This window comes from Amycolatopsis sp. NPDC004625, assembly GCF_040609695.1.
In the GTDB taxonomy this organism is placed as follows: Bacteria; Actinomycetota; Actinomycetes; order Mycobacteriales; family Pseudonocardiaceae; genus Amycolatopsis.
Genome location: NZ_JBEXKX010000058.1, coordinates 1 through 47681 on the forward strand (window position 1 = coordinate 1; position 47681 = coordinate 47681).

Genomic DNA, 47681 nt, shown 5'->3' on the forward strand with positions numbered 1-47681 from the left:
GGGTTGACCCGCGGCGGGGTGTTGCGCGCGCGTCCGGGGGCCCCCCCCCCCCCCCCCCCCCCCACGACCGCGAAGCCCTGGACCTCGACCAAAGCCTCCTCGTCCCACAAGCGGGCCACGCCGATGCCCGCCATCGCCGGGTACTCCGTGCCCGCGAGGCGCTTCCAGACCCGGCCGATCTCGCGCGCGTGGGCGCGGTAGTCGGCCATGTCCACGATGTAGATCGTCACGCTGCACAGATCCGACGGCGCCCCGCCGGCCGCGCGCAGCGACGCCAGGAGATTGCCGAGGGCGCGCTCGAACTGCTCGACGACGCCTTCGCCGACGATCCGGTTCGACGCGTCCAGCGCGGTCTGGCCGGCGAGGAAGACCACCCGGCCCTCGGCCACCACCGCGTGCGAGAACCCGGACGGCTTGCCCAGCTCCGGCGGGTTGATGCGTTCCATGCGCCCACCGTACGCCATCTTTCGCGTTATTGACGGTCGTACGGTTCACGACATACCCTGGACCTCGTGCGAATCGCGGTCATCGGTGGCGGCCCGGCGGGTCTGTACTTCGCCGCGCTCGCGAAACAGCTCGGTCCCGGCCACGAAATCACCGTCTGGGAGCGCAACGCGCCGGACGACACCTTCGGCTTCGGCGTGGTGTTCTCCGACGAGACGCTCGGCGGCATCGAGCACGCCGACGCGGCGGTGCACGAGGCGATGACGGCCGAATTCGCCCGGTGGGACGACATCGACGTGCACTACCGCGGCACGGTCACCACCTCGGGCGGCCACGGCTTCGCCGCGATGAGCCGCAAGCGCCTGCTCGGCATCCTGCAGGGCCGCTGCGGCGAGCTCGGCGTCGGACTGCACTTCTGCGAGGAGGCGCCGGCCGACCTCTCCGGGTACGACCTGGTCGTCGCCGCCGACGGCGTCAACTCGGCGGTGCGCGCGCGGTACGCCGAGACGTTCCGGCCGAGCGTCGAGACCCGCCGCTGCCGGTACATCTGGCTGGGCACGGACCTGGTGTTCGACGCCTTCAAGTTCTACGTCCTCGAGACGCCGGCCGGGATCATGCAGATCCACGGCTACCCGTACGGCCGCGACGGCTCCACGTTCATCCTCGAAGTCCAGGAGGACGTCTGGCAGCGGACGTTCGGCCCGATCGCGGCGACGTCGCTGAAGCCCGGCGAGAGCGACGAGAAGTCGATCGCGCTGATCCGCGAACTGTGCGCCGACGTCCTCGACGGCCACCAGGTCATGGCGAACAACTCGAAGTGGGTCTCGTTCGGCACGGTCCGCTGCGAGACGTGGGTGCACGAGAACGTCGTCCTCCTCGGCGACGCCGCGCACACCGCGCACTTCTCGATCGGCTCGGGCACGAAGCTGGCCATGGAGGACGCGCTCGCGCTGGTCGCGTGCCTGCACGAGAACGACGGCGTCGCATCGGCTTTGAAGGCCTACGAGCAGGAACGGCGGCCGGTCGTCACGTCGACGCAGCGCGCCGCGCAGGCCAGCCTGGAATGGTTCGAGAACATCGCGCAGTACGCCCACCAGGAGCCGCCGCAGTTCGCGTTCAACATCCTGACGCGCAGCCGCCGCGTCACCTACGACAACCTCCGCCTGCGCGACCCCGAGTTCGCGGCCGAGCTCGACCACTGGTTCGCCCGCTCGCTGGGGACGACGTCGCGGCCGCCGATGTTCCAGCCGTTCTCGCTGGGTGGGCTGGAGCTGCCCAACCGGATCGTCGTGTCCCCGATGGACATGTACTCCGCGGTCGACGGCGTGCCGGGCGACTTCCACCTGGTGCACCTGGGCAGCAAGGCCCTCGGCGGCGCCGGCCTGGTGATGACCGAGATGGTCTGCGTCTCCCCCGAAGGCCGGATCACGCCGGGCTGCGGCGGACTGTACACACCGGAACAGGAAGCCGCGTGGCAGCGGGTCGTCGACTTCGTGCACGCGCAGACACCCGCGCGGATCGGCGTCCAATTGGGACACTCCGGCCGCAAGGGCTCGACGAAGCTCATGTGGGACGGCATCGACGAGCCGCTCCCGGCGGGCAACTGGGAGATCTGCGCTCCCTCGGCACTGCCCTATTCGGACCGCAACCAGGTCCCCCGTGAACTGTCCACATCGGATCTCGCGGACATTCGCGAGCAGTTCGTCGCGAGCGCCGAGGCCGCCGCCCGCGCCGGTTTCGACGTCCTCGAGCTGCACTGCGCGCACGGCTACCTGCTCTCGTCGTTCCTCTCGCCGCTGACCAACCAGCGGACCGATTCCTACGGCGGCTCGCTGGAGAACCGGCTGCGGTTCCCTCTGGAGGTCTTCGACGCCGTGCGGGCGGCGTGGCCGGCGGAGCGGCCCATGACGGTCCGGATTTCGGCGACCGACTGGTGCGAAGGCGGCATCGACGCCGACGACGCCGTCGAGATCGCCCGGGCGTTCGCGGCCCACGGCGCCGCGGGCATCGACGTCTCGACCGGCCAGGTCGTCAGCGAGGAACGGCCGCAGTACGGCCGCAGCTACCAGACGCCGTACGCCGACCGGATCCGCAACGAGATCGGCGAGGAGTACGGGATCGCGGTGATCGCGGTCGGCGCGATCTCCTCCTACGACGACGTCAATTCGCTGATCCTGGCCGGCCGCGCGGACCTCTGCGCCCTCGGCCGCACCCACCTTTACGATCCACAGTGGACATTGCACGCGGCGGCCGAGCAGGGGTACCCGATGGCGTGGCCGAAGCCGTTCGCCGCGGGCAGCCGCAAACCGCAGACGGGCCGCAGCGACGGTCCGGAACCGCGGCTCGACCTCGTCCGGTCCGGGCCGGCCGGGACCGCCCACGCCCGCTGGCGACCGGGAGCCTCGTCATGACCTTCGCCTTGACCCCCGGCCAGCAGGCGTTCGCCGCCGAAGTGCGGCAGCTGGCGGCCGAGCAGCTGTTCCCGCTCGCCGAGTCCGGTGTGGAGGGTGCGGTCAACCGGCCGCTGCTCAAGGCGATGGGTGCGCTCGGCCTGCTCGCGCGGCTCTTCCCCGGCGTCGCTTCCGGCACGCCGTCGAGGCAGGCGGCAGCCACGGACCTGTGCATCCTGCGCGAGAACCTCGCGACCGTGAGCACGGAGGCCGAGACAGCGTTGGCGTTGCAGGGCCTGGGAAGCTACCCGGTGCTCCAGTCCGGACAGGACGAACAGGTCGCTCGCTGGCTGCCGGCGGTGGCCGCGGGCGACGCGGTGGCGGCGTTCGCGCTGACGGAACCGGACGCGGGCTCGGACGCGGCCGCGCTGTCCCTGGCGGCGGAGCCCGACGGCGACGGCTGGCGGCTCACCGGGACGAAGATGTGGATCTCCAACGCCCCGGAAGCGGACTTCTACACGGTGTTCGCCCGCACCACCCCAGACGCGGGCTCGCGCGGGGTGAGCGCGTTCGTCGTCCCCGCCGACCGGCCGGGCCTGGGCGGCGAACACCTCGACCTGGTGAGCCCGCACCCGATCGGCACGGTGACCTTCGACGGTGTCCCCGTGCGGCGTGAGGAACTGCTCGGCGAGGAGAACCGTGGCTTCTCCGTGGCCATGCGGACGCTGGACCTGTTCCGCCCGAGCGTCGGCGCGTTCGCGGTCGGCATGGCCCAGGCCGCCCTGGACGCGACGGTGGACTACACCGGGTCTCGTGAAGCGTTCGGCGGACCGCTGATCAAGCAGCAGGCGGTGGCGCACGCGCTGGCCGAGATGGCCACGCGCACGGAAGCAGCACGGCTGCTGGTCTACGCGGCGGCGAGCGCGTACGACGCTGGCGAGGAGAACCTCGGCGGCCGGGCGGCGATGGCAAAGCTGTTCGCGACCGAGGCGGCCCAGTTCGTCGTGGATTCGGCGGTCCAGCTCCACGGCGCCCGCGCGTTGCGGCGCGGGCACCTGCTGGAGCACCTGTACCGGGAGGTCCGGGCGCCGCGGATCTACGAAGGGGCGTCGGAGATCCAGCGGACGATCATCGCCCGCTGGCTGACCGCTCGCCCGTGAAGGCCACCGCGAGGCGGCCTTCACGGACTTCGGCTCAGCTGCCGCGGACCCGCCGGACGGTGTCGCGGTAGAAGTACCCGCTCTGCTTGATCGTCCGCTCCTGCGTCTCGTAATCCACCCGGATCAAGCCGAACCGTTTCGCGTACCCGTAAGCCCACTCGAAGTTGTCCAAAAGGGACCACGCGAAGTACCCGCGGACGTCCGCGCCCGCCTGGCGGGCCGCCGCCACCGCGGCGATGTGCGAGGCCAGGTACGCCGTCCGTGAGTCGTCGCGCACGAACCCCGAGGAATCCGGGTCGTCGTCGAACGCCGAGCCGTTCTCCGTGATGTACATCGGCAGGCCCGGGTAGTCGCGGCCCAGCCGCGTCAGCAGCTCCGTGAACTTGCCGGGGAGGATCTCCCAGCCCATGGCCGTCGTCGGTTCGCCGAACGGGATCACGCGGGACGCCGGGACGCCGTCCGCGTCCACCGCCGCTCCGGTGTCGTCCACGCCCGAGAACTGCTGGCCGAAGTAGTAGTTCACGCCCAGGAAGTCCAGCGGCGTCGAGATCACCGAGAGGTCGCCGTCCTGGACCGGGAGCCGGACACTGCGCGACGCCAGGTCCTCCACCACGTCGTCCGGGTACCGCCCGTGCACCAGCGGGTCCAGGTAGATCCGGACACCGAGGCCGTCGGCCTGGCGGGCCGCGCGGACGTCCTCCGGGGAGTCGGTCGCCGGGTCGGCCGTGCACATGTTGAGCGTGATGCCGAACTGCGTGTCCGCCGGCGCCGCCTCGCGCATCCGCTGCACCGCCAGCCCGTGGCCCAGCAGCAGGTGGTGCACCGCGTGCAACCCCGCCGCGTAGTCACGGCGGCCCGGCGCCATCACGCCGTGGACGTACCCGTGCATCGCCGAGCACCACGGCTCGTTCAACGTCGTCCAATGCCGCACGCGGTCGGACAGCCGGTCGAACACCAGCATCGCGTAGTCCGCGAACCGGTACGCCGTGTCGCGTGCCGGCCAGCCGCCCGCGTCCTCCAGCTCCTGCGGGAGGTCCCAGTGGTACAGCGTCAACCACGGCGTGATCCCGCGGCTCAGGGTCTCGTCGACGAGCCGGTCGTAGAACCCGAGGCCCGCCTCGTTGACGCCGCCGCGGCCGCGCGGCTGGACCCGGGGCCACGCCACGGAAAACCGGTAGGTGTCCGCGCCGAGGTCACGCACCAGCTCGATGTCCGACGGCATCCGGTGGTAGTGGTCGCAGGCGATGTCACCGTTGTCATTGTTGTCGATCGCCCACGGGACCTGGCAGAAGGTGTCCCAGATGGACGGAGTGCGCCCGTCTTCCGCGACCGCGCCTTCGATCTGGTACGCGGCGGTGGCGACGCCCCAGCGGAAGTCCGGCGGCAGCGTGTCGATCAGCGCCTGCTGTTCGGCGGTCGCGGCGGTGGTCTCGGTCAAGGCGGGTCTCCTCCAGGTGGACCGGATAGGACAGACGGCGTTCAGGGGGTCGCGACCGGGTGCAGGAAGCAGGCCACTTCCCGCGACGGTTCGCCGCCGGGCAACCCCAGCACGGGCACCTCCGAGTCGCACGGCTCGAAGGCCTTGGGGCACCGCGGGTGGAACGCGCAGCCGGCCGGCATCCCGCGCGTGTCCGGCGGCGATCCGGGGATCCCGGTCAGCTCCCGCCGCGGCCCCCGCAGCGCGGGGAACGAGTTCAGCAGGCCGTGGCTGTACGGGTGCAGCGCGTCGCGATAGAGGTCGGCCGCCGGCGCCTGCTCGACGATCCGGCCGCCGTACATGATCGCGATCCGGTCCGAGAACTCCACCAGCAGCGAAAGGTCGTGCGTGATGAACAGGACCGAGAACCCCAGCCGTTCCCGTAGTTCCACGAGCTGGCCGAGGATCTGCCGCTGCATCACGACGTCCAGCGCGGTGGTCGGCTCGTCCATGATGACGACCCGGGGTTCGAGGGCCAGGGCCATCGCGATCATCACCCGCTGCCGCATGCCGCCGGAGAGCTGGTGCGGGTACGCCTCCAGCCGGTCGGCCGAAATCCCCACCAGCTTCAGCAGATCGCGAGCCCGCGCGAGCCGGCCCGCGCGGGTCGTGCCCGGCTCGTGCGCCTTGATGACGTCGACCAGCTGCGTGACCACCTTGTGCACCGGGTTCAGCGAGTTCATCGCGCCCTGGAACACAATGGACGTCTCCGCCCAGCGGAAGTCCCGCAGCTGCTTGTCCGTCAGGCGAAGGACGTCGTACGGCTCGCCGTCGGCGGGGTGGTAGATCACCTCGCCGCCGCGGATGACGCCCGGCGGCGCGAGCAGCCGGGTCAGCCCGTAGGCCAAAGTGGACTTCCCGCTGCCGCTCTCCCCGGCCAGGCCGAGGACTTCACCGCGGTGCAGCGTCAGGTGCACGTCCCGGACCGCGCGCACGGCCTCGTCGCCGACGCCGTAGTCGACGTCCAGGCCCTTGATCTCCAGCACCGGGTCCATCATGGCTGTTCCTCCCGCCCGAGCACGGGCGTGAAGCCCACCCGCATGCGATGCGTCTTCCCGTCGGCGCCGCGCACGCGGGCTTTCCCGCTGCCGCGCAGCCGCGGGCTGACGAACTCGTCGATGCCGAAGTTGAGCAGGGACAACGCGGTGCCGAGAATGGCGATGGCCAGCCCGGCCGGCACGAACCACCACCACGCGCCCTGTGCGAGGGCCTGCTGGCTCTGCGCCCAGAACAGGATCGTGCCCCAGTTCCAGTTGGACAGTCCGGAGACACCGACGAACGCCAGCGTGATCTCCGACATCACGGCGAAGATCACCGTGCCGACGAAGCTGGACGCGATCACCGCGGTCAGGTTCGGCAGGATTTCGAAGAAGATGATCCGCCACGTCGATTCGCCGGTCGCCCGGGCCGCTTCGACGTATTCGCGGCCCCTCAGCGACAGCGTCTGTGCTCTGAGGACACGCGCGCCCCACGCCCACGACGTGAAGCCGATGATCACCGCCACCAGGATGTCGCCCCCGGTGGGCACCGCGCTGCCGATGATGATGATCAGCGGCAGGGCCGGGATCACCAGGAACACGTTGGACAGGGCCGACAGGCCCTCGCCCGGCGTGCCGCCGAGGTACCCGGACGTCACGCCGACGATCACCGCGAGGATCGTCGCCACGATCCCGGCGGCCAGCCCGACCAGCATGACGCTGCGCGTGCCGACCACGACCTGGCTGAAGATGTCCTGGCCGAGGTGGGTGGTGCCGAACCAGTGCCGCCCCGACGGCGCCTCCAGCAGGTCACTGCTGCGCGCCGACGGGTCGTACGGCGCGACCCAGTCCCCGATGACGGCGATGACCAGGAAGAAACCGATGACGGCGACACCGGTGACGGTCTTGCCGCCGGTGAGGAACCGGAAGCGGCGCCGGCGCGCGACCGCTTCGAGCGGAAGGGCCTGGGCGGCTTTGACGTCCGCCGCGGGTACGGCCATGTCAGCCCTCCTTCCGGGTGCGCGGGTCGAGCGCGAGGTAGGCGACGTCCGCGAGGAGGTTCGCCACCAGCACCGACAGCGTGATGATCAGGAAGATGCCCTGCATCAGCGGGTAGTCCTGCGAGCCGACGGCCTGGAACAGCTGGTAGCCGACGCCGGGGTAGGAGAAGACGATCTCCACCAGCAGCGTGCCGCCGACGATGAACCCGAGGGCCAGCGCGAAGCCGGACACGCTGGGCAGCAACGCGTTGCGCGCCGCGTACCCGACCATCACCCGGCGTTCCGGCAGGCCCTTGGCGTGCGCGACGGTCACGTAGTCCTCCGACGCGACCGTGACCATCATGTTGCGCATGCCGAGGATCCAGCTGCCCATCGAGCTGATCAGGATGGTCAGCGCGGGCAGCAGGCTGTGCTGGATCGCGCTGCCGATGAAGGACCCGTCCCAGCCCGGCACGGTACCCGGGTCGTACCCGCCGGACGACGGGAAGAAACTGCCCGGGCCGGCCAGGATCGTCAGCGCGATCAGGCCGAGCCAGAAGTACGGGATGGACGACAGGAACGTCGTCACCGGCAGCAGGCCGTCGACCCACGAGCCGCGCTTCCAGCCGGCGACCACGCCGAGCCCGGTGCCGATCGCGAAACCGACGACCGTGGTGATGCCGACCAGGATGATCGTCCACGGCAGACTGTCGGTGAGCAGGTCGGACACCGGCGTCGGGAAGAACGTGAACGAGATCCCGAGGTCGCCGCGGAACAGCTGGCCCCAGTAGTCGAAGTACTGGGAGATCAGGCTTTCGTTCTTGTCCAGTCCGAACAGGACGTACAGCGACTGGATCGCGTCCGCGCTGATCATGCCCTGGTTCTTCGCGATCAGCGACTGCACCGGGTCGCCCGGGATCATCCGCGGGATGAAGAAGTTGATGGTGACGGCGGCCCACGCGGTGAAGACGTAGAAGCCCAGCCGTTGCAGCAGGTACCTCATCCGGCAGCCCCGTCGTAGAGCCAGCAGGCGGCCCAGTGCCCCGGCGCATCGCCGACGTCGAGCCGCGGCGGCAGCTCGGTCTTGCACCGCTCCATCGCCACGGGGCAGCGCGGGTGGAACCGGCAGCCGGGCGGCGGGTCGATCAGGCTCGGCGGCTCACCCGACCCGCGTTCGGCCGGCGTCTCCCCGGGGTCGGCCCCGCCCGCGATCCGGTCCGGGTCGGGGGCGGATTCGATGAGCAGCCGGGTGTACGGGTGCGCCGGCCGCTGTGTGATGGTCTCGCTGTCGCCGCCTTCGACCATCCGGCCCGCGTACATCACCATGGTCTCGTCGGCGAAGTAGCGCGCGGACGCGATGTCGTGCGTGATGTACAGGATCGCCAGGTGCAGGCGTTCCTTCAGGTCCCGCAACAGGTTCAGCACGCCGAGCCGGATGGAGACGTCCAACATGGACACCGGCTCGTCGGCCAGCAGCGCCTCGGGGTCGGCGCCGAGCGCCCGCGCGATCGCGACGCGCTGGCGCTGGCCGCCGGAGAGCTCGTGCGGGAACTTGTCGACGTACCGCTCGGGCGGGGTCAGCTGGACGCGCGCGAGCAGCTCGTGCAGCGACTTCTCCAGGTCGTCACCGGCCCGGCCGTGGATCTTCAGCGCCCGTGTCAGGTGGTAGCGCACGGTGTGCACCGGGTTCAGCGAGGCGAACGGGTCCTGGAAGATCATCTGGACCCGGCGGGCGTAGGCGCGGAACGCCTTGCCGTGCTTGACGTTCACCGTCTCGCCGTGCAGCCGGATGTCGCCACCGGTGCGCGGGTAGAGGCCCGCGAGCAGCCGGGCGACCGTCGACTTGCCCGAACCGGACTCGCCGACGAGCGCGGTGACCCGGCCGCGGCGGAGCGTCAGGGTGACGTCGTCGACGGCCTGGACGCTGCGCCGGGGCCCGGTGAGCGCGGCCCGGCCACGCCGCCGGACCGGGAAGTGTTTCGTAAGCCCCGCGGCTTCGAGGACCACGGGGAGGTCCCCCTCCGACCCGACGGCGACGGGGTCGGAGGGGGACTGCTCGGTCGTCACGGCTGAATCCGCCATCGTCAGGCCGCGGGCTTGAGGTGCAGGACGATGTCGAGCGCGTTGCGCAGCGTCGGCTGGGCCGGCGCGTACGGGTTGGCGTCGTCGGGCCAGCCGACCCAGTTCTTCGTGCTGTACTCGCCGCCGGAGTTGGCCGCCGACGTGGGGATCATCGGCTGCTGCTCGATCATGATCTTCTGCAGCGTCGCCATGGCCGCGGTGCGGGCGGCGTCGTCCTCGGCGTTCGCGTAGGTTTCGAGCGCCTTGGTCGCCTCGTCGTTCTTGAAGCGGCCGTAGTTGCCGTTGATGCCGCCCTGGCCGGTCGGCTTGTAGCGGTTGCCGTCCATGACGTCGCGGTACATGTCGTACGGCGTCGAGCCGTCGTTGGTCCAGTGCATCAGGCCCTCGAAGTCACCGGTGTCGACCGACTTCATCCAGGCGTCCTGGTTCATCTTGTCGACCGTGGCGGTGATGCCGATCTGCGCCAGGTTGTCCTTGATGATCTCGAGGTCGGTGATGTAGTCCGACCAGCCCGACGGGACGGTGAGCTTGATCGTGACCGGCTTGCCGCTCGGGTCGGCCAGCTTGTCGCTGTTGAACTTGTAGCCGGCCCCGGTCAGCAGCGCCTTGGCGCCCGGGACGTCGACCTTGACCGTCTGGCCCTTGTACTGCGGCGCGATGAACGGGTCGCCCGCCGGCGTGGGAATGCCGGTGACCTGGTCGTTCTTCGGGTAGAAGTAGCCGGCCTCGCCCTGGTTGAAGACGTCGTCGCGGTTGATCACCTTGTTCACGGCCTGGCGCAGCTTCGCGTCGTTCCACGGCGCCTTTTCGGTGTTGAACCACAGGCCGTGCACGGCCAGCTGCGCCGGGAACCACAGCTTGTAGTGCTGCGGGTCCTTGTTGGTGTAGACGGCCTTGTAGTTCGGGATGAACACGAAGCTCCACTCGGCCGCCCCGTTGACCAGGGCGCTGACCTGCGCGTTGTTGTCGGTGTAGGAGGTGTAGCGGATCTCCTTGACCTTCGGCGCTTCCTGCCAGTAGCCGCTGTCGCGCCGCGTGACGATCATCGTCTGCGGGGTGGCCGACTTGAGCGTGTACGGGCCGGTGCCGATCGGGTTCTTCACCAGGTCGAGCGCCGGGTCCTTGACGTCCTTCCAGACGTGCTTCGGCACCACGAGCGTCTGCAGGATCTTGACCTGGTTGACGAACTGCGAGCCGTCGAAGGCCAGGGTGACCTGGTTGCCGGCCGCGGTGATGTCCTTGTACGGGACGGCGTCGACGTTCAGCGCCTTGTTGTCGCGCAGCAGCTGGAAGGTGTAGGCGACGTCCTCGGCGGTCATCGGCTGGCCGTCGGAGAACTTGACGCCGTCACGGACGGTCAGGACCACCTTCTTGTAGTTGTCCGACCAGTCCCACTTGGTGGCCAGCCACGGCTTGCCCGGCTCCTGCGGCTTGACGCGGTTGAGCATGACCAGGGGCTCGTAGATCATCCACCGGTAGCCCATGTTCGACAGGGCGGAGGTCTCCAGGAACGGGTTGTTGTTCTCCGCCTGCGGGCCGTCCGGCTTGCCGACGTTCAGCACGGCGTCCGGGTTGCTCTGGGCGGCGTTGGTGCTGCTGCCCCCACACGCGGTCAGGCCCCCCAGGGCCATCACCACCGCCAGCGCTGCGACCACTGCGCGCTTGACTCGCATCGGTTCCTCCTGGTCATCGACGACTACTTGCTGTCGACTGGTAGCGAGCCCCGACCGCCGGCGACCGAACGACGTCCCGAAGTCAACCCGGGTGACTCGGGTCACGTCAATAACACGGCGGTAACTTTTTGTGCCTAAGTTTAAGTTCTGAAAGAACTGCCGGTCTGGACCTGTTGATCGAACTACTCCTTGCGACGCAAGGGTTTCAGCCGACGCGGCCACCGTTCGCCAGCAGCTGGGCGATCGGCAGGGTCGCGGCGCCGAGCGCGACCGCCTCGGGCCCGAGCCGGCCGAGGACGACCTCGGTGCGTTCGGCCAGGTAGTCCAGGGCGTGCCGCTCGACGGCGTCGCGGACCGCGGGGAGGATCGCCTGTCCCATGATCGCTCCGGCCGAACCGGAAAGCACCACCCGATCGGGGCTGAGCAGGTTGATCAGGTTCGCGATGCCGATGCCCAGGTATTCGCCGGTCTCGGCGAGCACGTCGGCGGCCGGACCACCGCCTTCGGCTTCGGCGACGATCCGGGCCAGCTCGCCGTCGCTTTCATCCCCGATGACCGGTTCCCGGCCGACGCGGACGGCGTAGTGGCGGACGATCGCCTCGGTGCCGACGTAGGCCTCCAGGCAGCCGTGCGAACCGCACCGGCAGGGCGCCCCGGCCGCCTTGACGACGGTGTGGCCCCACTCGCTGGTCGTGATGCCCGGGTGCGACCGCCCGGCCGTCGCGACCGCGGCGCCCACGCCGACGCCGAGCAGGGCGACGATGGCGCGTTCGGCGCCCCGGCCGGCGCCGCGCCAGGTCTCGGCCTGGCCCAGGGTGCGGGCCCGGTTGTCCAGGTGCAGCGGCGCCCGGATGTGCGGGTGGATGAGCTCGGCGAAATTGACGCCCTGCCAGCCGAGCGTGGGGGCGTGCACGATGCCGCCGTCGCGGACCGCGCCCGGCACGCCGATGCCGACGCCGAACACCGCGTCCGGATCGCCGCCTTCGAGCACTTCGGCGATGCCGGTGCGCACCAGTCCGGCCACTTCGTCCGGGTCGAGCCGGGTGCCGACGAGCGGGTGCCGGATCGTGCCGAGGGTGCCGAGCGCGCAGTCGAAGAGGCCGACCTCGACGTGCGTCTCGCTGACGTCGACGCCCACGACGTGCCCGAACTCCGGCCGCACGGCCAGCAGCGTCCGGGGGCGGCCGCCGTCCGATTCGACCGATCCGGCCTCGGCGACGACACCGTCGGCGATGAGTTCGGAGACGACGTTGGTAACGGTGGCGGCCGAAAGTCCCGATTCAGCTACCAGTTCCAGTCTGCTGACGGGGCCGCGGAGGTAGAGCGAGGAGAGCAGTGCCGCGCGGTTGTGCCGCCTGAGGTCACGGGTCGTCTGGCGCACCACCTGGGTCACCGGGAGGATTCTGCCAGACGGCGGCCCCGCCACCATCGGTTCGGGACTTAGTTCACCACTTAATACATAGCCACAACTTACGGCGATCAGGCATCCTGTCAGTGAGCCGGTAAGAAGTTAGATGGGTTGCCCATGGCGAGCAAGCGCACCACCGTCCGTGATCTGCGGCGGCACAACCGATCCCTGCTGCTGTCGAAACTGTACTTCGACGGCCCGCTGTCGAGGCACGAACTCAGCCAGCTCACCGGATTGAGTGCCGCCACGGTCAGCAACGTGACCGCCGAACTGGGCGAAGAGCGCCTGATCACCGAAGCCGGCCAGGTCGAGTCGGACGGCGGCCGCCCGCGCGTGCTGCTGCGGGTGGATCCGGCGTACGGGCACGTCGCGGGCGTGGACATCGGCGAGACCGGCGTCAAGGTCGAGCTGTTCGACCTGGCGATGAACCGCCTGGCGACGGTCGAGCACCCCCTCCCGAAGGCCCCCGACCCGGCGACGGCGGTCGAGCAGGTGACGTCGGGGCTGCGCGAGGTGTTCGCGAGCGCGGGCATCGACGAATCGGGCGTGCTGGGTGTCGGCATCGGCGTGCCGGGCACGGTCGAGCAGGGCGCCCGGGTGCTGGTCCACGCCCCGACGGTGGGCTGGGACGGGGTGCCGTTCGCGTCCCTGTTGCTCGACGCCGGCGTCGGGCTCCCGCTGTTCATCGACAACGGCGCGAAGACGCAGGGCCAGGCGGAGATGTGGTTCGGCGCGGGCCGCGGCGCGCGCCACGCGGTGATAGCGCTGCTCGGGTCCGGCGTCGGCGCGGCGGTGGTGACGGACGGAACGACGTACCGCGGATCGACGAGCAGCGCGGGCGAGTGGGGCCACACGACGATCGCGTACGGCGGCCTGGAGTGCCGCTGCGGGTCACGGGGGTGCCTGGAGGCGTACATCGGCGCGGGCGCGGTCCTGGCGCGGTACCGCCGCGCGCGCGGGAAGGACATCCCGGGCGAGGACGAGCAGGCACAGTTCTCGGCCCTGCTGTCTTCGGCCGACAAGTCCAAGACGGCGGCCCGCGTCCTCGACGAAACGGCGGGCTACCTGGGCGCGGGCATCGCGAACTTGATCAACTTGTTCAACCCGGAGCGCATCGTGATCGGCGGCTGGGCGGGGCTGGCCCTGGGCGAGCAGCTCCTCCCGCGAATCCGCACGGCGGCCGGGGAGCACGCCCTCCGGCACCCGTTCAGCCAGACGTCGATCCAGCTGGGATCCCTGGGCCTGGACGCGGTGGCGACGGGAGCGGCGACGCTGCCGGTGGCGGACCTGCTGGAGCAGGGAGCGACATCACGGATCGCAAAGCCGGGCGCACCGGACTCCGACGCAGCTTGATCAGCGGCGGCCTTTGACCCAGGCGTAGAGGAAGGTCACGCCGAGAAGGCCGGCGCAGAGGAACAGCACGATCCCGCACACCAGGTTGAGGACGCTGGTGTGCGCGAGAGCCATCCAAGCACCGCCGGCCGCACCGGCCAGCATCGCCAGGCCGGCGGCGAGCATTCCGCGCGGGGGCGGCGGCTTGTCCGAGGCCATGGTCATCCCCCTTGTTCCGCGAGCGGCCAAGACGCCCCCCGGCAGAGGCCCACCCTCCCAGGGGGTCCATCCCCGCTCCAGCGTATCGGGCCCGCCCGACAAAAACGCCCGAAAAACCGCCACCCGAGCCGGCCCGTCCACATCACGGCGACCCTGTGGACAAGCCGCCGCCCCAGCAGCCCTTCCACCAACCCTTAATTCGGGTTGAAAAAAATGACCCGCGCGAGTGTTGCCCGGCTTGTCTGGACCATGCATACTTTGTTGCCAGACACAACAAAGGTACCGAACCACACCGCCGCCCGGGCACCGCCGCGCGGGCCCCGGCGCGCACACGCACGGTCACGCCTGCCGCCGCCCCGGCATGCGCGGCCACCTCCCCTCCCCCGCGTTCCGTGCTGCGCGCGGAACGCCGGTCCCCCACGGTGAGAGAGGCGACAACGATGTCCACCTCCAGGAAATCCCGCTGGGCGGCGCTCCTCGCCGCCTGCGCTTTGCTCCTCCCCGGGCAGCAGGTCCTCACAGCGACCGAGGCCGCGGCCGCGGCCACCTTCACCGACGACTTCAACGGCCCCGCGGGCGCCGCCGTCGACGGGTCGAAGTGGCAGCTCGAAACCGGCGACAACGTCAACAACCACGAGCGGCAGTACTACACCTCCGGCACCAACAACGCCCAGCTCGACGGCCAGGGCCACCTCGTCATCACCGCCAAGAGGGAAAACCCCGGCAACTACAACTGCTGGTACGGCCGCTGCGAGTACACCTCCGCGCGGATGAACACCGCCGGCAAGTTCAGCCAGGCCTACGGCCACTTCGAGACGCGCATGAAACTCCCGCGCGGGCAGGGCATGTGGCCCGCGTTCTGGATGCTCGGCGGCGGGAACTGGCCCACCGACGGCGAAATCGACATCATGGAGAACGTCGGGTTCGAGCCGAACACCGTGCACGGCACGATCCACGGCCCCGGCTACTCCGGCTCCGGCGGCATCGGCGCGGCCTACAACGGCCCGAACTTCTCCGACGACTTCCACACCTACGCCATCGACTGGGCGCCCAACCAGATCAAGTGGTACGTCGACGGCAACCTCTACCAGACGCGCACGCCGTCGGACCTCAACGGCAACCGCTGGGTCTACGACCACAACTTCTTCATCATCCTCAACCTCGCCGTCGGCGGGTACTGGCCCGGCGATCCCAACAGCAGCACGCAGTTCCCGCAGCAGCTGATCGTCGACTACGTGCACGTCACCAACTCCTCGAGCCAGGGCGGCGGCCGGACCGGCACCATCACCGGCATCGGCGGCAAGTGCGTCGACGTCGCCGGCGCGAACAGCGCCAACGGCACGCCGATCCAGATCACCGACTGCAACGGCAACGCCGCGCAGAGCTGGACCGTCGGCACCGACGGCACGATCCGCGCCCTCGGCAAGTGCATGGACGTGAGCGCGGCCGGCACCGCGGACGGCACGCCGGTGCAGCTCTACGACTGCAACGGAACCGGTGCGCAGCAATGGGTCGTGACCGGCGCGAAGGACATCGTGAACCCCAACGCGAACAAGTGCCTCGACGCCACCGGGAACTCCAGCGCGAACGGCACCCGCCTGCAGATCTGGACCTGCGGCGGCGGCGCGAACCAGAAGTGGACCACTCCCTGACCCACGTCCCCTCGTGAGTGGTAAGTCGGGTTAGAACCCGACTTACCACTCACGACCCCATAAGGAGAAACCAGTGCGGCGAATTCTCGTCGCGCTAATGGGGTGTGCCCTGTTAGCGCTTTCCTTCCTCACGACCGGCTCGGCCCAGGCGGCGGTCGAAGCTGGTCCGTCGGCGAGCCAGCTGCTCGCCAAGACCCAGTCCTGCCAACAGATCTCGAACGGCAAGTATTCCTTCGACGAAGGTGGCGCGGCCACCGTGCCAGTCTGCCAGGCCAACGGCGCGGTGTTCTTCACCGCCGACATGGACGTCGACTGCGACGGCGTCCGCACCACGCAGTGCAACGAGAACACCGACTGCTGCTTCTACCCGGACACCGCGTTCCACACGTCGACCGACCAGCCGCTCAACGCGGCGCAGCTGCCCTACATCGTCCTGCCGCAGCCGACGTCCACATGGGACTACCGCAACTACGGCATCGACGGCGGCTCGGTCGTGGCGGTGATCTACAACAACCAGGTCAGCTACGCCGTGGTCGGTGACACCGGCCCGACGAGCATCATCGGCGAGGCGTCGTACGCCACCGCGGTCAGCCTCGGCATCAACCCCGACCCGAAGAACGGCGGCACCGAGGGCCCGGTGACGTACATCGTGTTCCCGAACACGCACGTCAACCCGATCGAGAACCACGCCAACGCGGTCAGCCTCGGCGAACAGGTCGCCACGCAGTTCGCCGGCGGCACGACACCACCGCCCACGCAGAACGCCGGAGCCATCACCGGCGTCGGCGGCAAGTGCGTCGACGTCGCCGGCGCGAGCAACGCCAACGGCACCGCCGTGCAGCTCTACGACTGCAACGGCACGACCGCTCAACAGTGGACGGTCAATGCGGACGGTTCCGTCCGCGCGCTCGGCAAGTGCCTCGACGTCACGAGCGCGGGCACCGCGAACGGCACGCCGACCCAGCTCTGGGACTGCAACGGATCGGGCGCCCAGAAGTGGACGGCCAACTCGGCGAAGAACCTCGTGAACGCCGGCTCCGGGAAGTGTCTCGACGCGACCGGCAACTCCAGCGCCAACGGCACCCGGCTGCAGATCTGGACCTGCGGCACCGGCACGAACCAGAAGTGGACGCTCCCATGAGAAAACTGCTCACCCTGGTGGGCGTGACCGCGCTCGCCGCGGCCACGTTCGCCGCGCCCGCGCAGGCCGCGGGCGAGACGGTCAACGTCTGGCTCACCACCACCAGCGACGCCGGCGGCCGCCAGGTCACCCGCGGCCTCCAGCAGCAGACACCGGTCACGTTCGCCGCGGGCACCGGAACCGGCGGCGTGACCATCAACGTCAACGAAAACACCACGTACCAGCAGTTCGAAGGCGGTGGCGCGTCCTTTACGGACACCGCGGCCTGGCTGATGAACTCCAGTGGTGCGCTGTCCCAGTCCACTCGCGACGACACCATGCGGAAACTGTTCGACCCGAACAACGGCATCGGGCTGAGCTTCGTCCGCAACCCGCTCGGCGCGTCCGACCTGGCCCGCTACAGCTACACCTTCGACGACGTGCCGGCCGGCCAGACCGACCCCAACCTGACGCACTTCTCGATCGCCCACGACCAGGCCGACGTGCTGCCGCTGACCAAGCAGGCCCGGCAGCTCAACCCGCAGGTCAAGGTGATGGCGTCGCCGTGGAGCGCGCCGCCGTGGATGAAGGACAACGACAGCTACCTGCTCGGCTGGGTCGAATCGCAGTACTACCCGGCCTACGCCCAGTACTTCGTCAAGTACCTCCAGGCCTACCGGGACGCCGGCGTCCCGATCGACTACGTCTCGATGCAGAACGAGCCGACGTGCTGCGCGAGCTACCCGTCGACCAACTGGAACGGCGCCGGGCTGGCGTACTTCGCGAAGAACAACCTGCTGCCCGCCCTCCAGGGCGCCGGACTGTCCACAAAGGTCCTCGCACTCGACTGGAACTGGGACACCTACGCCTCCTACGGCGCGCCCACGATGGACGACGCGGCGATCCGCAACCACCCCAACTTCGGTGGTGTGGCCTGGCACGGCTACGGCGGTGACATCGCGCAGCAGACGACCGTCCACAACCAGTACCCGAACGTCAACGCCTACTCGACCGAGCACTCCGGCGGCACCTGGATCTCGAACCAGCAGGCCGAGGACATGAACAACATCGTCGACTACACGCGCAACTGGTCGAAGAGCGTCACCAAGTGGAGCCTCGCCGTCGACCAGAACATGGGCCCGCACAACGGCGGCTGCGGCACCTGTACCGGCCTGATCACCGTCCACAACGGAGACTCGCGCAGCGGGCAGGTCGACTACACCGTCGAGTACTACACCATGGGTCACCTGACGAAGTTCGTGAAGCCGGGCGCGTACCGGATCGACTCGAACGACAGCTCGGCCGTGCGCAACGTCGCCTGGAAGAACCCGGACGGCTCGAAGGCGCTGATCGCCTACAACTCCGGCACGGGCAACCAGAGCGTGCGGGTGAACTGGGGCAACTCGTCGTTCACCTACACCCTGCCCGGCCGCACGTCGGCGACGTTCACCTGGAACGGCACGCAGGGCAACGGCGGCGGCACCGGCAAGACCGGCCCGATCACCGGCCTCGGCGGAAAGTGCGTCGACGTCGCGGGCGCGAACAGCGCCAACGGCACCGCGGTCCAGCTCTACGACTGCAATGGCTCCGGCGCCCAGCAGTGGACGGTCGGCACCGACGGCACCCTGAGGGCGCTCGGCAAGTGCCTCGACGTCACCGGACAGTCCACGGCGGACGGTGCGCAGCTGCAGCTCTGGGACTGCGGCGGGACCGCGAACCAGCGGTGGGCGGCGACCGCGGCCAAGGACCTCGTGGGCGCGGCGTCGAACAAGTGCGTCGACGCCACCGGCAACACCAGCGCCAACGGCACCCGGCTGCAGATCTGGACCTGCACCGGCGCGGCCAACCAGAAGTGGAACGTGCCCGCATGAAGAAACTCGCAGCATTCGGTGCTCTCGTAGCCGCCGCGTCCGCACTGGTTCTCGCCCCGGGCGTCGCCCAGGCGGCAACCGGGCCGATCACCGGCATCGCCGGCAAGTGCATCGACGTCAACGCGGCGAGCAGTGCCAACGGCACCGCCATCCAGCTCTACGACTGCAACGGCTCAGGCGCCCAGCAGTGGACGGCCAACTCGGCGAAGAACCTGGTCAACACCGGCTCGGGCAAGTGCCTCGACGCCACCGGCAACTCCGGCGCCAACGGGACGCGGCTGCAGATCTGGACGTGCGCGAGCACGGCCAACCAGCAGTGGACGCTGCCGGGCGGGACCACGCCGCCGCCCGGCCCGGGCGTCATGGCCGTCGCGCCGTACCTCTACAACGGCTGGGGCGACCCGCCGAACCCGGCCACGATCCAGAACGCCACCGGCGTCAAGTGGTTCACGCTGGCGTTCGTGCTGTCCAACGGCTACTGCAACCCGCAGTGGGACGGCGGCCGGGCGCTCACCGGCGGGGTCGACCAGGGCACCATCAGCACCGTTCGCGCGGGCGGCGGCGACATCATCCCGTCCTTCGGCGGCTACTCCGGGAACAAGCTGGAGTCGTCGTGCGGCAGCGCGGGTGAACTGGCGGCCGCCTACCAGAAGGTGATCAGCGCCTACGGCCTCAAGGCGATCGACATCGACATCGAGGCCGACGCCTACAGCAACCCGGCGGTGCAGCAACGCACGGTCGACGCGCTGAAGACGGTCCGCGCGAACAACCCGGGCATCAAGCTGTACGTCACCTTCGGCACCGGCCAGTCCGGGCCGGACAACAGCCTGGTCAACCGGGCGGCGCAGGCCGGGCTGACGGTCGACGGCTGGGTCATCATGCCGTTCGACTTCGGCGGGGCGGGCCAGAACATGGGCACGCTGACCCAGCGGGCGGCCGAGGGGCTCAAGAACGTCGTCAAGGGCGCGTACGGCTACGACGACGACACGGCCTACCGGCACATGGGCATCTCGTCGATGAACGGCATCACCGACAACAACGAGACGGTGACGCTCGCCGACTTCACCACCATCCTGGGCTATGCGAACGCGCACCACCTGGCCCGGCTGACGTTCTGGTCGGCGAACCGCGACCGCCCCTGCCCGGGCGGCTACCCGAACAACGACACCTGTTCGGGCGTTTCCCAGCAGGCGTGGGACTTCACGCGGATCTTCGCCCGCTACGCCGGCTGACGGCGGCACCACGAAGGCCCAGCCGGGATTCCCGGCCGGGCCTTCGTGCGTAAGGCTGCCGGGCCGCGGCGCTCTGGGGAAGCGGCGACCCGGCAGCAGGGGGTCCCGCCGGCCGCTGGGGGTCTCCGGCGGCGGAACCGCTCCCGAGGTTAACGACCGGATGTCGCGTCCGGCTCGTGCTCGGGCCGTCCGGCCGTCAAGCCTGCCCGAACGCCCCTGGTCAGTCGGCCGCGACCGCCGCCCGGGCCGCTTCCGCGCGATCGGCGTACGCGCCGACCAGCTGCTCTTCGGCGTCCTCGAGGTACTTCATCAGCAGCTGCTCCGCGCCCGGGCCGTCACCGGCCTCGATGCGGTCCAGGATCTCGTGGTTGCGCGGCAGGTAGCGCTCGTGGAAGCGCCGCGGCTCGGCCATGATGTGGAACACCAGCCGCAACTCGGCGGTCAGCCGCCCGACCAGCTCGTTCACCCGCTCGCTGCCCGACAGCGCGGCCAGCTCCTGGTGGAACCACACGTTGGCGGTGCCGAGGTCCTTCCAGTTGCCGGTGCGCGCGGCCTCGTCGCCGATGTCGACCTTCTCCTTGATCCGCGCGAACGACGCCGGCTTGGCCGTCACCCCGCGGACCGCCGCGCACTCGATGATCTTGCGCACCCGGTAGATGTCGACGACGTCTTCGACGCTCGGGATCCGGACGAAGACGCCGCGGTTGAGCTCGTGGGCCAGCAGCCGCTCGTGCGTGAGCAGCCGGAACGCCTCGCGCAGCGTGTTGCGGGAGACGCCGAGCGCGTTGCCGATGTCCTGCTCCGACAGCCGGCCGCCGGGCAGGAAGAACCCCTCCGCGATGCGCTTGCGGAGCACCCCGGCGACCCGCTCGGCCGTGCTCTTGCGCGTGACCAGGCCCCGGTCGGCTTCGAGGCCGGCGGCGCCGCTGTCTTCGATGACCACGTCCCCGAGGCTACCCGCCACTCGGAGGACGATCCAATTGCCGCCTTGTGGAATTGTTCAACAATCCCTACCGTGTGAGGCACGCCACGATGAGAGACACTGGCCAGGAGGTGCCCCATGACTGCCACAGCTACCGAGGCCCGGCCGTTCGACTGGTTCCGCACGCTCGGAAAACGCGGGCGCCGCGCCTTCGTCGGCGCGTTCGGCGGGTACGGCCTGGACTCGTACGACTACCAGACCCTGCCGCTCGGCCTGGCCGCGATCACCGCGTTCTTCGGCATCTCGAGCGGCGAAGCCGGGCTGCTCAGCACGACGACGCTGGTCGTGTCGGCCGTCGGCGGCATCGGTGCCGGCATCCTCGCCGACCGCATCGGCCGCGTCCGGACGCTGCAGATCACCATCGCGATGTACACGATCTTCACCGTGCTCTGCGGCTTCGCGCCCAACTTCGAGACGCTCCTGATCTTCCGCGCGCTGCAGGGCCTGGGCTTCGGCGGCGAGTGGGCGGCCGGCGCGGCCCTGGTGGCCGAGTATTCGCAGGCCAGGTACCGCGGCCGGACCGTGGCGTTCGTGCAGAGCGCGTGGGCCGTCGGCTGGGGCCTCTCGGTGATCGTCTACACGGTCGTCTTCACCTTCGCGAGCGACGACGTGGCCTGGCGGATCATGTTCTGGACCGGCGTCATCCCGGCGCTGCTCGTGCTGTGGGTCCGCCGCAGCGTGCAGGACGCGCCGCGCGCGGAGGAACGCCGTACCACCGAACGCACCCGCGGCTCGCTCGGCAAGATCTTCCGGGCCGACCTGCTGCGGACGACGTTCTTCGCCTCGCTGCTGGCCACCGGCGTCCAGGGCGGGTACTACGCGATCAACACCTGGCTGCCGACCTACCTGAAGAAGACGCGCGAGCTGACCGTGATCGGCACCGGCGGTTACCTCGTCTTCCTGATCAGCGGCGCCTTCGTCGGGTACGTCTGCGGCGGCTACCTGACCGACCTGCTGGGGCGCAAGAAGACCTTCATGACGTTCGCGCTGCTCTCGGCCGCGCTGATCGTCGCGTACACGCAGATCCCCAAGGGCGCGAACGGCCTGATCCTGGTGCTGGGCTTCCCGCTCGGCTTCTCGATGTCCGCGATCTTCAGCGGCTTCGGCGCGTTCCTCGCCGAGCTGTACCCGACGGCGCTGCGCGGCACCGGCCAGGGCTTCACCTACAACTTCGGCCGCGCGGTCGGGGCGATCTTCCCGACCATCGTGGGCTACCTCGGCGTCGGCGGCGCGATCGTGTTCGGCGCGATCGGCTACGGCATCGCCGTGCTGGCCCTGCTCGGCCTGCCCGAGACCCGCGGCATCGAACTCGTGGACTGAGGGGGCGGAATGACGACCTTCGACGAGCCGGCCACCTACACGCCGGCGCAGGCCCGGGCGGCGTTCCGCACCGGGACCGCCCACCCGACGACGGGCTGGGCCAGCGGCTTCACCCAGACCAACCTGATCGCCGTGCCCGAGGACTGGGCCTACGACGTCCTGCTGTTCTGCACCCGCAACCCGCAGGCGTGCCCGCTGCTCGACGTCACCGACGCCGGCGACCCGGCCACCCGGCTGGCCGAGGGCGCGGACCTGCGCACCGACCTGCCGCGCTACCGGATCTGGCAGAACGGCGTGCTCGCCGGCGAGGTGTCGGACGCGACCGGCCTGTGGCGCAGCGACATGGTGGCCTTCTCCATCGGCTGCAGCTTCACGTTCGAGACGGCGCTGGCCGCCGAGGGCGTCCCGCTGCGGCACGTCGACCAGGGCCGCAACGTCGCGATGTACGTGACGAACCGGCCGTGCGAGCCCGCCGGGCGGCTGTTCGGGCCGATGGTGGTGTCGATGCGGCAGATCCCGGAAGACCAGGTCGACACGGCCATCCGGATCACCCGCGCCATGCCTGCCGTGCACGGCGGCCCGGTGCACATCGGCGACCCGCGCGCACTGGGCGTCGAAGACCTGTCCCGGCCGGACTTCGGCGATCCGGTCGAGGCCGAGCCGGGCGACGTCCCGGTGTTCTGGGCCTGCGGGGTCACACCGCAGGCGGCGCTGGTGGCGTCGCGGCCCCCCTTTGCGATCACCCACGCACCGGGGTACATGTTCATCACCGATCGGTACGACAGCGAATACCGGGTGGGCTGAAATGGATCTGAACAGCGATCTCGGCGAGGGCTTCGGCGCCTGGAAGATGGGCGACGACGAAGCCATGCTCGACATCGTGACCAGCGCGAACATCGCGTGCGGGTTTCACGCGGGCGATCCGTCGGTGATGCGGCGGGTGTGCGAGCTGGCGGCCGAGCGCGGCGTCGCGATCGGCGCGCACGTCGGCTACCACGACCTGGCCGGGTTCGGCCGGCGCGCGCTCGACATCTCCCCGGACGACCTGGCGAACGAGGTGCTCTACCAGATCGGCGCGCTCGACGCGTTCGCCCGGGCGGCGGGCAGCCACGTGACGTACGTGAAGCCGCACGGCGCGTTGTACAACACCGCGGCGGTCGACGCCGAGCAGGCGGCGGCGATCGTCGAGGGCCTGCGCCGGTACGACCCCGAGCTGGCCCTGCTCTGCCTGCCGAACTCGGAGATGCAGCGGCAGGCGGAAGCGACGGGGGTGGTGGCGTACGCGGAGGCGTTCGCGGACCGGGCCTACACCGCGGACGGCAAGCTCGTGTCGCGCAAGCAGCCGGGCGCGGTGCTCCACGACGCCGACGTGGTCGCCGAGCGCGCGGTCGGCATGGCGACCGGCGGCGTCGTGACGGAGAACGGCACCAAGCTGGAGCTGCGCCCGGATTCCCTGTGCGTGCACGGGGACACGCCGGGCGCGGTCGCGCTGGCCCGGCGGATCGAGGCGGCGCTGACCGGGGCGGGCATCCAGCTCGGCGCGTTCACCGGATGACCGTCCGGCTGCTGCCGTGCGGGCGGCGCGCGGTGCTGGTGGAGGCGGCCGACGTGCTCGGTTTCCAGGCGGCGCTCTCCCGGCTCGCGCCCGACGGCGTCGAGGAGCTGGTCCCGGCGGCTCGCACGCTGCTGGTCCGCTTCGACCCGTCGGTGACCGACGCCGGCCGGCTGGGCGAGGTGCTGCGCCGGGTGTCCCCTGTGGACAGTGCGGTGGCGGACGCGGGCGAGGTGGTGATCCCGGTGGTCTACGACGGCGAAGACCTGGCCGACGTCGCCGAGGAGACGGGGCTGAGCGTCGGTTCGCTGGTCTCGCGGCACACCGCGGGCGCGTACGTCTCGGCGTTCTGCGGCTTCGCGCCGGGATTCGCGTACCTGTCGGGGTCGGACCCGGTGCTGCACGTACCGCGCCGGTCGTCGCCGCGGACCCGGATCCCGGCGGGCTCGGTGGCGATCGCGGGCGAGTACAGCGCGGTCTACCCGAGCGCGTCCCCGGGCGGCTGGCGGCTGCTGGGCCGGACGGCCGTGCCGGTGTGGGACGTCGAACGCGACCCGCCGAACCTGCTGCCGCCGGGCACCCGCGTGCGGTTCACGGCGGTGCCGTCGTGAAGCTCGAAGTCGTCCGGCCCGGCTTCGCGACGACGGTGCAGGACCTCGGCCGCCCCGGCCACGCGGCCCTCGGCGTCGGCCGGTCCGGCGCCGCCGACCGCGGCTCGTTCCGGCTGGCCAACCGCCTGGTCGGCAACCCGCCGGGAGCCGCGGCGTTGGAGGTGACGCTCGGCGGGCTGGTGCTGCGCGCGTCGGCCGTGACGACGGTGGCGGTCACCGGCGCCTCCTGCCCGCTCTCGAAGGGCGGCCCCAACGGGCCGATCACCTTGCGGCCGGGGGAAGAACTGGCGCTGGGCACGGCGGTTTCGGGCCTGCGGTGCTACGTCGCGGTGCGCGGCGGCATCGACGTGCCGCCGGTGCTCGGCTCCCGGGCGACGGACACGCTCGGCAAGCTGGGCCCGCCACCGCTGGCGGCCGGGATGCTGCTGCCGATCGGCCCTGCGCCGCGCGGCTTCCCGGTCGTGGACCTCGCCCCCCGGGCGGCGCTGCCCACGGAACCGGTGCTGCGGGTGACCCCGGGCCCGCGTCGCGACTGGTTCGCGGCACCGGACGAACTTCTGTCCACTGTGTACACGGTCTCGCCGGACTCGGACCGCGTCGGCATCCGGTTCACCGGCCCGGCTCTTTCGCGAGCGCGTCACGACGAGCTGCCGTCGGAGGCGTGCGTGCCGGGATCGGTGCAGGTCCCGCCGTCGGGCCGGCCGATCCTGTTCCACACCGACCACCCGACGACCGGCGGTTACCCGGTGATCGCCGTCGTCGAGGAGGCGGACCTCGACGTCGCGGCCCAGCTGCGCCCCGGCCAACCCGTGCGCTTCCGCCCCGCGTCGTGAGCGGTAAGGCGGGTTCTAACCCGCCTTACCACTCACGACCACCAGCCAGGCGGCGTTGGTGACCGCGATCGCGAGCCACGCCGCCCAGGCCACGCCGGGTGCGAGCCAGGTGGTGGCGACCCCCAGTGCCACCGTCACCACCAGCGGCCACGCGCGCGGCGCCCGGCGTGGCCTTCGCTCGGTCAGGTAGGCGTCCAGGGCCTCCGCGACCTGGTCGTCGATCTCGTCGCGCAGCCGCGCGTCCAGCTCAGACATGGGCCGGCACCGGCCGCGGGGCGGCGACCGACAGGCACGCCAGCGCCAGCGGCACCTCCAGAGCGGCCATGAGCAGCGAAAACACCACGTCGTCGCCGGCCGTCACGACGTCGAACCACGCGTCGGCGAGCAGCAGCGTCGCCGTGGCCGTCGCGACCAGCGGCGTCCGCGCGTCGCCGCGGCCCAGCAGCCAGGCCGTGAGCAGCAGGCCGGCCGCTTCCGCCGCGTCGAACCCGGTCCAGGCCAGCCGCCAGTGCTGCGCCGCCACGACGTCGGGCAGCGTCGTCCCCAGTACCGCGATCCACGGCAGCAGGGCGAGTCCCGCCGCCCAGAAGAGCTTCTTCATGCGAACCCCCGTTCTCCGCTCCCAAGGTAGCCGATTGCAGAGATTCTTTGCAAACAATCTCTGTAGTAGGCTGTCGGCATGGTCCAACGTCCCGAGCGGCGCGTGCTCACCGGCGCCGACCTCAAGGCCTTCTACAAGGCACTCGCCAACCCGGTCCGCCGGGACATCCTCAGCTACCTGGGCAAACACGGCGAAGCGAACTCGACGAGCGTCGCGAAGGCGCTCGGCGAGAGCACCGGGACGACCAGCTACCACCTCCGCAAGCTCGCCGACCTGGACCTGATCGAAGAGCTCACGGACCGCGGGGACGGCCGCGAGCGCTGGTGGAAGTCGCGGTCGAAGGACATCTACACCCCGCCAGGCCTCGAACTGGCGCCGGACGAGCGGGAGGCGATGCTCAAGCTCGGCGCGCTCAAGATGAGCCACGACCTGGGCCTGGTCACGCGGGCCTACGCGGGCTACGAGGACTCCGAAGGCTGGAACCAGATCTACCGCGCCGGGCTGCACCTGACGCGGGAGCAGGTGACGTCCTTCGTCGAGGAGTACCAGAACCTGGTGTGGAAGTACGTCACCGAGCCGGGGCAGCACCCGGAGGGCTCGCGTTCGGTGGCCGTCCGGTTCATCGTCGTGCCGGAGGAGGAGTCCACAGCGGACTAGAGGCCGGACACCCGCAGCGTGATGTTCAGCCGCCCGTCGAGCCCCAGTGCCGGGTCCGCTGTGCCCGGCAGCGTCTTCGGCACGCCGTGGTAGGCCAGGCGCGACGGCCCGCCGAACACGAACACGTCACCCGAACGCAGCTCGACGTCGGTGTACGGCCGGCCGCGGGTTTCGGTGTTGCCGAAGCGGAACACGCAGGCGTCGCCGAGGCTGAACGACACCACCGGCTCCAGGCTGCGCTCGTCCTTGTCCTGGTGCAGCCCCATCTTCGCGGCGGCGTCGTAGAAGTTGACCAGCGCGATGTCCGGCTCGTAAGGCCGGCCCTCGCCGTACGCGGCCGCCAGCGCGCGGCGGCCGAGGTCGCCGAGCCAGTCCGGGAACGGCAGGACCGGCGTGCCCTCGCCGGTCGTGCGCGAGTAGCCGTACGGGTACCAGTGCCAGCCGAGGCAGACCGACTTCACCGACATCACGCCGCCGTTCGGCAGCCGCGTGTGGCGGTAGCCGGACCAGCCGCGGCAGGCCGCCACGAGCTCGCGCTGTTCGTCGAAACCGAGCCAGTCGGGCAGGTGCACGGCGCCGGGCGCGAGCTCGGCGCGCGGGCGCGGCAGGAGGGCGTCCATCACCTCGATTGTGCCGGAGCCGCCCGTCGGGCACGTTCGGTGATCGTCGAGGGAACCACGCGGTGACCGCGGAACGTGACGCCCGCGCTGGTGAACAACCGCAGGAGCCGCCCGAATGGTCCAACGGGAGGCTCCTGCGGCCGAATCCCCTCGCTTTGGGCCACCATGAAGTAGACGTTCCCACACCCGAATGTCACAAGCCAGCGTGGATCAGCTACGAACAGGTCTCTTGACCGCGGTGCCGCCGATCAGTCACGGAAGGTCACCACCGTGACGCCCGCCTGCGCCGGCACGGGGTCGTTCATCGCGGCCAGCGCGGCCGGGACGTCGTCGAGCGCGATGCGCCGGCCGATCAGCGCGGCGAGGTCGATGCCCGCCGTTTCGACGACGCGGAGCAGCTCGGGGTACTCGTGCGCCTGGAGCCCGTGGATCCCGACCAGTTCCAGCTCGCCGCCGATGACCCGGTGCATCGGGATCGGCGCGACCCCCTGCGCGGGCGGCATCAGCCCGGCCTGGACGTGCCGCCCGCGCTTGCGGAGGCTGCCGACCGACGCCGCGCAGGTCGATGGCGAGCCGAGGCAGTCGAGCGAGACGTGGGTGCCGCCGCCGGTCAGCTCGCGGACATGCGCGGCGACGGCTTCCGGGCCGTCGAACGCCGAAGAATCGACCGTGCCGGCGGCGCCGGACTTCGCGGCGAGCTGCAGCGCGGCCGGCGAGACGTCGACCGCGACGACCTTCGCGCCCGCCGCGACGGCCAGCAGCACCGCGGAGATCCCGACACCGCCGCAGCCGTACACCGAAACCCACTGGCCCGCGGTGACGCGCCCCTGCCGCAGCACCGCGCGGAACGCCGTGCCGAACCGGCAGCCGAGCGCCGCGGCCTCGGCGGCGCCGAGCGAGTCCGGCAGCGCGACCAGGTTCGTCTCGGCGTGCTCGATGGCGACGCGCTCGGCGAAGGAACCCCAGTGCGTGGCGCCGGGCTGGAACTCGCGGTCGCAGATCTGCTGGTCACCGCGGGCGCACTGGGCGCACGACCCGCAGGCGCAGACGAACGGAACGGTGACGCGCGCGCCGAGCGCCCAGCCGCGGACACCTTCACCGAGCGCGACGATCCGGCCGGCGAGCTCGTGCCCGGCGACGTGCGGCAGGGTCACCGCGGTGTCGTGCCCCTGCCACGTGTGCCAGTCGCTGCGGCAGACCCCGGTGGCGTCGACCTCGATCACCGCACCGCCCGGGGCGGCCACCGGCTCCGGCACGTCCCGCACGACGGGCGGGGCGCCGAACTCCTCCATCACGACAGCTCGCATGAGCGCGAGCCTACTTCTCGTTGACCGCGCTCAATTGAGCGCGTGGAACCTCGTCCGGCTCCGCGGCGGGCCGAGGAGCTTGCTGAGCGAGCCGTCCGGCACGTTCAGGATGTCCTCGAGATTCCGCAGGGCCTCCAACGATTCCGGCCGCTCGGGCCGGCACCGCCCCGACTGCCAGTGGCTGAGGGTGGCCAGGCTGACCGTGGTTCCCCTGCCGCGCAAGCGATAGCGGATCCGCTCGAGGCCGAGGCCGCGGGCCCGGATCGCCGCCCGCAGGGCCACGTCGAACGGTCCGGCTGCCAGCAGCCGGCTCAGCTCCGCCTGTTCCCCCCGGTCGATGGTGCGTGTTCGCTGACCGGTCATCACAACGCTCCGAAGCATTCCCGAATACGAAAATTGGAGCGTAGGCGCAGCTTCCCAAGATCGGAAGGGCCCTCACCCACCTGCCTTGCGCGCCTCGTCCGCGATCGCCGCGAACGGTTCCGCGTAGCCGGAGTTGATCGTGACGTAGGAAATCCCCCACCGTTCCCGCCACCGGAGAAGCGTTTCCGTGGCCGGCCCGGGATCCGCGGGCAGCACCGTGACGGCCCCGCCGTCGGCGAGCTCGGGCACGTCGGCCCCGGCCCAGCGCGCGATCGCGGGCGACGGTTCGCGGCCGACGGCCATCAGGTTCAGGCCGAGCTCGATCTCCGGCAGCCGCGGCCCGGCGAGCGTCCGGAATCGATCCACAATGGACTGCGCTTCCGCTTCGGTGGTCCGCGGCGCCCAGCTGAAGGTGACGATGTCGGCTTCTTGCGCGGCGAGCGCCAGCATTTTCGGGCCCCCGCCGGCGAGCATCAGGCGCGGCCGATCGGGTGTTCGCTTGAGGTGCGCGATGGTGGCGGCCATCCGTGTGATGCGCTCACCCGGTGAGGGGAATTCCCGGCCGAGGGTCGCGGCGTGCGTTTCACCCCCGGGCCGCCCGACGCCGAGCCCGAGCTCGAACCGCCCGCGGGTCTGCCGGTGGAGGGTTTGCGCCTGCCAGTCGAGAGCCTCCGGGGTGCGGAAGGGGTCGGCGAGCACGAAGGTGCCGACGGTGAGATCGATGGTGACCGCGGCGGCGGCCCCGAGCAGCACGAAGGGATCGGCGGTGCCGACGGGATCGGTGGCGAGCAGGGTGTCGAAGCCGAGCTTTTCGACGCGCTCGGCCTGGGCGGTCCAGGAGGTGAGGCCGGCGGAGTACCCGGCGACGATGCCGAAGCGGAAGGGTTTCATGCGGCCATGCTCGCGGGCGGCGGGCGGTCACCACATCCGCTTCACGACGTCACCCGCGCGTACGTCGCTCAGCGCAGGGTGACCGACAACGCCTGCGCGATCTCCTTGCCGATGGCGTGCGTGGCTGCGTCCGGCGGCGAGCCCACCTTCACCACCATCGGCCCCCCGAACGGCTGGCGTTCCACCACCTCGATGCGTTCGCCCAGGTTGATGGCGTGTTCCGTCAGGTACCGCAGCAGCTCCGGGTCGGTGTCCCAGACCCGGACGATCTCGCCCACCGCGCCCGGCTGCAGGTCGTCCAGGATGCGGACCGGCAGCTCCTCGACGCTCCCGTCCGGCGCCGGGATCGGGTCGCCGTGGGGGTCGCGGACCGGGTTGCCCAGCTTCGCCGCGATGCGCTCGACCAGCCTGTCCGACACCGCGTGCTCCAGCGCGTCCGCCTCCGCGTGGACCTCGTCCCACGTGTAGCCGAGCTCCGAGACCAGGTACGTCTCGATCAGCCGGTGCCGGCGCAGCACCGAGCGCGCCAGCAGCCTGCCGTCGGCGGTCAGCTCGATGCCGCGGTACGGCACGTGGGTGACCAGACCCAGCTGGGACAGCTTCGTGACCATCCCCGACGCCGAGGACGGGCTGACCTCCAGCCGGCCGGCGAGCGACGTGTTGGTGACCGCCTCACCCCGCTCGACCAGGCCGTAGATCACCCGGACGTAGTCCTCGACCGACGAGGACCTCCGGACCGAACCATCTCCCATACCGCATACGATACGGGGCCGGGTTCTTTCTCGTGAAAGTTCACGGCCGCCAGCGGTAGCGGATCCAGCCCGGGACCGGCTCGGCGCCGAGCTGGGCGTAGAACGCCTCGCCTTTCTCGTTGCCCGCCTGCATGTCCCACTCGACGCGGCCGGTCGTGCGGGTGCGCAGCTCGTCCAGCAGCTCGCTGCCGAGCCCGTAGCGCCGGTGCGCGGGGCGGACGAACAGGTCGTCCAGCCAGATCCCCGGCCGCGCCTCCCAGGTGGAGAAGTTCCAGCTGCAGAAGGCGAAGCCGGCCACCGTGCCGGGCTCGCCCGGCGGGGTCGCGATGAGCACCCACGCCTTCGGGTCCGGCCCGAACAGGTGACCGCTCATCTCGGCGCGGTCCAGCTTCAGGTCGTGGTTGTCCTCGTAGACCGCGTGCTCCTCGATGAGCGCGCAGATTTCCTCGATGTCTTCGAAGACGGCGTCGCGGACGGGCATCTCGCCTCCCGGTTTTGTCGGTGGTGGTCGTTACGGTCGGGGTCGGAGGTGGTCGATGTCACCAGAGGAGAAGTTCGAGGTCCTGGTCGACGAGTTCACCGGACGTCCGGGCATCACGCCACCCGGCGCGACCGGCGGGTTCGGGCGCACCGCGCTGCGGGCGCACGGCCGGATCTTCGCGATGTTCGTCCGCGGGCAGCTGGTGCTGAAGCTGCCCCGGGCGAGAGTCGACGAACTGGTCGAAGGCGGGCACGGGGTGCGGTTCGACGCCAACAAGGGCACCCCGATGAAGGAGTGGCTGGCCCTGGACACCGGGTCGCCGCAACCGTGGTCCGCCCTGGCCGGAGAAGCACTCGAGTTCGTGGGAAGGAAGTGAGCCATCACGCTTGATAACGCAGTTCACCGCCGACGGCGGTCCCTTGCACGCTGAGCGCGTCCAAAGCGGACTCGTCCAGGGGCGAACCGGACAACACAGCGAAGTCGGCGAGCTTCCCGGGTTCGAGCGTGCCCAGGTCACGCTCGGCGAAGGTCGCGTACGCCGAGCCGTACGTGTACGCGCGCAACGCCTGCTCCGGCGTCAGCGCCTCTTCGGGTGCGAAGGGCGCGCCTGACGCCGTGCGCCGACGCACCATGTCGGCCAGCGCGAGCAGCGGCGCGCCGTTCACGACCGGCCGGTCCGAGGACGCCGGGAGGGCGCAACCCGCGTCGAGGACGCTGCGCAGCCGGTAGCACCACGGGACGCGAGCCTCGCCGAGCGCGGCGCGCATGCCGTCGCCCAGTTCGTTGACGAACCGGCCCTGCGGCGACGGGATGATGCCGAGCGAGGCGAGCCGGGTCAGCTCCGCGGGCTGCAGCACCGCGCAGTGCTCGATGCGGTGCCGGTGGTCCGTGCGCGGCGAAGCGGCCAACGCGGCTTCGTAGGCGTCGAGGACGACGGTGATCGCGCGGTCGCCGATCGCGTGCGTCGCGATCTGCCAGCCCGCCTCGTGGGCACGGCGGATCGTGCGCGCGAGCTCGTCCTCGGGCACCTGGAAGTAGCCGCGGTTGTCCGGCTCGCCGTCGAAGGGGTCGTGCATCGCGCAGGTGCGCCCGACCAGGGAGCCGTCGGCGAACAACTTCATCGGGCCGACGCGCAGCCACTCGTCGCCGAGGCCGGTGCGCAGGCCGAGGTCGAGGCCGAAGCCGGCGTCGTCGGGCAGGTCGTGCAGCACGCTCGCGGCGACCATCACCGTGCTGCGCACGCGCAGCACGCCGCGGTCGCGCGCCTGCTGGTAGGCGGCCAGTTCCGCGGGCGTCTCGCCGACCAGGCCACCGCCGATGCCGGCTTCCTGGACGCTGGTGATGCCCTCGGCCAGGTACTGCTCGGAGGCCCGCTCGAGCCCGCGCACGACCCGCTCGACGGGGGCCGGGTAGGTCAGCGGCCGCAGCAGCAGCTGGGCCTGCTCGCGCAGCAGGCCGGTCGGCGAGCCGTCCGGGTCGTGGACGACGTCGCCGCCGACCGGGACGTGCGCCAGGTCCAGCTGGTCGAGCACGGCCGTGTTGACCACGGTCATGTGCCCGGACGTGTGCTTCAGCCGCACGAGCATTCCCGGCGCGGCGCGGTCGAGGCCGTGCCGGTCCGGGTGCCCGCCGGCGAGCTTGTTCTGGTCGTACCCCCTGCCGACCACCCAGCTGCCGGCCGGGAGCGTCGCGGCGCGCGCGGCGACGGCGTCGTAGACCTCCTCGACGCTGCGGCAGTCGCTCAGCGGGACGTCGTCGAGGCCCATGCCGAACCACGCCATGTGGTTGTGGGCGTCGTGGAAGCCGGGCACGACGAAGCCGCCGGCGAGGTCGACGCGGGCGCGCGCGGACAGCTCGCGGGCGTCGTCGCCCAGGGCGACCACCCGGCCGTGCAGGACGGCGACGGCGCTGGTCACGCCCGCGCCCGTCCACACCGTGGCGTTCTCGTAGACCGCGTCGACCTGCATGAGTCCCGACACTATCGATCGATCGATCGAACGTCTAGCATCGCCCTCATGCCCACCGTGGACTTCGCCGTCGAGGACGGCATCGCGCACATCCGGCTGAACCGGCCCGAGCGGCTGAACGCGGTCGCCGCCGTCCTGGTCGACGACTTCCTCGCCGCCCTCGACGCGGCCGCGCGCAGCGACGCGCGCGTCGTCGTGCTGTCCGGGAACGGGCGCGCCTTCTGCGCCGGCCACGACCTCAAGGAACCCACCCCCGCGGGTGACTCGCGGGCCCGGCTGGACCGGCTCCAGGACGTCACGCGGCGGCTGCGCGGGCTGCGCCAGCCGGTGATCGCGGCGGTCCACGGCTACGCGATCGGCGCCGGCGCCGAGTTCGCGCTCGGCTGCGACCTGATCCTGGCCGCCGAGGACGCCGTGTTCGCGTTTCCCGAGGTCTCGCTGGGCCTGAGCGTCACCGGCGCGGCGTCCCGGCTGCTCCCGCTGCTGGTCGGGCCGCTCAAGGCGAAGGAACTCCTGCTGCTCGGGGAGCGCTTCGACGGCCGGAAGGCCGCCGAGCTGGGCATGGTGAACGCCGCCGTGCCCGCCGAGCAGCTCCAGGCCGAAGCGCTGAGCTGGGCGAAGCGGATCGCCGAGCACCCGCCGGCCGCCGCGGCCATGGCGAAGCGGGTCCTGGACGCGAGCACCGACGTCGAGCCCGCCCTCGAACTCGAGGTCAGCCACGCCCTGATCACCGAACACTCGGCCGCGGTCGCCGCGTCCACCGAAGCGTTCCGGAGCCGGGCGTGACCCCGCTGGCCGAAATCGGGACCCTCGCGCAGCTCGTCACCCGGGCCGCCGAGCTGTGGCCGGAACGCACCGCCTGGATCTTCGACGAAACCGGCACGCGCTTCACCTTCGCCGAGGTCGACCGCGAAAGCTCCCGCCTCGCCGCCGCCCTGGCGGAGCGCGGCATCGGCCAGGGCGACCGCGTCGCCGTGATGCTGCGCAACCAGCCGGACTTCCCGCTGATCTGGCTCGCCTTGGCGAAGCTCGGCGCGCAGCTGGTGCCGGTCAACACGAACTACCAGGAATTCGACGGCGCCCACGTGCTCCGCCATTCCGGCGCGAAACTGGCCGTCGCCGCGCCCGAGTTCACCGGCCTCCTCGGCCGGATCGGGCTCACCGCGGTGGTCACCCCGGACCAGCTCGACGCGGCCGGCGCGCCGCCGGCGTTCACCCCGGTGCCCGAACTGCCGGTCAACATCCAGTACACCTCCGGCACCACCGGCGCGCCCAAGGGCTGCGTCCTGCCGAACCGCTACTGGACGACCCTCGCGATCAGCCTGGCCACCGACTTCCCCGCCGTCGGCGAGGACGACGTCATCCTGACCGCGCAGCCGTTCCACTACATCGATCCACAGTGGAATGTCGCGTTGGGACTCGCCGGGGGCGCCACCCTCGTCGTGCTGGACCGGTTCCACCCCAGCACGTTCTGGGCGAAGGTCCGCGAGCACCGCGTCACCTGGTTCTACTGCCTCGGCCTGATGCCGACGCTGCTGCTGCGCCAGGAACCGGCCGAAGCCGACCGCGCCCACCGCGTCCGCGCGATCTGCGCGTCCGCGATCCCGCACGAGCTGCACGCCGAACTGGAACGGCGCTGGGGCGTGCCGTGGTTCGAGGCGTTCGGGATGACCGAAACCGGCGGCGACATCCGGATGACCGCCGCCGACCACGACGAGACCGTCGGCACCGGCTGCATCGGACGCCCGAGCCGGGACCGCGAGGTGCAGATCGCCGGCGACGACGGGAAGCCGCTGCCGCGCGGGGAAACCGGGCAGCTGCTGATCCGCGGGATCGGGCTGATGCACGGCTACCACGACGATCCCGAGGCCACCGCGAAGGCGTTCCGGAACGGCTGGTTCCACACCGGCGACCTCGCCCGGATGGACACCGCCGGCCGCGTCTACTACGTCGGCCGCACGAAGGACATGATCCGCCGCAGCGGCGAGAACATCTCCGCCGACGAGGTCGAGCGCGCCCTGCTGCTGCACCCGGCGGTGCGGCTGGCGGCCGTCGTCGCGGTGCCCGACGAGCTGCGCGGCGAGGAGGTCAAGGCGTACGTCGTGTGCGACGGCGACCGGCCGGATCCCGCCGGGCTCGCCGCGTTCTGCGCCGGGAAACTGGCCTACTTCAAGGTTCCGCGGTTCTGGGCGTTCGCCGACGAGCTGCCGATGACGCCGTCGGAGCGGGTCGCCAAGGGCGAGCTGCGCAAGGTCGCCGACCCGCGCGCCGGGTCCTGGGACACCAAGGCGGAAGCATGGCTGTGAGCAGCCGGGAACGGGTGCGCGCGGCCGCGGTGAAGCTGTTCGCCACCAAGGGGTTCCACGGCACCGGCATCCGGGATCTGGCGCAGGAGGCGGAACTCTCCTCGGCCAGCCTGTACCACTACATGGGCACCAAGGAGGATCTGCTCGCGGAGATCATGCACACCGCGCTGAACCGGCTGCTCGACGCCGCCCGCGAAGCCACCGCGGGCGGCGGGGACCCGGTGCACCGGCTGCGGACGCTGGTGGTGCTGCACGTCCTCGCGCACGCCGTCGGCCCGGCGGAAACCCGGGTGGTGGACAACGAAGTCGACGTCCTGTCCCCGGCCGCGCGCGAGCCCGTCGTGGCCCTGCGGGACGCCTACGAGCGGCTGTGGGCTTCGGCGATCGACGAAGGCGTGGCGGCCGGGGTGTTCCGGGTCGAGCACCCGGCGGTGACCAGGCTGGCGCTGCTGGAGATGTGCAGCGGCGTCGCCAGGTGGTATTCGCCACGCGGCCCGCTGGCGCTGGACGAGCTCGCGGAGCACTACGCGGAGCTGGCGTCGCGGGCGCTGGGGTGCACGTCGGCACCGGGTCTCACCGACTTGCGGCGGTGCCGGGAAATCGTCGCGAAAGAGTGGGGCGTGTCCGTTTAGCGGCGCTTTTACCTGTGTACGCCTTGCCCAGACGGCGTGCGTGGGGGACGCTCGAAGGGTGACTGAGGAAACGATCCAACTGGAACTGGACGACTCGGGTCTCGCGCCGGGCCTCCCGGCGCCGGCACACCCCCGCGATCAGGTGCAGGATGTCCCCTATCGCCCCGTCGAGTTCCGCGATGACGATCTCCCCACCGCCCTGGAACGGTGCTCCGCCTGGCTACGGCAGGCCCAGGAGTGGCTGGGCGAGCCACTCGACGTCCTGGCCATCCACCTCGACTACGACGACCGTCAGGGTTCGCCGTACTACGACGTGAAGCTGCTCTGCAACGAAGAGGACCTCGCGGGCGTCCCGATCGCCATTCGCAACAAGAAGTAAGCAGGTTGGACAGCCGTCAAGACCGCCTTCCCCGACGGTCTTGACGGCTTCTCGCGTTCTCAGCCGAGAGTGCTACCGACCTTCACGTGCCCCTTGAGCAGGTTGCGCGCGATGGTCCGGCGCTGGATCTCGTCGGTGCCTTCGTAGATGCGCAGCAGCCGCAGCTCGCGGTACCACCGCTCGACCGGCAGTTCCCGCGTGTACCCCATGCCGCCGTGGATCTGCAGGACGCGGTCGACGATTTCGTTGGCCTTCTGGCCGCCGTACAGCTTCGCCATCGACTGCGCGTGCCGCGAATCCAGGCCCTGGTCGACCTGCCAGGCGGCGTGCAGCACCAGCCAGCGCAGCGCTTCCAGCTCGACGCCGGAGTCGGCGATCATCCACTGGATGGCCTGCCGTTCGGCGATCTTCTGCCCGAACGTCTCGCGCGTGTTGGCGTGCTCGATCGCCATCGAGATCAGCCGCTCGCACGAGCCGATCGCGCGGGCGGGCAGCAGGTAGCGGCCCTGGCCGATCCACTGCATGGCGAGCTCGAAGCCGCGGCCCTCCTCGCCGAGGATCTGCGTCTCCGGGACGCGGACGTCCTGGAAGATCAGCGACGCCGGCCCCCACTCGCCCATGGTGTCGATGTACTCGGACTTCCAGCCGGCCTCGCGGTCGACGAGGAAGCAGGTGACGCCGCCGTTGGCGCCCTTCTCCGGGTCGGTGATCGCGAAGACCATGGTGAAGTCGGCCTCGTTGCCGCCGGTGATGAAGGTCTTCTCGCCGTTGATGATCCAGTCGCTGCCGTCCTTGCGGGCGGTGGTCCGGATGGCCTTGGCGTCCGACCCGGCGCCCGGCTCGGTGATCGCGAAGCACGACTTGCGCTCACCCGAGATGGTCGGCAGCAGGTAGGTCTGCTTCTGCTCCTCGCTGGCGTGGAACAGGATGTTGTCGGCGGCACCGCCGAAGCGGAACGGCACGAAGGTGCGGCCGAGCTCGGCCTCCAGCAGCGCGGCCATCACGGCGGACAGGCCCATGCCGCCGTACTCCTCCGGGGTCAGCACGCCCCAGAAGCCGGACTCCTTCGCCTTGAGCTGGAGGTCCCTGAGCTCCTCGCCGGTCAGGCCGGGCTGGTGGACGCGCTCGCGGCGGAGGACCTCCTGCTCGAGCGGGACCAGCTCCCGCTGGACGAACGTGCGGACCCAGTCGCGCACTTCCCGTTCTTCGGTGCTCAGTGAAAAGTCCATGGCGTGGCTGCTCCTCCGACACTGGCTAAGCGCTTGCTTAGCTCCAGGGTACCTCTTCGCCCCCGGGTAACCCCAGACCTCGGCCCGAATTCGTGACAACGGCTGCCGGGCCCGGAAGGATCGGGGGTGTGATGGAGATCGAGGTCCGCTGGTCGTCGCCGTTGCCCACCGAAGATCGCTTCATGCGCCTGCTCGACGACGTCGAGCAAGGGCGGTTCGAGGCGTACCGGCAGGAGGCGGACAAGCGGCGGTTCCTCACCGGCCGCGTCCTGGCGAAGACGGTCGCGGCCGAGCGCCTCGGCGTGGCGCTCGAGTCGGTGAAGTTCGACGCGACCTGCGAAGACTGCGGAAAGCCCCACGGCCGCCCGCGCATCCCGGGCGCGGACCTGACGCTGTCGATCTCCCACTCGGGCGACCTGATCGGCGTGGCGGCGACCCCGTCGGTCCCGGTGGGCCTGGACGTCGAGACGGCCACCCGCCGAGCGGACGACGGCCTGATCGAGTACGCGCTGAGCCCGGCGGAGGCCGGCCACCTGGCGGGCTTGGAGGCGACGGAGAAGGCGGCGGCGTTCTTCGTCTACTGGACCCGCAAGGAAGCGGTGATGAAGGCCACCGGCAAGGGCCTGCGCATCCCGCTGCAGAGCATCACGTTCTCCCGCTACGACGAGCCGGCTCGCCTGGTGTCGTCGGGCGACCCGGCGTTGGACCCGGCGACGACCCGCCTGGTGGACCTGAAGGCCGCCGACGGCTACCGGGCGGCCATCGCGGTGCTGACCACCGAGGAACTGTCGGTCACCGAGGAGCACTGGGTCCCCTAGACGCTGTCCTCCAGGCCCATCGCCGTCAGCAGGGTCCGGAACTTCGCCGTCGTCTCGTCCAGTTCCGCCTGCGGGTCCGACGCCGGCACGATCCCGCCGCCCGCGTACAGCCGCATCGACGTCGAGGCGATCTCCGCGCACCGGATCGCCACCGCCCACTCGCCGTCGCCGGCCGCGTCGACCCAGCCGACCGCTCCCGCGTAGTAGTCGCGGTCGAACGGCTCCAGTTCCTTCACCAGGTCGCGTGCCCCCTCCGTCGGGGTGCCGCAGATCGCCGGGGTCGGGTGGAGGGCCGCCGCCAGGTCCAGGGCCGTGATGTCCGGGTCGGCCAGCTCGCCCGTGATCGGCGTGCGCAGGTGCCAGATGGCCGGCGTCGTCACCAGCTCCGGGCCGGCCGGGACGTCCAGGGTCCGGCAGAACGGGCGCAGGGCCTCGACCAGGTAGTCGATCACCACCGCGTGCTCGAGCTGGTCCTTGCGGGACGTCCGCAGCGCCTCGCCGTTCGCGCGGTCGACGACCGGGTCGGCCGAGCGCGGCATCGAGCCCGCGTGCGGCGAGGAGAACACCGTCCGGCCGGTCCGCCGCAGCAGCAGCTCGGGCGTGGCGCCGACGAGCGAGCGGCCGCCGGGCAGCTCGGCCGCGTACGTGAAGTGCCGGGGATTGCCGGCGGCGAGGTTCCGCACGATGCTCTCGGCGGGCAGTGGCGCGTCGAACTCGAGGTCCAGGGCGCGGGCCAGCACGGCTTTCCGCAGGTCACGCGCGGCCAGCTCGGTCACTGCGGCGCGCACCGACGTCATGTGCAGCGCCGGAGACGGCACCGCACGCACCCGCACGGGCGCCGGCAGTGCCGCACGAGCCGAAGAGGGCGCACCGGAGGAGCGGTGGACGGTGCGGGGTACGACGAGGTGGCCCGGCACCTTCGTGTCGGGCCCGGTGTCGAACGGGAGGACGCCGACGGCCAGCGGAGCGCCGGTCTCGGCGAGCACGCCGGGGATCGCCGAGGCGAGCCGGCGCGGGTCCGTCTCGGTGACGGTCCGGATCGCGCCCTGCGCCAGGAGCGCACGGGTCGCCGTCGTGAACAGGAAGTCGCCTCGCTGGTAGCGGGCGGCGAGGTCAACCGGGGTGGCCGGGTCAGGAGAACTCACCACTCCAGCGTCCCAGGCGACGGGAGATCCGCGAGGGAAGTGTCGCCAGCGACACTCCCCTCGCGGTCAGCTCCTGGTGACGCGCTACTTGAGCGCGTCGATGAGCGCCTCGCGCTGGCGCTCGCCCAGGCCGGCCGCACGCCGGTCCGGGTCGATGCCGGCCTGCTCGAGCAGGGCGGCGACCTTCACCGCGCCGAGGCCGGGGACGGCCTTCAGCAGCTGGGTGACCTTCGTCTTCCCGATGGTCTTGTTCTCCTTGGCCTGCTTGAGCACCTTTTCGATGCTCTCCTTGCCGGACTTGATCGACGCGAGCAGCTCCGAACGCGCCTTGCGAGCCTCGGCGGCCTTGGCCAGGGCCTCGGCGCGCTGCTCCGGAGTCAACGTAGGCAGAGCCAACGTAGTGTCCTTTCCTCTCAGGTCTCCGCTTTCGCGGCCGACAGCTTTTGTGAGTGCTTGCTCCTGCAAGCGCTGCTCAGCCGTCTCTTGCCACGGGCCCAGTAAACGCCACCGGCTTCGTGGCCGTGCAACCGACACGCACTTATTACCCCCGGAGGTGATACCGGGCAACCCGCTCCGGCCTGCGGAAACGCTCCCGAGAACGGTCCCGCGTGGCCCTTCTCACCCGGAAGTGAAGCCTCCGCTACCCGCTGTTCTCGTGCACATTTCCTTGCACACAAGGAAAACCCGAAAAATTGATGATCTTGATCATCGTCGGGTAGTCGCCCGATCGCGCTACGACCGTGACCGAACGGAGCCGTTGTCGGCCATGCCCGCTTCACCCGATCCGCATTAGAGTCGGCCCAACCCAGCCCACCGGCGAACGACCCCCGGGAGCGACCATGTTGAGCACCATGCAGGACGGCCAGCTGTCGCTGGCGAACCTGCTTCGCCACGGCACGTCGGTGCACTCGGCGAGCGAAGTCATCACCTGGACCGGTTCAGAAGCCCGCCGGGAGAGCTACGGCGACCTCGGCCGCAACGCCGCGCGGCTCGCGAACGCCCTCCGGGGTCTCGGCGTGACAGGTGACCAGCGCGTCGGCACGTTCATGTGGAACAACGCCGAGCACATGGCGGCCTACCTGGCCGTGCCGGCGATGGGCGCCGTGCTGCACACGCTGAACATCCGGCTGTTCCCGGAGCAGCTCGTGTTCGTCGCCAACCACGCCGAAGACCACGTCGTCATCGTCGACGGCACCCTCGTCCCGCTGCTCGCGAAGCAGCTGCCGGAGTTCAAGACCGTCCGGCACGTCATCGTGGCCAACGGCGACGCCGCGTCGCTGCAGGCCCCCGACGGCGTCCAGGTCCACGCCTACGCCGAGCTGCTGGCCGCCCAGCCGGACACCTTCGACTGGCCCGACGTCGACGAGCGCTCGGCCGCCGCGATGTGTTACACCTCGGGCACGACCGGTGACCCGAAGGGCGTCGCCTACTCGCACCGGTCGATCTGGCTGCACTCGATGCAGGTCTGCATGAGCGACAGCATGAACCTCGCGCAGAGCGACAAGGCGCTGGCCATCGTGCCGATGTTCCACGCGATGGCGTGGGGCCTGCCGTACGCGGCGCTGATGGTCGGCGCGTCGCTGCTGATGCCGGACCGGTTCCTCCAGCCGGCCCCGATCTCGGCGCTGCTGGCCGCCGAGAAGCCGACGTTCGCCGGCGCGGTCCCGACCGTCTGGCAGGGCCTGCTCGCCCACCTGGAGTCGAACCCGCAGGACATCTCCCACCTGCGCGAAGTCGTCGTCGGCGGCTCGGCGGTGCCGCCGTCGCTGATGCACGCGTTCCAGGAGAAGCACCACGTCTCGATCCTGCACGCCTGGGGCATGACCGAGACGTCGCCGCTGGGCAGCGTCGCGCGCCCGCCGGCCGGCGCGACCGGCGAGGACGCCTGGAAGTACCGCTACACGCAGGGCCGCTTCCCGGCGTCCGTGCGGGCGCGGCTGATCGACGACGACGGCGCGGTACTGCCGTGGGACAACGAGGCCGTCGGCGAGCTCGAGGTCCAGGGCCCGTGGATCGCGGCGGCGTACTACGGCGGGAGCGAGATCGACCCCGACAAGTTCCACGACGGCTGGCTGCGCACCGGCGACGTCGGCAAGATCAGCGCCGACGGCTACCTGACGCTGACCGACCGCGCCAAGGACGTCATCAAGTCCGGCGGCGAGTGGATCTCCTCGGTCGACCTGGAGAACCAGGTGATGGGCCACCCGGCGGTCGCCGAGGCCGCGGTCGTCGGCATCCCCGACGAGAAGTGGGACGAGCGGCCGCTGGTCGCCGTCGTGCTCAAGGAGGGCCAGACCGTCACGCCGGAGGAGCTGCGCGACTACCTGAGCGACAAGGTCGCGAAGTGGCAGCTGCCGGAGAACTGGACGTTCGTGGACGAAGTTCCCAAGACGAGCGTCGGCAAGTTCGACAAGAAGCGCATCCGCGCGTCCTACTCCGAGGGAAAGCTCGACATCGCCCAGCTCTAACGGGTAAATCTCCGGCGAGTCTGCACGCTTGGCACGGCCACCATGGGGGAACCTACCTCCTTCATGGTGGCCTTCGGAGCACGTCGGAGGGGTTCTGGGGATGCAACGGAACAGGCGGAGTTTCCTCGCGCTCGCGGGCATGGGCGCGCTGGCGACGGCATGCGGGTCGAACACCGGGCGGCAGGGTGACCCGCCGCCCTCGACGGCGTACTCGGCGGGCCCGCCGCCGTCGGACGCCCCGAAGGTCGCGCTCCAGCAGTGGTACCACGCCTACGGCGAGGACGGCGTCCAGGACGCCGTCAAGCGGTACGCGGCGAGCTACCCCGGCGCGACCGTGAACGTGCAGTGGAACCCGGGCGACTACGACTCGAAGATCGTCACCGCGCTGCAGAACAGCAAGGTGCCCGACGTCTTCGAGGCGCAGGTCAAGATCGACTGGGTGCGGCAGAACCAGGTCGTCTCGCTCGACGACGTGATCGGGCCGGTGAAGGGCGACTTCAGCCCGGCCGTGCTGGCCGCGCAGACCGTCGAAGGCAAGGTCTACGGCATCCCGCAGGCCACCGACACGCAGGTGCTCTTCTACCGCAAGAGCCTGCTGCAGGCGGCGGGCGTGCAGCCGCCGCAGACGGTCGACGAGCTGATCGACGCGGCCGGGAAACTGACGAAGGACGGCGTCAAGGGCCTCTTCGTGGGCAACGACGGCGGCGTCGGCGTGCTCACCGGCCCGCTGCTGTGGTCGGCGGGGCTCGACTACCTGAAGAACGACAACCGCGAGGTCGGCTTCGACGACCCGCGCGCGGCGACGGCGCTGGCGAAGCTGCACACGGTGAACGCCAACGGTTCCCTGCTGCTCGGCGCGCCGGCGGACTGGTCGGACCCGGGCGCGTTCGTCGACGGGCTGACGGCGATGCAGTGGACCGGGCTGTGGAACGTGCCGAAGATCCGGCAGGCGTTCGACGACGACTTCGGCGTCCTGCCCTTCCCGAAGCTGGACGGCAGCGGCGCGCCGTCGGTGCCGGTCGGCGCGTACGGCGCGATGGTGAACGCCAAGAGCGAGCACGTCGCCGAGGCCAAGGCGTTCGTGAAGTGGCTGTGGGTCGACCAGACGCAGGACCAGCTGGAGTTCGCGACGAAGTTCGGCTTCCACGTCCCGGCCCGCCAGAGCCTGGTCGGCCGCGCGGACAGCCTCAAGTCCGGCCCGGCAGCCGACGCGGCCCGGTTCGTCAAGGAGAACAGCCACCTCGTCGGCGGTCCGGTGTGGACACAGCAGGCGAACACGGCGTTGTCCGACGCGGTCGCGAAGATCGCGAAGGAAGGCGCGGACCCGGCGGCGCAGGTGAAGACGGCGGTCGAGGTGGCGCGCGCCGAGTTGAAGCGCCTCTTCGGATGAAGCGGCGCGATGCGCGCGCGTTCTGGTTGTTCGTCGGGCCGTTCCTGATCGGGCTGGCGGTGTTCGCGTACCTGCCGATCGGCTGGAGTGCGTACCTGTCGTTCTTCGACGCGCGCAACACGGTGACGCCGACCGAGTTCGTCGGGCTGGACAACTACGCGCACATGCTCACGGACGAGCCGTTCCTGTCCAGCCTGGGGACGTTCAGCGTGTTCGCGCTGTTCATCGTGCCGCTGACGTTCGTGTTGTCGCTGGCCCTCGCCCTCGGCGTCAACCGGCTGCGGTTCGCGCGGGCGTTCTTCCGGTCGGTGTTCTTCCTGCCGTTCGCGTGCTCGTACGTGGTGGCGTCGCTGGTCTGGAAGACGTCGCTGTTCTCGGGTGTCCGATACGGACTGGCGAACACGGTGCTTTCGGTGTTCGGCGTCGACCCGGTGGCCTGGACGGGCACGGTGAGCCCGCCGCTGTACTGGGTCGTGCTGGTGACGGCGAGGCTGTGGCTGCAGCTGGGGTTCTACATGATCCTGTTCATCGCGGCCCTGCAGCGGATCCCGGCCCAGCTGTACGAAGCGGCGTGGCTCGACGGCGCGAAACCGGGCTGGCAGGTGTTCCGGTACATCACGCTGCCGCAGCTGCGCGCGACGGCGGTGGCGGTGCTGCTGCTGAACCTGATCAACGCGTACCAGGCGTTCGACGAGTTCTACAACATCATGGGCGACTCCCGCGGATACCCGCCGTTCGCCCGGCCACCGTTGGTGTACCTGTACTACACGTCGCTGGGTTCGGGCGGCCAGGACCTGGGCCGCGGCAGCGCGGGCGCGGTGCTCCTGGCGTTGCTCATCGCCCTGGTGACGGTGCTGCAGGGCCGGGTGTTCCGCTTCGGACGGGCGTCATGAGGGCGGCCCTGCGGTGGGCGGCCCTGGTGGTGGCGGCGGTGTTGTTCCTGCTGCCGTTCTACCTGCTGGTCCGGAACGGCCTGGCGTCCCGGGCCGACATCACCGCGCCGGACTGGACGTTCTTCCCGTCCACAGTGCACTGGGAGAACTTCTCGCGGCTGTTCTCGCTGTCGGACGTGCCCTTCGCGCGCAGCCTGCTGAACTCGCTGGTGGTCGCGACCCTGCAGACGGTCGGTTTGCTGGTGGTCTGCTCCCTGGCCGGCTACGGCCTGGCCCGGATCCCGTACCGGCACTCGCGGTTCGTGTTCTACGCCGTGCTGGCGACGCTGATGATCCCGACGTCGGTGACGTTCGTGCCGAGTTTCGTGGTGGTTTCGTCGCTGGGCTGGCTGTCCGACCTGCGCGGGCTGGTGATCCCCGGGCTGTTCAGCGCGTTCAGCGTGTTCCTGTTCCGGCAGTACTTCCTCGACTTCCCGCGTGAGCTGGAGGAGGCGGGCCGGGTGGACGGGCTTTCGCGGTGGGGCGTGTTCTGGCGGGTCGTGGTGCCGAACTCGAAGGGGTTCTTCGCGGCGATCGCGGTCATCACGGTGATCGGCAGCTGGAACGCGTTCCTGTGGCCGCTGATCATCGCGCAGTCACCGGATTCGTGGACGGTCCAGGTGGCCCTCTCGGGTTTGCTGACGGCCCAGAACCCGCAGCTCAACCTGCTGTTCCTGGCGGCGGCGGTGTCGATCCTGCCGATCGTGCTGCTGTTCGCGTTCCTGCAGCGGTACCTGGTGCGCGGGGTGGCGGAGTCCGGGCTGAAGGGCTGAATCGCCGAACTCTATCGGTGATAGAGAACCGGCCTCTATCACCGATAGAGGCCATTCCCTATCACTGATAGAGTCCTCCGCGTGCCTCTTGATCGCCGACAGATCACCGCAGCCGCCCTCGCTCTGCTCGACGAGGTCGGGCTGGCCGAGCTGAGCACCCGGCGGCTCGCCGCCAAGCTCGGCGTCAGCTCGCCGACGCTGTACTGGCACGTGAAGGACAAGGCGCAACTGCTCGACCTCCTCGCCGAGGCCGTCTGCGAAGACGCGTTCGAGATCGACGAGACCCAGGACTGGCGGCACCAGCTCGAACAGGGCCTCCACCAGTTCCGCACCATGCTGCTGAAGCACCGCGACGCCGCGATCCTCCTGCGGGAACGCCCGCCGGGACCGAACCGGCTCGCCCACATCGAGCGCACCGCCCGCACCCTCCTGGAAGCCGGCTTCACCCCGGAAGACACCGCGGGTATCGCGCGGCTGCTCACCGCGCACGTCCTCGCGTCGGTCGAGCGGCCGGGGAAACCGGACCCCGAAGCCGCGAAGACCTTCCGGGAGCAGCTGAAGGACTACCCGAACGCGCGCACCCTCGGGTTCACCGGGCTCACCGCCGACGACCTCTTCGCGCTCGGCACCGAAGTCATCCTCGACGGCCTCGCACAGCGGAGGAAATGACCACAACCTTCGGCGGTACACCCCACCTCGCGGACTGTGACAGGGTGAACTCAACTGTCACGGTGAATGTTTTTCACGTTCACCCCGTGTCCACCCACGCCCGGCAGCGTGCTGGACAACCGAGAAGACTGGGGAGCGAACAACCATGGCCGAACTCACCCGGCGCACCTTCGCCACCGCGGGCGCCGCCGGTCTCGGGCTGCTGCTCTGCACGCCCACCGCGAACGCCCTCGACCGCGCCCTGCGGCTCACGAGCACCCGCTCGGTCACCACGTCCGGCACCACCCTCGAACAGGTCGCCACCGGGGGCGGCACCACGACCTACTCGCGGCTGTCCGCCGGCCCCGGGTGGCCGCTGGTCGTGCGCAGCGACCTCGCCACCCCGAAGAGCGGGCGCGACGACCGGCGGCGCGCCCTCAGCTCGTTCGTCCAGTTCACCGACCTGCACATCACCGACGCCGAAAGCCCCGCGCGGTTCGAGTACCTGCACCCCTTCATCGGCTCCGCGCACCGGCCGCAGGAGGTCCTCGGCACCGTCGCCACCAGCGCGCTCGTCGAGCGCGTCAACAGCGTGCGGCAGGGCCCGTTCACCGGGCGGCCGTTCGACCTCATGGTCACCACCGGCGACAACACCGACAACCACGAGCTGCTCGAGCTCGACTGGTTCCTCAAGGTCCTCAACGGCGGCAGCGTCACCCCGAACTCCGGCGACGCCAACGCCTACGAAGGCGTCCAGAACTCCGGCAACCACGAGTTCTGGAACCCGGGCAAGCCGGGCACCGACGACTACTCCGCCAAAGGCTTCCCGCAGATCCCCGGCCTGCTCGAAGCGGCGACGAAGACCTTCACCGCGCCCGGTCTCGACGTCCCGTGGTTCTGCACCTTCGGCAACCACGACGACAGCATCGTCGGCTCGCTGCCGGCGCAGATCCCGGGCATCGACGCCTGGTACACCGGCCGCTACAAGGTCATCGGTAAGGACGAAACCACCTCGAAGAAGCTCGCGGACGCGATCAAGAGCGGCTCCGGCGTCCCGGTCGCCGAACTGTTCGGCGGCAGCGGCACCATCCGCGAGGTCACCCCGGACGCGCGGCGGCGCCCGTTCAGCACCGGCGAATTCGTGCGCGCGCACCTCGACACCGCCAACACCGGCCCCGGCCCGGTCGGGCACGGCTTCACCAGCGCCAACGCCGACGGCCAGAACGTCTACTACACCTTCCGGATCGCCCCGGGCGTCACCGGGATCAGCCTCGACACGACCACCGACGCCGGGTTCGCCGACGGCTCGATCGGCCTCGCGCAGTACTCGTGGGTCGAGTCGACGCTCAAGCGCAGCAGCTCGACGTACTACGACTTCTTCGGCCGCAAGGTCACCCACGCCGTCACCGACGAGCTGTTCATCCTGTTCAGCCACCACACCAGCGGCACGATGACCAACCTGCTGCCGGACTCGCGCCACCTGCTCGACCCGCGCCTGAACGGCGACGCGTTCGTCGCGCTGCTCAAGCGGTTCCCGAACGTGCTGGCTTGGGTCAACGGCCACACGCACCTCAACAAGATCACCCCGCACGCCGGCAACACGCCGCAGCAGGGGTTCTGGGAGATCAACACCGCCTCGCACGTCGACTTCCCGCAGCACGCCCGGATCGTCGAGGTGGCGGACAACGCGGACGGGACGTTGTCGCTGTTCACGACGTTGATCGAGGCCGAAGCCCCGTACGCCGTGGACTACGACGCCCGGACGCCGCAAGCGCTTGCGTCGCTGTACCGCGAACTGTCCTACAACGACATCCACGTCAGCCTGGGCCGCGTCGGCGCGGCCGAGGACCACAACACGGAGCTGCTGCTCGTCAACCCGCTGAGTTGAGTCTGCCGCGGCTGTCGTGAGTGGTAAGGCGGGTTTTGAAAAGCCACAAAAAAAACAAACCGCGGGAGGGGGGGGGGAGGGTGGGGGGGGGGGGAGGTGGGGGGGCGCCGCACGGACAA

General features: G+C 70.5%; 47 protein-coding genes. 25 read left to right on the forward strand and 22 right to left on the reverse strand.

The annotated features are described in order from the left end of the window. Window positions 1-446 (reverse strand): RidA family protein (locus ABZW17_RS40170; protein WP_354826212.1); only part of this gene is annotated, 446 nt, incomplete at its 3' end. A 66-nt stretch (window positions 447-512) separates the two neighbouring features. Between ABZW17_RS40170 and ABZW17_RS40175 the strand changes: the two genes are divergently transcribed. Both ABZW17_RS40175 and ABZW17_RS40180 read left to right on the forward strand, forming a co-directional pair. Then, the gene (locus ABZW17_RS40175; protein ID WP_354826215.1) at window positions 513-2855 is read left to right on the forward strand and encodes a bifunctional salicylyl-CoA 5-hydroxylase/oxidoreductase; all 2343 of its coding nucleotides are present in this window, start codon (window positions 513-515) and stop codon (window positions 2853-2855) included. Then, window positions 2852-3994 (forward strand): acyl-CoA dehydrogenase family protein, encoded by a 1143-nt coding sequence (locus tag ABZW17_RS40180; protein WP_354826218.1) that lies wholly within the window; start codon window positions 2852-2854, stop codon window positions 3992-3994. The genes ABZW17_RS40175 and ABZW17_RS40180 overlap by 4 nt, the downstream gene beginning before the upstream one ends. A 34-nt stretch (window positions 3995-4028) precedes the next feature. On the opposite strand, the gene ABZW17_RS40185 is transcribed toward ABZW17_RS40180, so the two are convergent. The 7 genes from ABZW17_RS40185 to ABZW17_RS40215 all read right to left on the reverse strand — a co-directional run bounded on the left by ABZW17_RS40185 (window position 4029) and on the right by ABZW17_RS40215 (window position 12576). Then, window positions 4029-5432, reverse strand: a complete 1404-nt coding sequence (locus tag ABZW17_RS40185; protein WP_354826221.1) for a GH1 family beta-glucosidase — start codon at window positions 5430-5432, stop codon at window positions 4029-4031. A gap of 41 nt (window positions 5433-5473) precedes the next feature. Further along, complete coding sequence (locus ABZW17_RS40190; RefSeq protein ID WP_354826224.1) at window positions 5474-6469, reverse strand: ABC transporter ATP-binding protein; 996 nt, start codon at window positions 6467-6469, stop codon at window positions 5474-5476. Continuing rightward, complete coding sequence (locus ABZW17_RS40195; protein WP_354826227.1) at window positions 6466-7449, reverse strand: ABC transporter permease; 984 nt, start codon at window positions 7447-7449, stop codon at window positions 6466-6468. Before ABZW17_RS40195 ends, ABZW17_RS40190 begins: the two co-directional genes overlap by 4 nt. Window position 7450: 1 nt before the next feature. Then, complete coding sequence (locus tag ABZW17_RS40200) at window positions 7451-8431, reverse strand: ABC transporter permease (RefSeq protein WP_354826230.1); 981 nt, start codon at window positions 8429-8431, stop codon at window positions 7451-7453. Then, on the reverse strand, window positions 8428-9495 hold the full coding sequence (locus ABZW17_RS40205) for an ABC transporter ATP-binding protein (protein WP_354826233.1): 1068 nt from the start codon (window positions 9493-9495) through the stop codon (window positions 8428-8430). Before ABZW17_RS40205 ends, ABZW17_RS40200 begins: the two co-directional genes overlap by 4 nt. Before the next feature lie 17 nt (window positions 9496-9512). After that, window positions 9513-11183 carry an ABC transporter substrate-binding protein gene (locus ABZW17_RS40210; RefSeq protein WP_354826235.1) on the reverse strand — a complete coding sequence of 557 codons (1671 nt, stop codon included), beginning with the start codon at window positions 11181-11183 and terminating at the stop codon, window positions 9513-9515. Between the two features lie 205 nt (window positions 11184-11388). Further along, a complete protein-coding gene (locus tag ABZW17_RS40215) occupies window positions 11389-12576 on the reverse strand; it encodes an ROK family transcriptional regulator (protein WP_354826238.1) in 1188 nt (395 codons plus the stop codon). Between the two features lie 132 nt (window positions 12577-12708). Here ABZW17_RS40215 and ABZW17_RS40220 point away from each other — a divergent pair, with 132 nt between their 5' ends. Beyond that, window positions 12709-13944 (forward strand): ROK family transcriptional regulator, encoded by a 1236-nt coding sequence (locus ABZW17_RS40220; RefSeq protein ID WP_354826241.1) that lies wholly within the window; start codon window positions 12709-12711, stop codon window positions 13942-13944. Here the strand turns inward: ABZW17_RS40220 and ABZW17_RS40225 are convergent, their stop codons facing one another. Beyond that, the gene (locus ABZW17_RS40225; protein WP_354826244.1) at window positions 13945-14142 is read right to left on the reverse strand and encodes a hypothetical protein; all 198 of its coding nucleotides are present in this window, start codon (window positions 14140-14142) and stop codon (window positions 13945-13947) included. It abuts the gene before it with no gap. Between the two features lie 440 nt (window positions 14143-14582). Between ABZW17_RS40225 and ABZW17_RS40230 the strand changes: the two genes are divergently transcribed. The 4 genes from ABZW17_RS40230 (at window position 14583) to ABZW17_RS40245 (ending at window position 20017) form a co-directional block, all read left to right on the forward strand. Further along, a complete protein-coding gene (locus ABZW17_RS40230; protein WP_354826247.1) occupies window positions 14583-15794 on the forward strand; it encodes a family 16 glycosylhydrolase in 1212 nt (403 codons plus the stop codon). Between the two features lie 73 nt (window positions 15795-15867). Next, window positions 15868-16935, forward strand: coding sequence for a ricin-type beta-trefoil lectin domain protein (locus tag ABZW17_RS40235; protein WP_354826250.1), 1068 nt, complete (start codon window positions 15868-15870; stop codon window positions 16933-16935). After that, window positions 16932-18785 carry a ricin-type beta-trefoil lectin domain protein gene (locus tag ABZW17_RS40240; protein ID WP_354826253.1) on the forward strand — a complete coding sequence of 618 codons (1854 nt, stop codon included), beginning with the start codon at window positions 16932-16934 and terminating at the stop codon, window positions 18783-18785. The genes ABZW17_RS40235 and ABZW17_RS40240 overlap by 4 nt, the downstream gene beginning before the upstream one ends. After that, window positions 18782-20017 (forward strand): ricin-type beta-trefoil lectin domain protein, encoded by a 1236-nt coding sequence (locus ABZW17_RS40245; RefSeq protein WP_354826255.1) that lies wholly within the window; start codon window positions 18782-18784, stop codon window positions 20015-20017. Before ABZW17_RS40240 ends, ABZW17_RS40245 begins: the two co-directional genes overlap by 4 nt. Before the next feature lie 220 nt (window positions 20018-20237). Here ABZW17_RS40245 and ABZW17_RS40250 read toward each other — a convergent pair whose 3' ends face one another. Beyond that, a complete protein-coding gene (locus ABZW17_RS40250) occupies window positions 20238-20960 on the reverse strand; it encodes a GntR family transcriptional regulator (RefSeq protein WP_354826257.1) in 723 nt (240 codons plus the stop codon). Between the two features lie 117 nt (window positions 20961-21077). On the opposite strand from ABZW17_RS40250, the gene ABZW17_RS40255 reads away from it, so the two are divergent. Genes ABZW17_RS40255 through ABZW17_RS40275 form a run of 5 tightly spaced genes read left to right on the forward strand, consistent with a single transcriptional unit; the run spans window position 21078 to window position 25315 of the window. Beyond that, window positions 21078-22319 (forward strand): MFS transporter, encoded by a 1242-nt coding sequence (locus tag ABZW17_RS40255; RefSeq protein ID WP_354826260.1) that lies wholly within the window; start codon window positions 21078-21080, stop codon window positions 22317-22319. Between the two features lie 9 nt (window positions 22320-22328). Then, window positions 22329-23123: a putative hydro-lyase gene (locus tag ABZW17_RS40260; RefSeq protein WP_354826262.1), complete on the forward strand. Its 795-nt coding sequence runs from the start codon at window positions 22329-22331 to the stop codon at window positions 23121-23123. Between the two features lies 1 nt (window position 23124). Next, complete coding sequence (locus ABZW17_RS40265) at window positions 23125-23874, forward strand: 5-oxoprolinase subunit PxpA (protein ID WP_354826264.1); 750 nt, start codon at window positions 23125-23127, stop codon at window positions 23872-23874. Next, window positions 23871-24482, forward strand: coding sequence for an allophanate hydrolase subunit 1 (locus ABZW17_RS40270; protein WP_354826267.1), 612 nt, complete (start codon window positions 23871-23873; stop codon window positions 24480-24482). Before ABZW17_RS40265 ends, ABZW17_RS40270 begins: the two co-directional genes overlap by 4 nt. After that, the gene (locus tag ABZW17_RS40275; RefSeq protein WP_354826269.1) at window positions 24479-25315 is read left to right on the forward strand and encodes a biotin-dependent carboxyltransferase family protein; all 837 of its coding nucleotides are present in this window, start codon (window positions 24479-24481) and stop codon (window positions 25313-25315) included. The genes ABZW17_RS40270 and ABZW17_RS40275 overlap by 4 nt, the downstream gene beginning before the upstream one ends. 15 nt (window positions 25316-25330) lie before the next feature. Here ABZW17_RS40275 and ABZW17_RS40280 read toward each other — a convergent pair whose 3' ends face one another. Beyond that, entirely contained in the window at window positions 25331-25570 is a 240-nt protein-coding gene (locus ABZW17_RS40280; protein ID WP_354826272.1) for a hypothetical protein, read from the reverse strand. Then, window positions 25563-25916, reverse strand: coding sequence for a hypothetical protein (locus ABZW17_RS40285; protein WP_354826275.1), 354 nt, complete (start codon window positions 25914-25916; stop codon window positions 25563-25565). The genes ABZW17_RS40280 and ABZW17_RS40285 overlap by 8 nt, the downstream gene beginning before the upstream one ends. A gap of 78 nt (window positions 25917-25994) precedes the next feature. Between ABZW17_RS40285 and ABZW17_RS40290 the strand changes: the two genes are divergently transcribed. Continuing rightward, window positions 25995-26573: a winged helix-turn-helix domain-containing protein gene (locus tag ABZW17_RS40290; protein ID WP_354826278.1), complete on the forward strand. Its 579-nt coding sequence runs from the start codon at window positions 25995-25997 to the stop codon at window positions 26571-26573. On the opposite strand, the gene ABZW17_RS40295 is transcribed toward ABZW17_RS40290, so the two are convergent. The 6 genes from ABZW17_RS40295 to ABZW17_RS40320 form a co-directional block, all read right to left on the reverse strand. Further along, window positions 26570-27193, reverse strand: a complete 624-nt coding sequence (locus ABZW17_RS40295; protein WP_354826280.1) for an alpha-ketoglutarate-dependent dioxygenase AlkB — start codon at window positions 27191-27193, stop codon at window positions 26570-26572. The genes ABZW17_RS40290 and ABZW17_RS40295 overlap by 4 nt on opposite strands. A 248-nt stretch (window positions 27194-27441) precedes the next feature. After that, complete coding sequence (locus ABZW17_RS40300; RefSeq protein WP_354826283.1) at window positions 27442-28500, reverse strand: alcohol dehydrogenase catalytic domain-containing protein; 1059 nt, start codon at window positions 28498-28500, stop codon at window positions 27442-27444. A 30-nt stretch (window positions 28501-28530) separates the two neighbouring features. Continuing rightward, window positions 28531-28863, reverse strand: coding sequence for a transcriptional regulator (locus tag ABZW17_RS40305; protein WP_354826286.1), 333 nt, complete (start codon window positions 28861-28863; stop codon window positions 28531-28533). A gap of 72 nt (window positions 28864-28935) precedes the next feature. Next, window positions 28936-29754 carry an LLM class flavin-dependent oxidoreductase gene (locus ABZW17_RS40310; RefSeq protein WP_354826288.1) on the reverse strand — a complete coding sequence of 273 codons (819 nt, stop codon included), beginning with the start codon at window positions 29752-29754 and terminating at the stop codon, window positions 28936-28938. A 68-nt stretch (window positions 29755-29822) separates the two neighbouring features. Continuing rightward, on the reverse strand, window positions 29823-30506 hold the full coding sequence (locus ABZW17_RS40315; protein ID WP_033261556.1) for a metal-dependent transcriptional regulator: 684 nt from the start codon (window positions 30504-30506) through the stop codon (window positions 29823-29825). Between the two features lie 40 nt (window positions 30507-30546). Beyond that, window positions 30547-30987: a GNAT family N-acetyltransferase gene (locus tag ABZW17_RS40320; protein ID WP_354826291.1), complete on the reverse strand. Its 441-nt coding sequence runs from the start codon at window positions 30985-30987 to the stop codon at window positions 30547-30549. 55 nt (window positions 30988-31042) lie between these two features. Between ABZW17_RS40320 and ABZW17_RS40325 the strand changes: the two genes are divergently transcribed. Continuing rightward, window positions 31043-31363: a hypothetical protein gene (locus ABZW17_RS40325; RefSeq protein WP_354826294.1), complete on the forward strand. Its 321-nt coding sequence runs from the start codon at window positions 31043-31045 to the stop codon at window positions 31361-31363. Window positions 31364-31367: 4 nt separating this feature from the next. Here the strand turns inward: ABZW17_RS40325 and ABZW17_RS40330 are convergent, their stop codons facing one another. Continuing rightward, window positions 31368-32954 (reverse strand): amidohydrolase, encoded by a 1587-nt coding sequence (locus ABZW17_RS40330; RefSeq protein WP_354826297.1) that lies wholly within the window; start codon window positions 32952-32954, stop codon window positions 31368-31370. Between the two features lie 48 nt (window positions 32955-33002). Between ABZW17_RS40330 and ABZW17_RS40335 the strand changes: the two genes are divergently transcribed. Genes ABZW17_RS40335 through ABZW17_RS40350 form a run of 4 tightly spaced genes read left to right on the forward strand, consistent with a single transcriptional unit; the run spans window position 33003 to window position 36271 of the window. Continuing rightward, window positions 33003-33740: an enoyl-CoA hydratase/isomerase family protein gene (locus ABZW17_RS40335; protein WP_354826300.1), complete on the forward strand. Its 738-nt coding sequence runs from the start codon at window positions 33003-33005 to the stop codon at window positions 33738-33740. Beyond that, window positions 33737-35260 (forward strand): ATP-dependent acyl-CoA ligase, encoded by a 1524-nt coding sequence (locus ABZW17_RS40340; RefSeq protein WP_354826302.1) that lies wholly within the window; start codon window positions 33737-33739, stop codon window positions 35258-35260. Before ABZW17_RS40335 ends, ABZW17_RS40340 begins: the two co-directional genes overlap by 4 nt. After that, window positions 35257-35892, forward strand: coding sequence for a TetR/AcrR family transcriptional regulator (locus ABZW17_RS40345; RefSeq protein ID WP_354826329.1), 636 nt, complete (start codon window positions 35257-35259; stop codon window positions 35890-35892). The genes ABZW17_RS40340 and ABZW17_RS40345 overlap by 4 nt, the downstream gene beginning before the upstream one ends. A 58-nt stretch (window positions 35893-35950) precedes the next feature. Then, on the forward strand, window positions 35951-36271 hold the full coding sequence (locus tag ABZW17_RS40350; RefSeq protein ID WP_086839577.1) for a hypothetical protein: 321 nt from the start codon (window positions 35951-35953) through the stop codon (window positions 36269-36271). Window positions 36272-36330: 59 nt separating this feature from the next. On the opposite strand, the gene ABZW17_RS40355 is transcribed toward ABZW17_RS40350, so the two are convergent. Beyond that, window positions 36331-37500, reverse strand: coding sequence for an acyl-CoA dehydrogenase family protein (locus tag ABZW17_RS40355; RefSeq protein WP_354826305.1), 1170 nt, complete (start codon window positions 37498-37500; stop codon window positions 36331-36333). A 131-nt stretch (window positions 37501-37631) separates the two neighbouring features. Between ABZW17_RS40355 and ABZW17_RS40360 the strand changes: the two genes are divergently transcribed. Next, window positions 37632-38318, forward strand: a complete 687-nt coding sequence (locus ABZW17_RS40360; RefSeq protein WP_354826332.1) for a 4'-phosphopantetheinyl transferase superfamily protein — start codon at window positions 37632-37634, stop codon at window positions 38316-38318. Here the strand turns inward: ABZW17_RS40360 and ABZW17_RS40365 are convergent. Then, window positions 38315-39466 carry an isochorismate synthase gene (locus tag ABZW17_RS40365; RefSeq protein WP_354826309.1) on the reverse strand — a complete coding sequence of 384 codons (1152 nt, stop codon included), beginning with the start codon at window positions 39464-39466 and terminating at the stop codon, window positions 38315-38317. The genes ABZW17_RS40360 and ABZW17_RS40365 overlap by 4 nt on opposite strands. A gap of 81 nt (window positions 39467-39547) precedes the next feature. Then, window positions 39548-39859, reverse strand: a complete 312-nt coding sequence (mihF, locus tag ABZW17_RS40370) for an integration host factor, actinobacterial type (RefSeq protein WP_051767699.1) — start codon at window positions 39857-39859, stop codon at window positions 39548-39550. Window positions 39860-40302: 443 nt separating this feature from the next. Between mihF and ABZW17_RS40375 the strand changes: the two genes are divergently transcribed. The 6 genes from ABZW17_RS40375 (at window position 40303) to ABZW17_RS40400 (ending at window position 47562) form a co-directional block, all read left to right on the forward strand. Then, on the forward strand, window positions 40303-41931 hold the full coding sequence (locus tag ABZW17_RS40375) for a long-chain fatty acid--CoA ligase (RefSeq protein WP_354826312.1): 1629 nt from the start codon (window positions 40303-40305) through the stop codon (window positions 41929-41931). 100 nt (window positions 41932-42031) lie between these two features. After that, complete coding sequence (locus ABZW17_RS40380) at window positions 42032-43321, forward strand: sugar ABC transporter substrate-binding protein (RefSeq protein ID WP_354826315.1); 1290 nt, start codon at window positions 42032-42034, stop codon at window positions 43319-43321. Continuing rightward, on the forward strand, window positions 43318-44214 hold the full coding sequence (locus tag ABZW17_RS40385) for a sugar ABC transporter permease (RefSeq protein ID WP_354826318.1): 897 nt from the start codon (window positions 43318-43320) through the stop codon (window positions 44212-44214). Before ABZW17_RS40380 ends, ABZW17_RS40385 begins: the two co-directional genes overlap by 4 nt. Then, window positions 44211-45026 (forward strand): carbohydrate ABC transporter permease, encoded by an 816-nt coding sequence (locus tag ABZW17_RS40390; protein ID WP_354826321.1) that lies wholly within the window; start codon window positions 44211-44213, stop codon window positions 45024-45026. The genes ABZW17_RS40385 and ABZW17_RS40390 overlap by 4 nt, the downstream gene beginning before the upstream one ends. An 81-nt stretch (window positions 45027-45107) precedes the next feature. Then, complete coding sequence (locus tag ABZW17_RS40395; RefSeq protein WP_354826324.1) at window positions 45108-45695, forward strand: TetR/AcrR family transcriptional regulator C-terminal domain-containing protein; 588 nt, start codon at window positions 45108-45110, stop codon at window positions 45693-45695. A 145-nt stretch (window positions 45696-45840) separates the two neighbouring features. Next, the gene (locus ABZW17_RS40400) at window positions 45841-47562 is read left to right on the forward strand and encodes a TIGR03767 family metallophosphoesterase (protein ID WP_354826327.1); all 1722 of its coding nucleotides are present in this window, start codon (window positions 45841-45843) and stop codon (window positions 47560-47562) included. Window positions 47563-47681: the final 119 nt, after the last annotated feature.

Coding starts and splice junctions, on each gene's coding strand:
- ABZW17_RS40295 (WP_354826280.1), bottom strand. CDS start 27,193: ATGGACGCCCTCCTGCCGCGCCCGCGCGCCGAGCTCGCGCCCGGCGCC.
- ABZW17_RS40315 (WP_033261556.1), bottom strand. CDS start 30,506: ATGGGAGATGGTTCGGTCCGGAGGTCCTCGTCGGTCGAGGACTACGTC.
- ABZW17_RS40210 (WP_354826235.1), bottom strand. CDS start 11,183: ATGCGAGTCAAGCGCGCAGTGGTCGCAGCGCTGGCGGTGGTGATGGCC.
- ABZW17_RS40270 (WP_354826267.1), top strand. CDS start 23,871: ATGACCGTCCGGCTGCTGCCGTGCGGGCGGCGCGCGGTGCTGGTGGAG.
- ABZW17_RS40245 (WP_354826255.1), top strand. CDS start 18,782: ATGAAGAAACTCGCAGCATTCGGTGCTCTCGTAGCCGCCGCGTCCGCA.
- ABZW17_RS40255 (WP_354826260.1), top strand. CDS start 21,078: ATGACTGCCACAGCTACCGAGGCCCGGCCGTTCGACTGGTTCCGCACG.
- ABZW17_RS40390 (WP_354826321.1), top strand. CDS start 44,211: ATGAGGGCGGCCCTGCGGTGGGCGGCCCTGGTGGTGGCGGCGGTGTTG.
- ABZW17_RS40190 (WP_354826224.1), bottom strand. CDS start 6,469: ATGATGGACCCGGTGCTGGAGATCAAGGGCCTGGACGTCGACTACGGC.
- ABZW17_RS40225 (WP_354826244.1), bottom strand. CDS start 14,142: ATGGCCTCGGACAAGCCGCCGCCCCCGCGCGGAATGCTCGCCGCCGGC.
- ABZW17_RS40180 (WP_354826218.1), top strand. CDS start 2,852: ATGACCTTCGCCTTGACCCCCGGCCAGCAGGCGTTCGCCGCCGAAGTG.
- ABZW17_RS40375 (WP_354826312.1), top strand. CDS start 40,303: ATGTTGAGCACCATGCAGGACGGCCAGCTGTCGCTGGCGAACCTGCTT.
- ABZW17_RS40355 (WP_354826305.1), bottom strand. CDS start 37,500: ATGGACTTTTCACTGAGCACCGAAGAACGGGAAGTGCGCGACTGGGTC.
- ABZW17_RS40310 (WP_354826288.1), bottom strand. CDS start 29,754: ATGAAACCCTTCCGCTTCGGCATCGTCGCCGGGTACTCCGCCGGCCTC.
- ABZW17_RS40195 (WP_354826227.1), bottom strand. CDS start 7,449: ATGGCCGTACCCGCGGCGGACGTCAAAGCCGCCCAGGCCCTTCCGCTC.
- ABZW17_RS40280 (WP_354826272.1), bottom strand. CDS start 25,570: ATGTCTGAGCTGGACGCGCGGCTGCGCGACGAGATCGACGACCAGGTC.
- ABZW17_RS40200 (WP_354826230.1), bottom strand. CDS start 8,431: ATGAGGTACCTGCTGCAACGGCTGGGCTTCTACGTCTTCACCGCGTGG.
- ABZW17_RS40220 (WP_354826241.1), top strand. CDS start 12,709: ATGGCGAGCAAGCGCACCACCGTCCGTGATCTGCGGCGGCACAACCGA.
- ABZW17_RS40325 (WP_354826294.1), top strand. CDS start 31,043: ATGTCACCAGAGGAGAAGTTCGAGGTCCTGGTCGACGAGTTCACCGGA.
- ABZW17_RS40305 (WP_354826286.1), bottom strand. CDS start 28,863: ATGACCGGTCAGCGAACACGCACCATCGACCGGGGGGAACAGGCGGAG.
- ABZW17_RS40400 (WP_354826327.1), top strand. CDS start 45,841: ATGGCCGAACTCACCCGGCGCACCTTCGCCACCGCGGGCGCCGCCGGT.
- ABZW17_RS40320 (WP_354826291.1), bottom strand. CDS start 30,987: ATGCCCGTCCGCGACGCCGTCTTCGAAGACATCGAGGAAATCTGCGCG.
- ABZW17_RS40360 (WP_354826332.1), top strand. CDS start 37,632: ATGGAGATCGAGGTCCGCTGGTCGTCGCCGTTGCCCACCGAAGATCGC.
- ABZW17_RS40285 (WP_354826275.1), bottom strand. CDS start 25,916: ATGAAGAAGCTCTTCTGGGCGGCGGGACTCGCCCTGCTGCCGTGGATC.
- ABZW17_RS40265 (WP_354826264.1), top strand. CDS start 23,125: ATGGATCTGAACAGCGATCTCGGCGAGGGCTTCGGCGCCTGGAAGATG.
- ABZW17_RS40330 (WP_354826297.1), bottom strand. CDS start 32,954: ATGCAGGTCGACGCGGTCTACGAGAACGCCACGGTGTGGACGGGCGCG.
- ABZW17_RS40335 (WP_354826300.1), top strand. CDS start 33,003: ATGCCCACCGTGGACTTCGCCGTCGAGGACGGCATCGCGCACATCCGG.
- ABZW17_RS40240 (WP_354826253.1), top strand. CDS start 16,932: ATGAGAAAACTGCTCACCCTGGTGGGCGTGACCGCGCTCGCCGCGGCC.
- ABZW17_RS40290 (WP_354826278.1), top strand. CDS start 25,995: ATGGTCCAACGTCCCGAGCGGCGCGTGCTCACCGGCGCCGACCTCAAG.
- ABZW17_RS40230 (WP_354826247.1), top strand. CDS start 14,583: ATGTCCACCTCCAGGAAATCCCGCTGGGCGGCGCTCCTCGCCGCCTGC.
- ABZW17_RS40300 (WP_354826283.1), bottom strand. CDS start 28,500: ATGCGAGCTGTCGTGATGGAGGAGTTCGGCGCCCCGCCCGTCGTGCGG.
- ABZW17_RS40260 (WP_354826262.1), top strand. CDS start 22,329: ATGACGACCTTCGACGAGCCGGCCACCTACACGCCGGCGCAGGCCCGG.
- ABZW17_RS40380 (WP_354826315.1), top strand. CDS start 42,032: ATGCAACGGAACAGGCGGAGTTTCCTCGCGCTCGCGGGCATGGGCGCG.
- ABZW17_RS40385 (WP_354826318.1), top strand. CDS start 43,318: ATGAAGCGGCGCGATGCGCGCGCGTTCTGGTTGTTCGTCGGGCCGTTC.